Origin of the sequence: Bordetella trematum, from assembly GCF_900078335.1 — a bacterium.
GTDB lineage: Bacteria > Pseudomonadota > Gammaproteobacteria > Burkholderiales > Burkholderiaceae_B > Bordetella > Bordetella trematum.
Genome location: NZ_FKBR01000005.1, coordinates 56,080 through 104,285, shown reverse-complemented (window position 1 = coordinate 104,285; position 48,206 = coordinate 56,080). Strand labels below are relative to the sequence as shown.

General features: G+C 64.4%; 45 protein-coding genes (1 of these 45 running past the window's edge). 18 read left to right on the top strand and 27 right to left on the bottom strand.

From position 1 onward, the window contains the following. The 4 genes from A7V84_RS21395 to A7V84_RS00600 form a co-directional block, all read left to right on the top strand. The coding region (locus A7V84_RS21395) for a hypothetical protein (RefSeq protein WP_328586962.1) at window positions 1–374 on the top strand (374 nt) is incomplete at its 5' end. A gap of 168 nt (window positions 375–542) precedes the next feature. Further along, complete coding sequence (locus tag A7V84_RS20975; RefSeq protein ID WP_127070837.1) at window positions 543–872, top strand: hypothetical protein; 330 nt, start codon at window positions 543–545, stop codon at window positions 870–872. Between the two features lie 431 nt (window positions 873–1,303). After that, the gene (locus A7V84_RS00605; RefSeq protein WP_082833039.1) at window positions 1,304–2,248 is read left to right on the top strand and encodes an XRE family transcriptional regulator; all 945 of its coding nucleotides are present in this window, start codon (window positions 1,304–1,306) and stop codon (window positions 2,246–2,248) included. A gap of 126 nt (window positions 2,249–2,374) precedes the next feature. After that, window positions 2,375–3,385: a P63C domain-containing protein gene (locus tag A7V84_RS00600; RefSeq protein WP_063492644.1), complete on the top strand. Its 1,011-nt coding sequence runs from the start codon at window positions 2,375–2,377 to the stop codon at window positions 3,383–3,385. Window positions 3,386–3,643: 258 nt separating this feature from the next. Here the strand turns inward: A7V84_RS00600 and A7V84_RS20555 are convergent, their stop codons facing one another. The 5 genes from A7V84_RS20555 to A7V84_RS20965 form a co-directional block, all read right to left on the bottom strand. Next, window positions 3,644–4,186, bottom strand: a complete 543-nt coding sequence (locus A7V84_RS20555; protein ID WP_174978377.1) for a hypothetical protein — start codon at window positions 4,184–4,186, stop codon at window positions 3,644–3,646. Between the two features lie 179 nt (window positions 4,187–4,365). After that, complete coding sequence (locus A7V84_RS00595; RefSeq protein WP_063492374.1) at window positions 4,366–4,545, bottom strand: hypothetical protein; 180 nt, start codon at window positions 4,543–4,545, stop codon at window positions 4,366–4,368. Window positions 4,546–4,852: 307 nt separating this feature from the next. Further along, complete coding sequence (locus A7V84_RS20970; RefSeq protein WP_127070839.1) at window positions 4,853–5,272, bottom strand: hypothetical protein; 420 nt, start codon at window positions 5,270–5,272, stop codon at window positions 4,853–4,855. Window positions 5,273–5,770: 498 nt separating this feature from the next. Beyond that, window positions 5,771–6,912 (bottom strand): IS3 family transposase gene (locus A7V84_RS00590; protein WP_231940069.1). Its coding sequence is split into 2 segments (ribosomal slippage): window positions 5,771–6,660 and window positions 6,660–6,912, totalling 1,143 coding nucleotides; the frame shifts between segments, so codons are not numbered across the junction. 166 nt (window positions 6,913–7,078) lie between these two features. Next, the gene (locus tag A7V84_RS20965; RefSeq protein ID WP_127070841.1) at window positions 7,079–7,717 is read right to left on the bottom strand and encodes a hypothetical protein; all 639 of its coding nucleotides are present in this window, start codon (window positions 7,715–7,717) and stop codon (window positions 7,079–7,081) included. A 65-nt stretch (window positions 7,718–7,782) separates the two neighbouring features. On the opposite strand from A7V84_RS20965, the gene A7V84_RS00580 reads away from it, so the two are divergent. From A7V84_RS00580 to A7V84_RS00570, 3 genes are all read left to right on the top strand, one after another. Beyond that, window positions 7,783–8,016 (top strand): hypothetical protein, encoded by a 234-nt coding sequence (locus A7V84_RS00580; protein ID WP_063492377.1) that lies wholly within the window; start codon window positions 7,783–7,785, stop codon window positions 8,014–8,016. Between the two features lie 87 nt (window positions 8,017–8,103). Beyond that, window positions 8,104–8,343 (top strand): helix-turn-helix transcriptional regulator, encoded by a 240-nt coding sequence (locus tag A7V84_RS00575; protein ID WP_063492378.1) that lies wholly within the window; start codon window positions 8,104–8,106, stop codon window positions 8,341–8,343. A gap of 365 nt (window positions 8,344–8,708) precedes the next feature. Next, window positions 8,709–9,836, top strand: a complete 1,128-nt coding sequence (locus A7V84_RS00570; RefSeq protein WP_063492379.1) for a helix-turn-helix transcriptional regulator — start codon at window positions 8,709–8,711, stop codon at window positions 9,834–9,836. A gap of 599 nt (window positions 9,837–10,435) precedes the next feature. Here A7V84_RS00570 and msbA read toward each other — a convergent pair. Continuing rightward, the gene (gene msbA / locus A7V84_RS00565; protein ID WP_025512321.1) at window positions 10,436–12,214 is read right to left on the bottom strand and encodes a lipid A export permease/ATP-binding protein MsbA; all 1,779 of its coding nucleotides are present in this window, start codon (window positions 12,212–12,214) and stop codon (window positions 10,436–10,438) included. Between the two features lie 104 nt (window positions 12,215–12,318). Here msbA and A7V84_RS00560 point away from each other — a divergent pair, with 104 nt between their 5' ends. From A7V84_RS00560 to A7V84_RS00545, 4 genes are read left to right on the top strand one after another with little or no spacing between them, the layout of a single operon-like run. After that, entirely contained in the window at window positions 12,319–13,287 is a 969-nt protein-coding gene (locus A7V84_RS00560; protein WP_025512322.1) for a glycosyltransferase family 9 protein, read from the top strand. A gap of 13 nt (window positions 13,288–13,300) precedes the next feature. Next, window positions 13,301–14,065 carry a YdcF family protein gene (locus tag A7V84_RS00555; protein WP_025512323.1) on the top strand — a complete coding sequence of 255 codons (765 nt, stop codon included), beginning with the start codon at window positions 13,301–13,303 and terminating at the stop codon, window positions 14,063–14,065. 4 nt (window positions 14,066–14,069) lie between these two features. Beyond that, window positions 14,070–14,327 carry a YkgJ family cysteine cluster protein gene (locus A7V84_RS00550; protein WP_081694955.1) on the top strand — a complete coding sequence of 86 codons (258 nt, stop codon included), beginning with the start codon at window positions 14,070–14,072 and terminating at the stop codon, window positions 14,325–14,327. 25 nt (window positions 14,328–14,352) lie between these two features. Continuing rightward, the gene (locus A7V84_RS00545; protein ID WP_033534405.1) at window positions 14,353–14,880 is read left to right on the top strand and encodes a GNAT family N-acetyltransferase; all 528 of its coding nucleotides are present in this window, start codon (window positions 14,353–14,355) and stop codon (window positions 14,878–14,880) included. Between the two features lie 18 nt (window positions 14,881–14,898). On the opposite strand, the gene A7V84_RS00540 is transcribed toward A7V84_RS00545, so the two are convergent. Genes A7V84_RS00540 through dnaE form a run of 7 tightly spaced genes read right to left on the bottom strand, consistent with a single transcriptional unit; the run spans window position 14,899 to window position 24,081 of the window. Next, a complete protein-coding gene (locus A7V84_RS00540; RefSeq protein WP_033534406.1) occupies window positions 14,899–16,053 on the bottom strand; it encodes a glycosyltransferase family 4 protein in 1,155 nt (384 codons plus the stop codon). Then, a complete protein-coding gene (locus tag A7V84_RS00535; protein ID WP_025512328.1) occupies window positions 16,031–16,756 on the bottom strand; it encodes a polysaccharide deacetylase family protein in 726 nt (241 codons plus the stop codon). Before A7V84_RS00535 ends, A7V84_RS00540 begins: the two co-directional genes overlap by 23 nt. Before the next feature lie 24 nt (window positions 16,757–16,780). Further along, window positions 16,781–17,893: a glycosyltransferase family 4 protein gene (locus tag A7V84_RS00530; protein ID WP_025512330.1), complete on the bottom strand. Its 1,113-nt coding sequence runs from the start codon at window positions 17,891–17,893 to the stop codon at window positions 16,781–16,783. Further along, window positions 17,890–18,645, bottom strand: coding sequence for a glycosyltransferase family 2 protein (locus A7V84_RS00525; RefSeq protein ID WP_025512332.1), 756 nt, complete (start codon window positions 18,643–18,645; stop codon window positions 17,890–17,892). Before A7V84_RS00525 ends, A7V84_RS00530 begins: the two co-directional genes overlap by 4 nt. Beyond that, window positions 18,642–19,493, bottom strand: coding sequence for a polysaccharide deacetylase family protein (locus A7V84_RS00520; protein ID WP_063492380.1), 852 nt, complete (start codon window positions 19,491–19,493; stop codon window positions 18,642–18,644). The genes A7V84_RS00525 and A7V84_RS00520 overlap by 4 nt, the downstream gene beginning before the upstream one ends. Beyond that, the gene (locus tag A7V84_RS00515; RefSeq protein WP_063492381.1) at window positions 19,490–20,590 is read right to left on the bottom strand and encodes a glycosyltransferase family 4 protein; all 1,101 of its coding nucleotides are present in this window, start codon (window positions 20,588–20,590) and stop codon (window positions 19,490–19,492) included. The genes A7V84_RS00520 and A7V84_RS00515 overlap by 4 nt, the downstream gene beginning before the upstream one ends. After that, on the bottom strand, window positions 20,590–24,081 hold the full coding sequence (gene dnaE / locus A7V84_RS00510) for a DNA polymerase III subunit alpha (RefSeq protein ID WP_033534408.1): 3,492 nt from the start codon (window positions 24,079–24,081) through the stop codon (window positions 20,590–20,592). Before dnaE ends, A7V84_RS00515 begins: the two co-directional genes overlap by 1 nt. Window positions 24,082–24,237: 156 nt before the next feature. Between dnaE and lpxO the strand changes: the two genes are divergently transcribed. After that, window positions 24,238–25,137: a lipid A hydroxylase LpxO gene (gene lpxO / locus A7V84_RS00505; RefSeq protein ID WP_025512336.1), complete on the top strand. Its 900-nt coding sequence runs from the start codon at window positions 24,238–24,240 to the stop codon at window positions 25,135–25,137. Window positions 25,138–25,173: 36 nt separating this feature from the next. Here lpxO and hrpA read toward each other — a convergent pair whose 3' ends face one another. Continuing rightward, complete coding sequence (gene hrpA, locus A7V84_RS00500; protein ID WP_063492382.1) at window positions 25,174–29,022, bottom strand: ATP-dependent RNA helicase HrpA; 3,849 nt, start codon at window positions 29,020–29,022, stop codon at window positions 25,174–25,176. A gap of 174 nt (window positions 29,023–29,196) precedes the next feature. Here hrpA and argA point away from each other — a divergent pair, with 174 nt between their 5' ends. Next, window positions 29,197–30,552, top strand: coding sequence for an amino-acid N-acetyltransferase (argA, locus tag A7V84_RS00495; protein ID WP_025512339.1), 1,356 nt, complete (start codon window positions 29,197–29,199; stop codon window positions 30,550–30,552). 87 nt (window positions 30,553–30,639) lie between these two features. Beyond that, the gene (locus A7V84_RS00490; protein WP_025512341.1) at window positions 30,640–30,912 is read left to right on the top strand and encodes an oxidative damage protection protein; all 273 of its coding nucleotides are present in this window, start codon (window positions 30,640–30,642) and stop codon (window positions 30,910–30,912) included. Between the two features lie 67 nt (window positions 30,913–30,979). Here the strand turns inward: A7V84_RS00490 and phoU are convergent, their stop codons facing one another. From phoU to A7V84_RS00475, 3 genes are all read right to left on the bottom strand, one after another. Then, window positions 30,980–31,720 (bottom strand): phosphate signaling complex protein PhoU, encoded by a 741-nt coding sequence (phoU, locus tag A7V84_RS00485; protein WP_025512343.1) that lies wholly within the window; start codon window positions 31,718–31,720, stop codon window positions 30,980–30,982. A gap of 244 nt (window positions 31,721–31,964) precedes the next feature. Next, window positions 31,965–33,635, bottom strand: a complete 1,671-nt coding sequence (locus A7V84_RS00480; protein ID WP_063492383.1) for an isovaleryl-CoA dehydrogenase — start codon at window positions 33,633–33,635, stop codon at window positions 31,965–31,967. A gap of 43 nt (window positions 33,636–33,678) precedes the next feature. Beyond that, window positions 33,679–34,944, bottom strand: a complete 1,266-nt coding sequence (locus A7V84_RS00475) for a DNA recombination protein RmuC (RefSeq protein WP_063492384.1) — start codon at window positions 34,942–34,944, stop codon at window positions 33,679–33,681. 161 nt (window positions 34,945–35,105) lie between these two features. Between A7V84_RS00475 and A7V84_RS00470 the strand changes: the two genes are divergently transcribed. Continuing rightward, a complete protein-coding gene (locus tag A7V84_RS00470; RefSeq protein WP_063492385.1) occupies window positions 35,106–35,795 on the top strand; it encodes a PhoP regulatory network YrbL family protein in 690 nt (229 codons plus the stop codon). A 3-nt stretch (window positions 35,796–35,798) separates the two neighbouring features. Here A7V84_RS00470 and A7V84_RS00465 read toward each other — a convergent pair whose 3' ends face one another. The 8 genes from A7V84_RS00465 to A7V84_RS00430 all read right to left on the bottom strand — a co-directional run bounded on the left by A7V84_RS00465 (window position 35,799) and on the right by A7V84_RS00430 (window position 42,656). After that, entirely contained in the window at window positions 35,799–36,512 is a 714-nt protein-coding gene (locus tag A7V84_RS00465; protein WP_051348158.1) for a DNA-3-methyladenine glycosylase, read from the bottom strand. Further along, complete coding sequence (locus A7V84_RS00460) at window positions 36,496–36,846, bottom strand: Spx/MgsR family RNA polymerase-binding regulatory protein (RefSeq protein WP_025512349.1); 351 nt, start codon at window positions 36,844–36,846, stop codon at window positions 36,496–36,498. The genes A7V84_RS00465 and A7V84_RS00460 overlap by 17 nt, the downstream gene beginning before the upstream one ends. A 3-nt stretch (window positions 36,847–36,849) precedes the next feature. After that, complete coding sequence (locus tag A7V84_RS00455; protein WP_033534413.1) at window positions 36,850–37,650, bottom strand: ABC transporter permease subunit; 801 nt, start codon at window positions 37,648–37,650, stop codon at window positions 36,850–36,852. Further along, entirely contained in the window at window positions 37,647–38,561 is a 915-nt protein-coding gene (locus A7V84_RS00450) for an ABC transporter permease subunit (protein ID WP_025512351.1), read from the bottom strand. The genes A7V84_RS00455 and A7V84_RS00450 overlap by 4 nt, the downstream gene beginning before the upstream one ends. Next, window positions 38,561–39,688: an ABC transporter ATP-binding protein gene (locus A7V84_RS00445; protein ID WP_025512353.1), complete on the bottom strand. Its 1,128-nt coding sequence runs from the start codon at window positions 39,686–39,688 to the stop codon at window positions 38,561–38,563. Before A7V84_RS00445 ends, A7V84_RS00450 begins: the two co-directional genes overlap by 1 nt. 6 nt (window positions 39,689–39,694) lie before the next feature. Next, on the bottom strand, window positions 39,695–40,801 hold the full coding sequence (locus tag A7V84_RS00440; protein ID WP_025512355.1) for a polyamine ABC transporter substrate-binding protein: 1,107 nt from the start codon (window positions 40,799–40,801) through the stop codon (window positions 39,695–39,697). 136 nt (window positions 40,802–40,937) lie between these two features. Continuing rightward, complete coding sequence (locus A7V84_RS00435) at window positions 40,938–41,591, bottom strand: 3-deoxy-D-manno-octulosonic acid kinase (protein WP_231940197.1); 654 nt, start codon at window positions 41,589–41,591, stop codon at window positions 40,938–40,940. A 195-nt stretch (window positions 41,592–41,786) separates the two neighbouring features. Then, entirely contained in the window at window positions 41,787–42,656 is an 870-nt protein-coding gene (locus A7V84_RS00430; RefSeq protein ID WP_033534415.1) for a LysR substrate-binding domain-containing protein, read from the bottom strand. Between the two features lie 104 nt (window positions 42,657–42,760). Between A7V84_RS00430 and trpB the strand changes: the two genes are divergently transcribed. Both trpB and trpA read left to right on the top strand, forming a co-directional pair. Continuing rightward, on the top strand, window positions 42,761–43,969 hold the full coding sequence (gene trpB / locus A7V84_RS00425; RefSeq protein WP_063492386.1) for a tryptophan synthase subunit beta: 1,209 nt from the start codon (window positions 42,761–42,763) through the stop codon (window positions 43,967–43,969). Continuing rightward, window positions 43,966–44,760 (top strand): tryptophan synthase subunit alpha, encoded by a 795-nt coding sequence (trpA, locus tag A7V84_RS00420; protein ID WP_025512361.1) that lies wholly within the window; start codon window positions 43,966–43,968, stop codon window positions 44,758–44,760. Before trpB ends, trpA begins: the two co-directional genes overlap by 4 nt. A gap of 4 nt (window positions 44,761–44,764) precedes the next feature. On the opposite strand, the gene A7V84_RS00415 is transcribed toward trpA, so the two are convergent. Next, window positions 44,765–45,184: a group II truncated hemoglobin gene (locus A7V84_RS00415; protein WP_025512362.1), complete on the bottom strand. Its 420-nt coding sequence runs from the start codon at window positions 45,182–45,184 to the stop codon at window positions 44,765–44,767. After that, the gene (locus A7V84_RS00410; protein WP_170283336.1) at window positions 45,184–47,718 is read right to left on the bottom strand and encodes an ABC transporter permease; all 2,535 of its coding nucleotides are present in this window, start codon (window positions 47,716–47,718) and stop codon (window positions 45,184–45,186) included. The genes A7V84_RS00415 and A7V84_RS00410 overlap by 1 nt, the downstream gene beginning before the upstream one ends. Before the next feature lie 115 nt (window positions 47,719–47,833). Between A7V84_RS00410 and A7V84_RS00405 the strand changes: the two genes are divergently transcribed. Next, on the top strand, window positions 47,834–48,206 hold the start of the coding sequence (locus A7V84_RS00405; protein WP_025512364.1) for a TRAP transporter substrate-binding protein. It continues 596 nt past the right edge of the window; 373 of the gene's 969 nt are visible here — the first part of the coding sequence; it begins with the start codon at window positions 47,834–47,836; its stop codon lies beyond the right edge, outside the window.

Genomic DNA, 48,206 nt, shown 5'->3' with positions numbered 1-48,206 from the left:
CCCCCCCCCTCACCCTCGCTGAGCTGCGCGCAATCCAGGACCGGAACCCCGGGCAGCGAGACGTGCTCGCGCTGCTGTGGGAGCTCCAGCGAGCTGCGCTCGGCGCTGCTGCGCCTGCAGCAGGTGTCCGGCGACCTAAAGCGGCCGCCGAGTCTGATGGGCCAGATCTACGACAATTTGCTGCGGGTCTGGCCAAGGAGTCTTGTGTCTTGGAACGGGACCAGATGACGGCTCAGTTGCTGGAATCGCCGCGCAGGCTGCGCAAGGCCGTGATGCCTGTCCGCCTGGCGGCCACAGGAGCCAGCATTACCTTCGCCGCACAAGTGCCACTATCATGGATGAACTCGGGGCCTCTTCCGACGTTATTGACCTAGGCCTAAATCACAAGAAAGCAAAGCGCACAACACGAACCTACCAGCGTCAAACCATGTTACCCAGGGAAAAGAGACCTCGATACTCTTGGAGATCGCCTCACGAAATTGCTCGGAGATCCGGCCAATTGGCTGCCAAACCTTAGAACAGACGCCCAGGAGACCTAACGCATGCAAGACATCGAGAAGTTCATCAAGTATCTCGTGGAGCGAGACATCACCTTTCTCTGGGGAAATCTCGGGCCACAGGGTTGGGAAAAAATGCCCGTTTCACCCGAGGAGCTTCCTCGCTATCTCTCCGATCCGCCAGCATTTCTAGCACAGAAACGCGGGGTTCTTCGCCAGCAATATCTTGATTGGCACGATTCCAATTTCAACGTTTACTGCGCAGGACGAACCAAAGCCGGAAAACCTTGCAAGAACCTAGTGCCAGGAGGTGGAGCAGTATCGCCAGCCCGATGGGTTGAGATGCAAGGAGGCTTCTGCTCGCTTCATTGCTAAAGGGGGCTACTGCTAAGCCCGCCATCGGCGGCACTTTACGCTTTGAGCGCCAAAAGCCCAGCATTCCTGCTCGGGACAATGACCCTGACCTTTATCTCTGAGATGCTGGCAGAGGTCGAGAGGCTTGAAGCCTTAAGAGCAGAGCGCGCGGACGCCTCCGTCACGCCGCCTCCCGCGCCCTCAGGGGTTTCTGGCGACGACGACCACTCAAACCGTCCTGCAGACGATTCAGAGTCCGTGTCCCCGGATTCGGGATATGGCCGTTCATGAATTTCGAGATCCACGAGTAGCTAACGCCCGGGGCGTCCGCTACTCGCTTCCACTCTCCACGAAGGCCTGCAAGCTGCTCTCGGACGCGAGATTCGATGGTTTGTGTGCTCACGGCCAAACAATAGCAACACTTTGCTAGCAAGAAATTGAACACTGCGCCAATGAAGAAGCTTTCCCTGAATGACGTCCTAGCTACCAACCTTGCCAAGCTGATGGATCAGCAGGGTCATAGGCAGGCGTCTCTGGCAAAACTATCGGGCATCGGGCAAACAACGATCAGCCTCTATCTGAGCCCGAGCCGGCGCCAACCAAGCAAGAGCGGCAAACTCCCATCTGCGAAGCTCAGTGAGGTAGAGGTTCTTGCCGAAGTGCTTGGGGTCGCGCCTTGGGAGCTTTTGCGGCCCCAGGAAAAGCCCCATAGCTCCGGACAGCAGAGCCTCCCCTCCTCGCCTGCCTCGAAAGTGGGCGCCGTCGACGTCCCCAGCCCCGATGAGGAAGATCCGTTCCCGATGGCGCCGGTCGAGCTGGCTCCATGGGAAGGTGGGAGGCCTGTCGATGACCGAGAGCATGCCCCGCCTCCAAGGCTGAACTTGGATAGGACGGTCGTAGCCAACGTAGACCCGGGTGAGCCCCAGGCGGCAAATGAGCGATTCGAAAAAGTCCCCGAGCTCCGCGATATGCGCCTGGCTGCCGGAGAGAGTATCGAGAGCCATACCGAGGAACAGACTGGCTTCGTCCAGTTCCGCCGCTCTTTCCTGCGCTCTGTTGGCGCGGATGCCGGCCGCGGTCGAGTCGTGTATGCAAAAGGGGACAGCATGGAACCTATCATCCGCGACGGCGCTGCCCTTCTTGTTGTGCCGGATCTGGGCCTGACGTTGTCTGACGTGGCCGCCGGCGGCGTCTACGCCATCAACTACGAAGGGAAGATGATCGTCAAGACGGTGGCTAAGGATCGGCTGACCGGGCGCTGGGTGGCGAAGTCGTTTAATGCACAGCATCCTGATATCCCCCTAGAGGGTGATGCTTCGGTCAGAGTGCTGGGGCGAGTGGTGTGGGCTGGCATACAGTTGGGAGAGGATGAGCGGGGGCAGTGGGTGCGGTCTTAATCGGTTGAGGCACAACAGTGTTGTGATCCCGCCATGCACTGAATTCGCCATTTTGCACGCATATGATTGTTTTTTGCGTGCAACATGAAATAATGCACGCATCTAAGCCAATAAAAGGTGATGCGCATGACTGATAAGAAGGTGACGGGGCGGGCTGTAGGTGGCGCGGCGCGGGCTAAAAGCCTCACTCCTGAGCAGCGGTCCGAGTCCGCACGCAAGGCCGCAAAAGCAAAGGCTGCGAAGGCCAAATTGCCGGTGGCTACGCACGGTTCGACTGATCATCCCCTGCGGCTCGGCGACATTGAGATCCCTTGCTATGTCCTGGAGGATGGGACTCGACTTTTATCCTTGACCGGCCTGAACGGTGCCCTGAAGATCTCCTCCGGGTCTACTCGATCCGGGGACAGCCGCCTTGTCCAATTTGTCGAATCTGACAGCATCCGCCCCTACGCAAAAAACCAGCTTGCAGAGGCGTTGCGAAACCCAATCGAATTTATCCCGCCACATGGAGGTCGCTCAGCCCACGGCTATCCAGCTACCGTCCTCGCCGATATTTGCGAAGGAGTATTGGCTGCACGCGAAGCCGGCCCCCTGACTACGACCCAGCAAGCAATCGCTAAGCAGTGCGAAATTCTAGTGCGCGGTTTCGCTCGCGTAGGGATTATTGCCCTCGTTGATGAAGCCACTGGTTACGAGAAAGATCGAGCGAAGAACGAACTGGCCAAGATTCTCGAGGCGTTCGTTGCTAAAGAGCTGCAACCATATGTGAAAGCGTTCCCCACAGACTATTACGAACAACTGTTCCGTCTGCGGGGTCTCAAGTACCCCCCCGATAACCCTCGCTTCCGGCCGCAGTACTTCGGTGTGCTGACAAATGACATTGTCTATTCTCGGGTGGCGCCAGGATTGCTCGAAGAATTAAAAAAGCAAGCCGCCAAGGACGAAAGGAAGGCTCATTTGCATCGGCGTCTTACGCAAGAAATCGGACATCCGAAATTGCGCGAACACCTGGCGTCGGTCGTGACGGCTATGAAACTCTCTTCCGATTATCCGGACTTCATCACTAAGCTGAACCGGCTGCACCCCCGATTTGAGGGACAGGCCAGCCTGGATCTTGAAGATGCAGACAAGGGTTAAGGCGCCCTTCACATTCAGCCACCTCCGGGTGGCTTTCTCATTTGAATGGCGCCTAGCGCGGGACAGTACCCTAGCCGAGCCGGCCCCTTAAAAGAAAAGCCCCTCCGAAGGGGCTTCGTACTTTGCAGGCTCAAACATCCCCGCAGGATACAGCGTCTTTGGCGGCAACCACTCCGCACTCCTTAGCTTCAGATGATTGCCCTTCGCACACGCGACAAAGCCCGTAACGGGGGTATGAAAAAAACTACCAACAGGCAATTATTTCTGAGGCAAGTCGCTAGCACGATCAACCGCAGAAACAGGAGTTGCAATCGAGGCACTCGAAGTCGCGGCCTCTTTCGCCTCTGCCACCTCGACTACATCGCCTTGCATTGGCCTCCCTTCTGTATATTTACTGCGATCAAAAGTAACGATACGACCGAATACAACCTGCACCCACTCTGGATAGTTGTATGCAGTCCCTCTGTTGTGGTCAATGATGGCTCCAATGCCTCCGCCAAACAGAATATTGCCGAACATACCGGCGCCAGCTCGAGAAATAGCCGTTCCGCTCGCCTCATCGGTGCGCTGTGCAGACTTACAACTAATGCTCAGGTTTTCACCCGATTTATTGACCATGGCATGCTTGCCTGATTCGATCTGATATTCGCCTTTGTCATTTTTTAGTTCGCATTTGGCATCGCCGACAGCCGCCCCTTGTTCATCCAGAACGTCCACTCGGACAAGCTGGGTCTTCTCCCCTGTTATCGACGCACAACCGGACAACACCAAAGCGAGCACCCCAACGAACGCACCCTTCATCTTAAATCTCCATTTTGTAAGAATCAGAGACTTAATATTACTCGAAATGTACCAAGCGCTAAGGCGTCAGACTCTGTCTGATTTTTGCTAATTAACGATTCAAGTCACGTGAATCTATGTTAGGCAATTCTGATGATCCCCAAGCAAAAACCCCTCACGGGGCTTTTTGCTTTCTGGACTCAACGGTTGATGCCATAGCCTGCTCGGGCAAGGCCCAGCAACTCCGGCGACAACCTCCGCAGCCTCAGCGACTGTCCTATGAAGGTGCCGGCAGAGTCCCGATATAGCAGCCTGGCGTACTCCACTTCGTCGCCATGCTTGGTCTGCATCTTGTGGATCGAGGCTCGGATCAGGGTCATCTTTCTTTCCTTTGAGGTAGCGGGCCAAGCGGAGTGCCTGCTCTTCCTCTATTCAACCCCACCATCCGCGCAGAGTACTGCGTTTTTGACGCCCCCTACGGCTTCCTGGGCTGATCTGGAACGGAGTCCACCGGTCCTGCTTCACCCCGGCCCCCGGTCCCTAATTGCTCTGCTAGCCGGAGTGCTGGACGAGCTTACCCGCTGCGTCAAAGTGCAGTTGCACCACGCTGGATGAGGAGTCGGCGCCGCCAATGAACGCGCCGACAAATGGGATGTAGCTTGCAGGGCGGGCCGTTCCCTCAAGAAACTACTGATCAAACTTCACGTCAAGCGCACGCCAAGTCTTTGAGTCGGACGAATACTCCATATCTGCGGTATAGCGTGTCCGGACTGTTGCGCCAAAACCGTTTTGCGCATCAACCCATGACGAGATCGAAAATTTACAGGTGTCGGTGCGAACGCTTTTAGCTTCGGGCATTAGCGCGAACTTCGCGGTGCCTGGCGAACGCAATTGTTGGGCGGCCGCCTTCTGCGACATGACATAAGCCATCGTCTCATCGCCGCACTCCTTGGCTGCGCCTTCCTTTCCGCCGAACGCGAAATATAGTCCAGCACCAATAGCTATCACAGCAATGCCAATAAACGGGCGTGAGATAGAGGCCGGGGCGGGCGGGCTGCTTTCTTTTGCTATATAGGCCTCCGCCTCTTCTCTAGTATCAAAACTCACGCCTCCCCCGCTTGACCTAATAAACCAACGCCCGCCCTTACCTTTGCGCGGCCTCAACTCCTGTCCGCTGGCCATAGCAGCCTCCAGTAACAAAACGAATCATCAATCGTAACTGATCAGTCTTCGAACGAATGAGCAAAGTTTTGCCTGACCGATATAGCAAAGTTTTGCTGTTGTTCATTCATGCACCTCCATCCGCCTAGGCCAAAGCCCAGCAAACGGAAGCGCAGAACGCAGCAGAGAACGCCTAGGCGGAAGCCAGCTAGTAGGGCCGCGTTGAAGCGCCAGCAGTACCCGCTCTTTAACAACCAGCCAAGCGATAGAACAGGCCGATGGTCCGCAAGGACGACTAGGCCCAGCACGCAACCCCCTACTGCTCAAGAAAGATCAGGGGCTATCGGTGCGCGCCTTGCCCCGGGAGTGGGGCTATAGAACGCGTGCCGATTGAAGAGGTAGCGCCACGACCCAGAGCCGCGATGAGCTGACCCTAACCCCGAATTAGTCCGGATCAGAAGTAGAGATTTCCGGCTCATTGAGGTTGGCAATTTGGCCGTCGGCCAAGTGCTGGCGCGCATATTCCGCAGGTGCCTGCCACTTCAGCGCAGAGTGGGGACGAACCTCGTTATAGTACGTCCGCCAAGCGTCGATTTTCTCCTTGGCGTCGGCAAATGACAAGAACCAGTGGCTGTTCAGGCATTCCTGACGGAAGCGGCCATTGAAGGATTCGCACTGCGCATTGTCCGTCGGCTTGCCGGGCCGGCTGAAGTCGATTTCCACCCCGTTTTCGTATGCCCATTTGTCCATGGCTTTGGAGATGAACTCGCTGCCGTTATCGGTTTTGATGACGCGCGGCAAGCCACGCAGTGCGCATACTCGCCCGAGCGTCGCCACCACGTCGTCACCCCGCAGGTTTTGCCCGATGTCGATGGCCAGGCACTCTCTGGTGTAATTGTCGACCAGGGTCAATGCACGCAGACGGCGGCCGTCGAACAATTGGTCCATGATGAAGTCCATGCTCCAGATGTCATTGATCGCTTGTGCGATCACTTTGGGCTGGCGACGTTGCGCCGACTTATTGCGCTTGGGGCGCTTGTGCCGCAAGGACAAGCCTTGTTCGCGATACAAACGGTAGACCCGTTTGTGATTGTCCCGATAGCCTTCGCGGCGCAACATCACGTGTACACGCCGGTATCCGTAGTGAACCCGCGTATGTGCGATCTCGTGGATTCGCATGATCAGCGCGCCACTGTCGCGTCGGCACGATTCGTAGCGATACAACGACCGGGAAATCATGACGACGGCGCATGCCTTGGTCACCCCGACGCCGTAGCGCTTCATCAGATCATCCACGAGTAAGCGGCGCCGCGAAGGCTTCAGAGCTTTTTTGCCAGAACGTCCTGCAACAAGGCCTTGTCCAGTGACAGGTCCGCAACCAGGCGCTTGAGTCGATTGCATTCCTCTTCAAGCTGGCGAAGTCGTCGCAGCTCCGAGGGACCGAGCCCCCCGAATTTCTTCTTCCAGTTGTAGAAGGTGGCTTCGCTCACGCCCATCTTGCGGCAGACTTCGGGCACGGCAGTTCCCAGTTCGGCCTGCTTCAACGCAAAAGCGATTTGCTCTTCGGTGTACTTCGATCTCTTCACGGCATGGCTCCTATTCCGTATGGTGAAATCATGCCGGATTTCTCTAATTTAGATCGGTACTAAAAACTGGGTTAGGGTCAATGGTCTCACCTATGAGTCACGCAGGGAAACAGCGTCTGGGACAACACAACCCGGAAACTCACGCAAACGCTTGACTGTAGACACTCTAGAAATCATCACAATCGCCGAACACTTTGAACTCTAACGGAGTTTCCTTAAGCGCTCCAAAATCCACCCTAAGGCGCTCCATCCAGTCCGAAAGACCTCTATTCACATTAGATAGTCGCATCTGTGAACGGGATAGAAGCTCCGCACAATCTACATACAGAAACTTCCGTTTCAAAAGATTTGGCCCGATATCCGCGCTGCGTCCTTCTCCTTCCCCACTAGCCAAGTCCCGTGCAACCCCTGATGCCTCCGCAATCAGTATCAATGCGCGTACGTCACGCGTCTGCACCCGGGCTGAATCAATCTGAGTCGCAAGCAATTGAAGCCGTTCGGCGTTGGGAACACTGCAGAGTCGCTCCCAATCCTGCGTCACTCTCGCTAGATCCGCAACGAGCCAATTTAGTTGATGCGCCAAAGACCAGTCGACATGCAACTGCTGCAGCGCGGCCGCCTTCTTCGCCTGCATATGCTGCCATGCAGGCACAGCCACTGCGACGATTGCTGTCGCTAGCGTTCCGACTGCTGCCAATGCTTCCCAATTGAACGGGCCGATTCGGTCCCACGGCACAAACACCGCCGCCGTCGCAACTGCAACAACGCTTAAGCCGATCACTTCGGGCCATTTTGAATCGTGCATGGCTTCTCCCAGGATACACAAGCTGTGCCGCGAAGATCGTACCCCACACCTACCGGAGTGTCAGCATGAGGCCGCTCGGCCTATTCGAGACAACGCTGGCCACGCCCAGCGCACCCTACGCCATCGACCCCAACGAAATCGGCGGCGCCATCCGCCCATTCATCCGGTTCTGTCGAGAGCGTCTGAGCGCCCCCGAGGGAGCAATCAGCCTGGCGCTCATCATCGAAGAGTCTTGGAAGAGAGGCCGGAACCATCCCTACCTGACGGCGTGGGATGCATTCAACAGGGAAACAGCATGACCCCCAACGCCAGCAGCACGGCGACGCACGGCCAGCGCCCGAACAACGAACACAGCGCCAACGCCGGCGCAACGAAGGAGAGTTGAGATGGACCATACCCAGAAGCTGATCTACCGTGTCTCTGAAGCCAGGAAAGCACTGGGCGTCTCGACCGCGACGATCTACCGGATGTGCCAGCGAGGCGAGTTCGTCAAGGGTAAGATCGGCGCCACCCGTAGCGTTGGCATCACAGCAGAATCGGTCAACGCCGTGGCAGCCCAGATGGGCATAAGCCCGGCCGGCCAGACGGCAAGCACGGTTCAAGTGGGTAGCCAAATGGGTAGCTAGAATAAAATAGCGACGCAAAATAAAAACCAACCAATTGATTTTTATACTATTTTTATAATTAACGATAACACTACGACATAATCCTGATTTGAAGCGCTCCGGCGGCTCCAGACGCCCCGCTTCACCAGCCCCGGCTTGCGCCGGGGCTTTTTTGTCCGCCCTGGCGCCACGCCGAGGCGCAGACCAGGGTTTCCCTGGCTTTCATTGGCCTGAAGGGCTCATTGATAATTCATCAAATCAAGAAACCTGACGTTACATAAACCGACAGACCGTCGCGCCGGGAGCAGGCTGGCCGGTCGATAGGTTGAAGCGGCCTTGGGCGCCGCCAGAAAGGGAAATCGCCTCTCATTCATACAGGGCCGACGATGAAACCTGAACGCTTGCTGTCAGTGGAACGCGCCCTGTTGGCAGGGGTACTGTCCGATACGGCCTGGAATGACGGCCTGATGCAGCTTGCCGGCCTGGCCAAGGCCTCCTATCTGGCGATCATGACGCGGGATGAGCGCAGCGGGCAATTCCATGTGCTGGAGCCGGTCGAGGTGTCGCCGAGCCTGTTGAAGGACTACGAGGCGGAGTTTCGTGAAATCAACCCGATGAATGGCATGCGGGATGTGCTGTCGGCCGATGGCGAACAGTACCTCGACTGGACCGCGCTGGGCCATACATTCATCCGTCGCAGCCGCTATTACCAGGATTTCATGCGCAGTTATGACCTGGGTTATCTGATGGCACATCGGGTGGATACGCCGGAATCCCCGGGCAGCATACTGTCCATTCACAAACTGGCAGGAGAGGCGCCCTTCGAGCAGGAGGACGCTGGCGCCATTGCCGCGGCGCATGCCAGCCTGCAACAGACCTTGCGCCTGCGGCAACGCCTGCAAGGCCTGCAGCAGGCTCAACTATGGCAGCGCAGCGCGCTCGATGCGCTCAGTTTCCCAATCATGATGGTCGACCCCCTGGGAGGTGTGAAGCAGGCCAACCGTGCGGCCGAGGCGTGGCTGTCGCAACCGCAATGCCCCTTGGCTTGCCGAGGGCGGGTGCGCGACCGCGACGCCCTGCTGAACATCCTGCGCCAGGCCCAGGGGCGACCCGGCACGGCGCCCAAGGTCGCTTCGATTCGCTTATCGGATGAGAACCAGCAGTCAGGCGCAATCTGCGTCGCGCTGCCAGTGGGCGAGGAAGACGCGACCCGAGGCACCTCCGGGCGCATTGCCTTGCTGATGGTGTGGCCCGTGCAACCCAGGGAGCCTGCCCGCGCGCTCTTGCAGCAGGTGTTCGGTTTGAGCGTGAGCGAGGCCCGCGTGGCCGAGAAGCTTGCGCAGGGCCATACGCCGCAGGAGATTGCGATCCTGCAATCGCTGGGCGAGTCGACGATACGCTCGCATATCAAAACGATTTTCCGCAAAACCCATGTGCACCGGCAACATGATCTGGCGCGCCTGCTGACGGAGCTGGCCCTCATCGACAAGCCAGCCAACGGTTTCGACAACTAGGGGCGGCACGCAGCGCAACCACGTATCGTGTCGATTTTGTACGAAATCACGCCTGGTTTGGCAGGTCTGCCCGAGGCCACTCGATAGACTGCACTTATCCGTTCCGAGCCCACAGGACGCGGCCCTGCCGGCCGGCGTCAACGGTTCGGCGCCGTGGTCACGACGCCTGCCGGGCCGGATACACGCAGCGAGGAACTCAGCCATGCGCAAGCACAACCCCTCCCCCGCCAAAGCGGTTAGCATCGTCTGGAGTCACCCCGGACTCAATGGCCCTGCCTCTCAAGAGGCAGAGCACCGCCAAGAACAGAGAACCGTGACCCTGTGGCTGTCGCCCGATGTGGCGATGGCCTTCTCGAACCCCGAAGTCGAGGTCAACGCGGCGTTGCGCGACTGGCTGGCCACCCACGCGGCGGCCTGAAGCGACAGCGCCGCACGCCACGGCCCCGGAAACGAAACGGGCGCCTCCCTGGTGGAAGGCGCCCGGAAGAAGGTCCGCGTGAACGGCAGACTCTCTTTGCAAGGGTGATCAGTCTAACGGATGGACTTTTGAGGAAATATGACGGTTCGTAAAAACCCCGTATTTTCAGACCTGTGCTGCCTCAATCGTCCCGGAACTGCATGTTGTAGAGCGTGGCATACAAGCCGCCAGCCGCCAGCAGTTCTGCGTGCGGACCATGTTCGACGATGCGCCCGGCATCCATCACGATAATGCGGTCGGCATTCTGCACCGTGGACAGGCGGTGCGCGATGACCAGTGTGGTGCGCCCGTGCATGAGGCGTTCCAGCGAGCTTTGCACCTGGCGTTCGGACTCGTTATCGAGCGCCGACGTCGCTTCGTCCAGGATGAGGATAGGCGCGTTCTTGATCAGCGCGCGGGCGATGGCCAGGCGCTGACGCTGTCCGCCGGACAGGCGGGCGGCGTTTTCCCCTACCTGCGTATGGATCCCTTGCGGCTGACTCTTGACGAAATCATGCAGATTCGCGTCGGTGAGCGCGGCCATGATGCGTTCATCGTCCGCCTTCTTGCCCAGCGCGCCATAGCCCACGTTGGCCGCGATGGTGTCGTCGAAAAGCACGACATCCTGGCTGACCAGCGACAGATGTGAACGCAGGCTGCGCAGATTCAGTTCGTTGATGGGCACATCATCGATCAGAATCTCGCCCGAAGTCGGCAGCACGAAGCGCGGCAGCATGTTGACCAGCGTCGTTTTCCCGCTGCCTGAGCGCCCGACCAGCGCGATGGTCTGGCCCGGCTCGACCGTAAAGTCGATGTCGCGCAGGGTGTCGTGATCGGCGTCGGGATAGCGATGCGCGATCTGACGGAACTGGATTTTGCCGCGCACCGGCTCAGCCAGCTCGCGGGTGCCTTCGTCAACCTCGGGGATCTGGTCCACCAGCGTGAAGACGCTTTCGGCGGCGACCAGCATTTTCTGCATTTTGCTGGCGAGGTTGGTCAGGCGTTTGATGGGATCAAAAATCTGCGCCAGCGCGCTCATGAAGGCGGCGAAGGCGCCGGCCGTGAGCGCGCCCATATTCGCCTGGCCCAAGGCAACCGCGATGACGGCGGCGACCGCCACGGAGATACAGACCTGAGTCAAGGGCGTGAGCGCCGCGTCGGCCACGGCGGTGCGCATGGCGAAGCGGCGCAGACGCGCATTGACGTAGGCGAAGCGGCCGCGCTCGACCTCGAAACCGTCGAACAGCTTGACCACGCGTTGGCCATCGATGCCTTCGCTCACCACGCGGGTCAGCTCGGCGTTCATGTTGACGGTTTCGCGGTTGATGCGCCGCAGACGCCGGGCGAACTTGCGCGCGATCCAGATCGAAACCGGCATCACCACCAGGATGATGACCGTGAGCAGCCAGGACATGTACAGCAGCACGCCGATCAGCGAGATCACCACCAGGGTTTCACGCACCAGCACCGTCAGCACGTCGGTGGCGTAACCGGTGACGTTGCCGGCGTCGATGGTGAAACGGTTGAGCAGGCGCCCGGTGTCACCACGCTTGAAGTCCGCATCGGGCAGACTCAGAAGGCGGTCGAACATCTCGCGCCGGATGCCCAGCAGGACGTTGTTGGCGACCCACGCCAACAGATAGTCGCTGAAGAAGTTGCAGACCCCGCGCAGGAAAATCAACCCCACCACGGCCAGCGGCACCGTCCAGATGTACTGCGGCTTGTCGCCAGCGAACCCACCGTCGATCAGCGGTTTCATGATGACGGCCAGCGTGGGTTGAGTGGCTGCCGCCCCCGCCATCAGCAGAACGGCGAGCAGCAGCCCCTTCCAGTGGGAGCCGACGCGGCTGTAGATCCGGTGCCACAACACCGTCCTGACCGGCTCGTTGCCGGCGCTTGCATCACGTACGCCTGAAGTCAAGACTCAACTCGCTTGAATACAATCATGGGCAGAATTGTACCCTCGCGCCCGCCGACGGCAGGCCCAAGCCGATAAACCCGCCCGCCAGGGCCAAGCCACTGACTATGTCCGCTCTTCCCACCCTTTATGTCCGCGTGCCCAATTGGGTGGGCGACGTCTGCATGAGCCTGCCCAGCCTGCGTCTGCTGCAGGCCAGCGGCATGCCGCTGGTGATCTGCGCCCGTCCCTGGGCGCGCGACCTGCTCGACGGGCTGCCCAAGTCGGATTTTCTGCCCATGAGCGGGCGCTGGCGCAGCGATCGCGCCACCGTCGCGCGCCACCGCGCCGCCCAGGGCCGTCCGGCGGCCCGGGGCCTGTTGCTGCCCGACTCCTTGTCCAGCGCGGCGGTCTTCCGCCTGGCCGGCGTGCCCGCCGCAGGCTACCGCGACGATGGGCGCAGTCTTTTGCTGCGCTGGCCTGTCGCCAAACCGTCCGCGCCGCTGCACGCCGTGCAATCCTGGTACTACCTGACGCGCCAGGCTCTGCAGACCTGGGGCCTGCCTGCCGGCGCGCCGGATGCGGGCCCCTCGCTGGATCTGCCATTGACCGAGCGCCATCAGAGCGAGGCCCGCTCCGCCTTGGCACAGGCCGGCCTGGCGGGGCGCCCTTTCGTGTTGATCGCCCCCACCGCGACCGGCCTGCACAAAGGGAAAATCAAAGTGTGGCCTCAGTTCGACGCGTTGACGCGACGCTTGCAAAGCGAGGGGCATACCGTGGTAATGTGCCCCCCTGCGCAGGAAGCGCAGGCAGCCCGGGAGGCCGCGCCCAGCGCGCAGCTCCTGCCGCCCTTGGGCCTGGGCGCCTTCGCCAGCCTGACCGCAAGCGCCGCGCTCGTCATCTGCAATGATTCCGGCGTCTCGCATCTGGCTGCCGCGGCGAACGCCCGCGAACTCACCCTGTTCGGCGTGACGCGGCGCGAGCGCACCGGCCCCTGGTCGGCGCGTGCCGTATGCCTGGGGACCGAAGACGCCTGGCCCGCACTGCCCGAAGTCGAGGGCACGGCGCTGCGACTGTTGACCGACACAGGCACTTAGCAAGTACGTGGATATGGAAATCAATAGCTACCTCACCAATCTCATCATCCCGGTCAATCTGTGCATCGCCCTGATCGTGGCGGGCGTGGTGCTGGGCTTGCTGCGCTGGCGCAAGACCGCCGCTGCCCTGGTGGCCGCGGGCCTGATCTGGGTGTTCGCCTGGTCGCTGCCGGCGACCTCGCTGTGGCTGGGCGGTGCGCTCGAACACCGCTACCCTTACCAGGACCCCAGGCAAGCGCCCACGGCCGACGCCATCGTCGTACTGGGAGGCAATACGGCCAACGGTCGCGCCAACTGGTTCCTGCCTTATGACAAGGACACCGCCATCATGCGGGTGGATACGGCGACCGACCTTTATCTGGCCGGCCGCGCGCCCAAGGTGGTGCTGTCGGGCGGCGCCCTGGAGGGCAATGTCAGCGAAGCCCAGGGCATGGCGCACCGCATGCGTCAGCGCGGCGTGCCGGATTCGGCCCTGGTGCTGGAGAACGCCAGCCGCAACACCTACGAGAATGCCGCCCTGACCGAAGACACGCTGCGCGCCAACGAAATCAAGAAGGTCCTGCTGGTGACCTCGGCGCTGCACATGCCGCGCTCGATGGCGGCGTTCTCCAAACAGGGCGTGCAGGCCATCGCCGCCCCGGCCCCACCGCAGATCGTGCTGCCGCCGGACTCGACGCTGTCGCCCTGGCTGCCGGATGCCCGCACGCTGGATGCCAGCCGTTCCATCATCAAGGAGTATGCGGGCCTGCTGGTTTACTGGCTGCGCGGCTGGGTGTAGGCCGATGCAATGCCGTCCGGGCTGCGCGGCCTGCTGCATCGCGCCTTCGATTTCCAGCCCCATCCCCGGGATGCCACAGGGCAAGCCCGCCGGCACGCCCTGCGTGCAGCTGGACGAGCACCTGCGCTGCCGGATCTTCGGCCAGCCAGAACGCCCCGCAGTCTGCAGTTCCTTGCAGCCCAGCGCCGACATGTGCGGCAGCCACCGGGAAGAGGCCCTGCAGTGGCTGACGTGGCTGGAACGCGAAACGTCGAACGCCTGATCCCCGCCCGCCCCCCCCCCGACTCATGAGCGATCCCATAGCAATCCGCAGCCTGAACGGCGTTCAGACCGCTGCGCTGGCTGACGCCTTGGCCGAAATCCTGATCGACTGCGTCGAAGGCGGCGCTTCGGTGGGCTTCATGCAAGCGCTGACCCGCAAGGTTGCACAGGACTTCTGGCATGGCGTGGCCGGGAGCGTGGCCCGCGGCGAGCGCACGCTGCTGATCGCACAGGACCCGGCCGGCACGGTTCAGGGCACTGTGCAACTGATCACGTCCATGCCACCCAACCAGCCGCATCGGGCCGACATTGCCAAAATGCTGGTGCACCGCCGCGCCCGGCGCCAGGGCGTGGCGGGCCGCTTGCTGGCCTCGGCCGAGCAGGCGGCAAGAGAACAGGGGAAAAGCATGCTGGTGCTGGACACGGAAACAGGCGGGCAAGCCGAACGTCTGTATGCGCGCCACGGCTGGATCCGGGTCGGCGAGATCCCGAACTATGCCCTGAAACCTGACGGCCGCCCCTGCGCCACGAGCTACTTTTACAAGCTGCTGTGATCACTGCAGCTTGGTGACCTAGCGTGCCCGGGACTGCGCGGCAAGCACCTCACGGTAGAGCGCTTCATAGCGCCCGGCAACGGCCGCCCAGCTCTGGCGCACTGCCAGCTGATGCCCGGCCTGAGCCAGCGCAGCGCGCAGCTGCGCATCGCCGCCAAGACGCCCGAGCGCGGCTGCCAGCGCCTGCCCGTCGCGCGGGTCCTGCAGGATCAAGGCATCCTTGCCATCGCTCAGGTACTGCGCAAAGCCGCAGTAGGCCGGCGGGCTGATGATGACCGGCAGGCCGTGGGCCATCGCCTCCAGGGGCGCCATGCCGAAACTGTCATTCAGGGTGGGGTGCGCGTAGATATCTGCCGCGGCGTAATAGCGATCGACCTCGGGCGTGGGCTCGACCAGACAGACGCGATCGGCCACCGGGCTTTGCGCCACGGCCTGGCGCGCCGGCGCATCGGCGCCGACCACCAGCAGACGATAGTTGGCGGGCAGCTGCTCCAGCGCTGCCAGTAATGCGGGCAATCCCTTGCGCAGCGGATTGCGCGCCACCAGCAGACAGGCGATCTGGCCCTCGGCCAAGCCGAGGGCTGCACGCGTCGCTGCGCGTTGGCCCGCTGGCGCCGGCGCCGGCAGATGCACGCCCGGCGGGATGGTCGAGACCGGCAGGGCCTGCCCGTAGGCCGCGTGCATCTGGTCGACGATCAATTGCGACACGGCCACGACCCGCTTGCCCGGCACCTGGCGGACTCGGAAATGCTCCAGCCACAGATAGGTGGCCAGCCTGGGGCTGACCCAGGCCGCCAGACGCCGCCAGAAACCCGCCCCGTGCAGCCGGTTGTAGCGCACCGGGGTCACGTGCATTACCTGCACCTGGCCGGCCCAGCCATTCATGTGCGAATGCACGATGTCGAAGCCGCCCCGGCGCGTCAGACGCGATGCCCGCCAGGCGAAGTACAGCACCCGCATCCAGCTCGGCAGACGCCGGCTGACCCGCACCGGCAGGTAGGGCAGCTCAAGATCGCTGTCGTACTCGCGTGCGATGACGCTGACATCATGCCGGGCCGACAGCACCCGCATCAGCTCCACGCCATAGGCTTCGGCACCGCCGAAGCGTTTGCCGAAGCGGTCGACCAGCAGGGCTATGCGCAGGCGCGGCTCAGCGCCGGCGGCGGTCTTCATAGCCGGTCAGCGTCTTGAGCAGGAAAGTGGGCAGGCGGGTGGAGCGCGACACGGTGACCCGGGGCAGCCCGAAAGGATCGTCGGCCGCCGAGGCGCGTCCGCGCACCGTCAGGGTGGCGTTGTCATAGCCGGCCTCGCGCGCCATGGCCAGATGCTCCGGGCCGTGATCGCCGTAGGGATAACAGAAGGCCGTCACCGGCGCGCCCACGACCTGCTCAAGCACGTCCTTGGACTGGCGGATCTGGCGACGCGCCTCATCCGGAGCCATCTGCGGCAGGTGAACGTGATCCAGCGTGTGCGACCCGACTTCGTGGCCAGCATCGTGCCATTGGCGGATTTCGGCCGCACTCATCAGGCCGGAATGCGGAATGCCTTTTTCGGCATCCCAGACATTGCCGCCGTCAAGCTGGTTGGCAACGAAATAGTTGGTGGCGGTGAACCCCACATCGGCCAGCACGGGCGCCGCATTGTCCAGCACATTGCGATAACCGTCGTCAAAGGTGACGCCGAAGACCTTGCCCTGGCGTTCGCCGCGCAGATAGGGCATGAGATCGCGCATGGAAAGGCCGCGATAACCCAGCCGGCGCATCCAGATCATCTGGCGGCGGAAGTCGTCAGGGTGCACGGTCAGGCCGCGATACGGCGTGCCGCGCGGCCCGGGCGTGCCGATCTGGTGATACATGAGGATGGGATAGGAGTTCATGCAGACAATTATAGAACTTGCGCCTCAGCGGCCGGCCAGCGCGGCGACATACACATCCATCGTGGCGCGGGCGAAATCGTGCAGATTGAATTCCCGCAGCGCCTTCTGGCGTGCGGCCTGCCCCATGCGTTCGAGCATGGCCGGATCGGCCAGCATGTCCTGCAGCACCCGGGCGATGGCCGCGACGTCACGGGCAGGCACAATCCAGCCGTCCTGCCCCGGGGTGATGTTCTCGGGCAGCCCCCCGGCGTCGCTGGCCAGCACCGGACGGCCGATGGCCATCATTTCGCGGCAGGCAAAGGAAAGCGCTTCGCGATAGGAGAGCACATAACCCGCATGGCAGGCGGCCAGCGCGGCCCGCACGTCATCGAGCAGGCCGGGAAAGACCATCTGATCCTGCATGCCCGCGGCACGAACGCGCGCCAGCTTGGCCTCATTGGGTGGATCGCCGGCCACCAGAATGCGTATGCGCTGGCGCAATGGCTCGGGCAGGCTGCCCGCCGCATCCACCAGATCCAGCCAGCCCTTGTCGAAATCGGTACCTCCGGCGCTGCCCAGCAGCAGCTTGCCGCGCCAGTTCTCGCCGAAATACAAGGCGCGCAGCTTGTCCTGGCTGCCGGCCGCGGGCGGCGCATAGAAATGGGTATCGATGCCATGCCGGATCGTGCTGATGGGCAGCCGCCGATAGGGAGAGTCTTCCACCAACCGGCGAACGTAGTCGCTCACGGCGATGACATGATCGGTAGCCAGGCGTGCGCGCAGGGCATTGCCCAGGCTGGCCAGCGGATGGTCATTGTGCTTGGTGAAGATGACCCGGGCGCGGCGTCGCCCCAGCGTGGCGAGCATGACCTGTTTGTGGTCGGCGCTGCCGTTGCAATGAATGATGTCGAAGCGTTCGCGCCCGATAAGCTGGCGCAGCGCGCGCCGGTCGCCGAACCAGGAGGACAGCCGCGTGGTGTAGGTCATCGGCACCACGCGCACGCCCGGCACGGACTGCGCATAACGGTACAGCCGGCTGGTCGATGGCGTGGCGACGACGATCTCGTGCTCGGGCGCCAGCGCGCGCGCCAGATTCAGGATGTAGGTGACGTGGCCGCCGCCATTGCGCGGGTGAAAGTTGGTATAGAGGATCTTCACTTGGGCGGCCCGGGTTCGGACTTGAGCATCAGCTTGGCATAACGATAAAAACTGCCCGAGGCGGCCGTCACGGCCAGCACCAGCCCGTGGCGGCCGTCGAGAAAGCCGCGCCGCAGCAGATAGATGCGCACGAAGGTCCAGAAACTGTGTCCCAGCGCGGTCAGGACATTGGCGCGCCGCCCTTTGGCGTGCATCATCGCCGCGCCATCCGAAGAATAGCGATTGACCTTGTTGATGAGCGACTCGAAGTCCGGATAGGGGTAATGCACCAGGTGGGGTTCGAGGCGCTCGACCTTGCCGTCGGCGACCACTTTCTCGTGCACCACGGCGTCGGTCAGGCGTGCCGTGCCGCGTTTCCAGAGCCGCAGCACGTAATCGGGCCACCAACCGCTGTGGCGGATGAAACGGCCGCAGAACCACGACAGGCGCGGCATTTCATAGGCCTGGGCCTGCCCTTGGGCCATGGCCTGACGAATGGCGTCGGCCAGCTCCGGCGTGACGCGCTCATCGGCGTCGATGGACAGCACCCAGTCGCCGGTGGCCAGATCCAGGGCGCGGTTCTTCTGCGGCCCGAAACCGGGCCAGTCGGGCGTGACCTGCACCTTGGCGCCGAAACTGCGCGCCAGTTCGACCGTGTCGTCGGTGCTGCCGGAGTCGACCACGATGAATTCGTCGGCGAAGGCCACGGACTCCAGGCAGCCCAGGATGTTGGCCGACTCGTTCTTGGTGATGATGATGACCGACAGACTCATGCGCGCTTTCTCCAGCGTTTCTTCAGGCCCTTCCAGGCATGATAGAGCTGCCCCACGAAAGGATCGCGTGATTGCCAGATGCGGCGATTGAGCCAGCCGCCGCCCCGGTTGCGCACCGCAAAGCGGAAGATATGGCCGGGATCGGCGCCGGGCCGGTTCTGGCCCAGCGGATCGGTAGTGTAGAGATGCCGGAAACCTGCCTGCCTTGCGGCCTGGACGTAATCGGCATCGAAATACCCTTGCGGCCAGCAAAGGTGATCGCTCACCCCGCCCAGCCGCGCCTGCAGGGTGGCGCGCGAATCGGCCAGCTCTTGGGCGATATGGCGTCGCTTGGCCTCGATGTCCGGGCCGCAGGTCTTGTCCCAGCGGGTGTGCGTGTGGGTATGCGAATGGAACTCGAAGGTGCCGGCATCCAGCATGGCCTGCACTTCGCTCCAGCGCAGCATGACGTCGTCGCTGCGGCCTTGCGCGATCAGGCGCTTCGATTCGTCGTGATCGACGTCGGCCGGAATCGGCTCGCCGCAGCCAGCGTGCGGGCGGGCCGCGCCGTCGCCGACCAGGCCGGTGATCAGGAAGATGATCCCGTGCATGCCGTAGCGCTGCATGATGGGATGGGCATGGACCCAGTTGTTGAGATAGCCGTCATCGAACGTGATCAGCACCGATTTCTCTGGCACCGGCTCGCCGGCCAGATAGGCGGCGAACTGATCGCCGGTCAGCGACCGGTACCCGGCGCGGGCCAACGCCGCGATCTGGGCCTCGAACACGGCGGGCGTGGCGGCGATCATGCCGCCTTTGGGTGTGATGTGGTGATACATCAGCACCGGCACGTTGGGGGCGTTTTTCATTGTGTGAGCTCGGCCAGCCATTTGCGATAGACCGCTTCGGTGTTTTCGGCGAGGCGCTCGGGTGAGAAAACGCCCTCCTCGCGCACCATGCGCCAGCCGGCCTGGCCCATGCGCTGGCGCAGCGCCGGATCTTCGATCAGGCGGCGCAGCGCTTCGGTCAGGGCTGCGCCGTCCTTGGGCGGCACCAGAATGCCGGTGACATCGGGCCGCATCATTTCCGATACCCCGCCCACGTCAGTGCCGATCACGGGCAGGCCGCTGGCTTCGGCTTCGACATAGACCGTGCCCGAGGCCTCCTGCTGCGTGGCCAGCGCAAAGATGTCGAACCCCGCCAGCAGGTTGGGCACGTCGCGTCGCGTGCCCATCAGGTGCACGCGCGACTGCAGCCCCCGTTCGGCCACATAGGCCTGGGTCTGCTCGAACACCGGCGAGCCGCCACCCACGAAAACCAGATGCAGTTTGGGATGTCCGGCCAAGAGCGGTGCGATGGCGTCGATCAGGTCTTTGTGGCCTTTGGTGGCGCGCATCACGGCCACACAGCCCACGATCAGATCATCGTCGGCCAGACCCAGCTCGTCGCGCAAGGTGGAGCGTTCGACCGGCGGCGGCAACACGATGGGCGAATACAGGGTGGCGATGTGATCGGGCGGCACGCCGCGCGCGATCAGGCCGTCGCGCACGTGGTCGCTGACCGTAGTCACGCGCTGCGGCAGGCCGGTGTAGCTCCAGAGCGAGCCGACCTTGTTGGACAGATGGCGGGTGCGCACGATCAGCGGCGTGCCGGCCAATCTTGCGGCCGCCGCGGCGATGACGGTATCGCGACGGCTATGCGTATTGAGCACGTCGTAACGGCCCCGCTTGAGGAGGCGGCGCAAGGCCAGCACGCCCTTCACGTAATTCCATGGGCCGTCCATGTACAGCGTATGCACGGTGAAGCCGGCATCGCGCAGGCGTTCGCCGAGCTGGGCATCCGGCTGGACGATGGCCTCCATGTGGTGGCCACGCTCACGCATGGCGTGCATCTCTTTGAAGATGCGCCCTTCCTGCCCGCCGAAACTGGTGGCGGCCTCCGAATGAACGATACGCAAGGGCTGCATCAGTAGCTGACCTCCACACCTTCGGGCTTGGCCCAGTCGGCCAGATTCTGCAGCAGCGTATCCGCCATGCGGACCCGCCACTCCTCGCCCAGGCGCACCGTGCAACGGAAATTGTCTTTGGTGTAGATGATGTCCACCGGCACGCCGGGGATGCCGTTCTCGGGTTCGGCCCGGAAAGGGTTGAGCAGCTGGCGCAGGCGCGCCGCATCGGCCTGGCCGTTGAGCGTGACGCGCAAGGCGCGCGCACGCGCCTCGCGGGCCAGCTGCAGATCGAACAGGTTTTCGGCCACGATGCGCATGCCGCCGGAATACTCGTCATTGCTGACCTTGCCCTGCACGATCAGGAGCTGGTCTTCCTTGAGACGGTTGCGATGCTTCTCGTAGAGTTCATTGAACACCGAGATCTCGACCTGGGCGGTGCCGTCATCCAGCACGGCAAAGACCATCTTGCCGCGCCGCGTCATCATGACGCGCACGCCGGCCAGCACCCCGCACATCCATTGCAGGTCGCGTTGCGGCTCCAGCCGCGCCAGCGGCATGGGCACGATGCGGCGTACTTCGTCGCGCCAGGAGTCGAACAGGTGGCCACTGAAGAAATAGCCCAGCGCCGCCTTCTCTTCGGTGAGCTTGGTGTGCAGGTTCCAGGGGGCGACCTTGGCCAGCTCGCCGGCCACCACCTCGCTGCTGTCGTCACCGAACAGCGAGACCTGGTTGGCGCTACGCGCCGCCTGCTCGGCCGCCTCCATGGCCGTGCCCACCGAGGCCAGCAGGGCCGCACGGTTGGGCTCGATGGTGTCAAAGGCGCCGGCGCGGATCAGCGCCTCGATGGTGCGCCGGTTGACCGCATGCTTGCTTACGCGCCGGCAGAAATCGAACAGGTTGGCAAAGCGGCCGCCCTCTTCGCGGGCACGCAGGATCTCCTCGACGGCGCCCTGCCCGGTGCCCTTGACCGCGCCCAGGCCGTAGCGCATGGTGCGCGGCGGCTTGCCCTTGGCAGTCCAGCTGTCTTCGACCGGGGCGAAGCGGTAGCCCGACTCATTGACATCGGGCGGCAGAACGTCGACGCCGTTGTCGCGCGCGTCGCGGCAGAAGATCTGCACCTTGTCCGTGTCGTCCATGTCGGAGGACAGGGTGGCGGCCAGAAACTCGGCCGGATGATAGGCCTTCAGCCAGGCCGTCTGGTAGGCAATGAGGGCGTAGGCCGCCGAGTGCGACTTGTTGAAGCCGTAGCCGGCGAATTTCTCCATCAGGTCAAAGAGCTTGACGGCCAGATCCGGGTCATGCCCCTTTTCCTGCGCGCCTTTCTGGAACAACTCGCGATGCTTGGCCATTTCTTCGGGCTTTTTCTTGCCCATGGCCCGCCGCAGCAGGTCGGCGCCACCCAGCGAGTAGCCGCCGATGATCTGCGAGATCAGCATCACCTGTTCCTGGTAGACGATGACCCCGTAGGTGCTCTTGAGGGTGCCTTCCAGGTCCGGGTGGAAGTAGTCTACCGAGGCGCGGCCGTGCTTGCGGTTGACGAAATCGTCGACCATGCCGGACTCCAGCGGCCCGGGGCGATACAGCGCCAGCATGGCGATGATGTCTTCGAACGTGTTGGGCCGCAGCTTCTTGAGCAGCTCTTTCATGCCGCGCGATTCCAGCTGGAACACGGCGGTGGTGTTGGCATCGCACAGCACTTTGTAGGCCGCCGGATCATCCAGCGACAGCGCCATGATGTCGAAATCGCGCAACTCGGCATTGAACTGGCGCACATAACGCACCGCCCAATCGAGAATCGTCAGGTTGCGCAGCCCCAGAAAGTCGAACTTCACCAGGCCGGCGGCTTCGACGTCGTCCTTGTCGAATTGCGATACCGCGCTGTTTTCCTGACCCGGTTGGCAATACAGCGGGCAGAAGTCGGTCAGCTTGCCCGGCGCGATCAGCACGCCACCGGCGTGCATGCCGATGTTGCGGGTCAAGCCTTCGAGCGGTTGCGCCAGATCGACCAGCGCACGGACCTCTTCTTCCTGGTCGTAGCGTTCCTTGAAGGCGGGCTCATCCTTGAGGGTGCGCTCCAGCGACCAGGGATCGGCCGGGTTGAATGGAATCAGCTTGGACAGGCCGTCGCAGAACATATACGGCATGTCCAGCACGCGCCCGGCATCGCGCACCACCGCCTTGGCGCCCAGGGTACCGAAGGTGGCAATCTGGCTGACCGCCGCGCGGCCGTATTTTTCCTTGACGTACTCGATGACGCGTTCGCGGTTGTCCTGGCAGAAGTCGATATCGAAGTCGGGCATGGATACCCGCTCCGGATTCAGGAAGCGCTCGAACAGCAAGTCATAGCGGATGGGGTCCAGATCGGTGATCCCCAGCGCATAGGCCACCAGCGAGCCGGCCCCCGACCCCCGGCCCGGCCCCACCGGCACACCGTTGTTCTTGCCCCAGTTGATGAAGTCCTGGACGATCAGGAAGTAGCCCGGAAAGCCCATCTGGATGATGGTCTTGCACTCCCAGCGCAAGCGCTCGTAGTAGGCCGGCCGCTGGCGATCGCGTTCGGCCGGGTCGGCGAACAGGAACTCCAGACGCTTCTCCAGGCCCTCTTCGGAGAGCTGCACCAGATAATCATCCAGGGTGACGCCGTCGGGCGTCGGGAAGATCGGCAGCCGGGGCTTGCCCAGCACCAGCGACAGATTACAGCGCTTGGCGATCTCGACGCTGTTGGCCAGCGCCGAGGGGACGTCGGCGAAGCGCTGGTGCATCTCCTGCGAGCTGAGCAGATACTGCTGGGGCGAGAACCGCCTGACCCGACGCGGGTCGGCCAGGATTTCGCCCTCGGCAATGCAGACACGCGCCTCATGGGCCTGGAATTCGTCACCGTCCAGGAATTGCACCGGATGCGTGGCCACCACCGGCAGGCCGGCCTGGGCGGCCAGACGCATGGCTGCCTGGGTATAGGCCTCGTCGCCGTCCATGCCGGCACGTTGCAATTCGATATAGAAGGCGCCCGGGAACATCTCGCCCCATTGGCGCGCCAAAGCCAGCGCCCCGGCGGCATTGCCCGCCTCCAGCGCATGGCCGATGTCGCCGCCGCGCCCGCCCGAGAGCACGATGAGGCCTTGCTGGTCGCGCAGCCATTCGCGCCGCAGTTCGGCCCGGCCCTTGTACTGATTGGTGAGGAAAGACTGCGACAGCAGCTCGCACAGATTGAGGTAGCCGGCATGGTTGCGCACCAGCAGCAGCGCGCGGAACGGCTTGTCGCGATCTTCGTCGTTGCTGATCCAGACATCGCAGCCGGCGATCGGCTTGATGCCTGCGCCACGAGCGGCCCGGTAAAACTTGATCAGGCCAAAAATATTGGACAGATCGGTCAGGGCCACGGCGGGCTGGCCGAGTTTGGCCACACGCTTGATCAGGCTGGGAATGCGCACGATGCCGTCCACCACCGAGAACTCGGAATGGACACGCAGATGCACGAAAGGGGGGGGAGTTACTGCGGCTTCGGACATGGGCGGAATTGTACCTGCGCGCCTGCCCGCCGGGAGCGCTGCCGCGGGCGCCTGGCGCCCACGCATCGGATGCCACTTTTATCAAAACATCCGCTGCGAGGGATGTGGGACAATAAGAGACTTCACTCACGATACCGACAGGTAATCCGTCCCCAAATGAAATGGCTGATCCCCGGCCTCTGGCTGGCTTCCATCCTGTTTGCACACTTCCGTGGCCGCGTGCGGCTGCCGCTGACCCGCCAATTGCTGGATCACTCGGTGATCCTGGCGCCGGTCAATGCCTTCATGGTGCTGTGCTCGCGCGTGCCGACCACCCCCTACCTGACCAGCCGGGAGATCCCCGAGCTGAAGGTGCTGGACGACAACTGGGAAATCATCCGCGACGAAGCCCTGAAGATGGCCGAGCTGCGCCGCATCAAGGCAGCCGAGAAGCACGACGACATCGGTTTCAATTCCTTCTTCAAGTACGGCTGGAAGCGCTTCTACCTGAAATGGTATGACGCCCGCCACCCCTCGGCCGAAGAGCTGTGCCCCAAGACCGTCGCCCTGCTCAAGGGCTTGCCCAAGGTCAAGGCGGCGATGTTTGCCGAACTGCCGCCGGGCGGCAAGCTCAATGCCCACCGCGACCCTTTTGCCGGCTCGCTGCGTTATCACCTGGGGCTGGCCACGCCCAATGACGATCGCTGCTACATCGTGGTCGATGGCGACAGCTACAGCTGGCGCGATGGCGAAAGCGTGGTATTCGACGAGACCTATGTCCACGAAGCGCACAACAAGAGCGAAGGCAATCGCATCATTTTGTTCTGCGACGTCGAACGGCCCCTGAAATGGGGTTGGGCGGAGTCCTTCAACCGCTGGTTCGGCCGCAAGGTCATGTCAGCGGCCAGTTCGCCCAACGATGCCGGCGACCAGACCGGCGCCATCAACAAACTGACCCACCTGCACTGGCACCTCGACCAGAAGCGCCGCCAGTTCAAGGCCTGGAACAAGACCGTCTACAAGATCACCAAGGTCGCCCTGATCGTCCTGGTCATTGCGCTTTTCCTGGCGCTCTGAGCCCCGCCCGCCCCGGCCGCCGCCGGGGACGCGCGCTCAACGCTGCAAGGACTCCCAGGTTTTCATCAGCCGCTTGACGGACACCGGCATGGGTGTGCGCAGCTCCTGGGCGAACAAGGCCACGCGCAGCTCTTCCAATAGCCAGCGGAACTCGTCCAGACGCGGATCGGACGCGCCCTTGAGGGCCGAACGTGCACGCTGATAGAGCGTGAGCAAGGGCGCCATGTCGGCCATCAGGCGCGCATCGCGCGCCGGATCGGCGCGCAGCTTGTCGATACGCGCGGTTGCCGCCTTCAGGTAGCGCGGGTAATGGGCCAGCTGCCCATACGGGACATCGCGCAGAAACCACTTCGGCATCAGGGCCCCGAGCTGCTGCTGAAGATCGGCATAGGCCTGGGCATGCGGCTTGGCCTGCACCAGTTTGCGCTGCAGAGCCGCGTACTCGCTCAGCACGCCCATGGCCAGGCGCGCCACTTCCTGGGCCAGCAGCCCCAGGCGGCCCTTGCCATCCAGGCGTCTGGCCTCGAACTGCTGCGCATCGGCCGGCCAGGGCTCGCCCAGACAGGCTTGCGCAAGCGCGCAATCAATGATCTGGTCCCTCAGCTCGTCCTGCGTACCGAGCGCCATGTAGAACATGCTCATCTTGGTGAGATCGGTCAGGTTCTTTTCGAGGAACTTGACCTGCTCACGCAGCCCGATGCGAAACAGGCGCAGCAGCCCTGCACGATGATGGCGACGCGCCTCTTCGGGATCATCGAAGACGTCCAGGTCGCAGTGCGCGCCCTTGTCGACCAGGGCGGGATAACCAATGACCGACTGGCCGCGGCGCCGGATCTCCATGATTTCAGGCAGCGGCCCGAAGGTCCATGCCGTGAGGTTTTCGTGCGCCAGGGCCTGGGCCACCTCGGTATCGCGCGCGGCCAGCTGCTGAAAGGTGGCCTGGGCCTGCTTGCCCAGTTCGGCCCGCAGCTGCGCCAGATTGCGTCCGGCCGCCAGCATGCGGCCGTGTTCGTCGACCACCTTGAAATTCATGAAGAGGTGGGCGGGCAGCGTCTCCAGCTTGAAGTCGGCCGGCAGCGGGCGTACCTGGACCTGCTTCCACATGTCCTCGATGATGGCCTCGAGCAGGCCCTTGCCGGGGTCGGCAGCCTGCTCGAACCAGCGATCGTAGAACCCTGCCGCGTAGTCCGGCAGCGGGACGCAATGGCGGCGCAGCTTCTGCGGCAGGGACTTGAGCAGCAGGTGCACCTTTTCCTTGAGCATGCCGGGCACCAGCCACTCGCAGCGCTGGGCATCGAGCTGGTTCAGGGCGAACAAGGGTACCGACAAGGTCACGCCATCGCGCGCCGAGCCGGGCTCGAAATGATAGTCCAGCGCCATGCTGACGCCCTGCCACTCGACCTTCTTGGGGAAGACCTCGGTGGTGACGCCGGCTGCCTCGTGGCGCATGAGCTCGTCTCGCGTGAGCAGCAGCCGCGAGGCGGCCTCCTTGTCCAGACCGTGCACCCATTTTTCGAGCGAAGCGGTCTGGCTGATGCCCGCCGGGATCTGGCGATCATAGAAGGCGTAGATCAGTTCGTCATCGACCAGAATGTCGGGCCGGCGTGTCTGGTGCTCGAGTTTCTCGATCCCGGCGATTAGCTTGCGGTTATGAGCCACGAAAGCCAGGCGAGTGTCGATCTCGCCCGGCACGAGCGCCTGGCGGATGAAGAGCTCGCGCGCATGTTCGGGGTTGATGCGCCCATAATGAACGCGACGCCCGGCGTAGATCGTCAGGCCGTAGAGCGTGGCGCGCTCGTTGGCCACCACCTGCCCGGCCTTCTTTTCCCAACGCGGGTCGGAACAGTTGCGCCGCAGCAGATGGGCCGCCACGCGCTCGATCCAGACCGGCTCGATGCGGGCGACACAACGGGCGTACAGGCGGGTGGTCTCCACCAGTTCGCCGGCGACGATCCAGCGCCCGGCTTTTTTCTGCAGCGGCGACCCCGGATGGATGTGAAAACGGATTTCGCGCGCCCCCAGGTAACCCCCGCCCTCTTCGCTGCGCGAGCCGATATTGCCCAACAGGCCGCTCAATAGCGCCAGATGCAGTTGCTCATAGGTGGCTTCGCTGGCGTTCAGACGCCAGCCCTGCTCGCCGACCAGCGCCATCAGCTGGCTATGGACGTCATGCCATTCACGCAGACGGACAGGCGACAGGAAGTTCTGCCGCAACAGGGCCACCAGCTTGCGCTGCGAAGCCTTGTGCTGCACCTGTTCGCCATACCAGCGCCAGAGCTTGAGAAACGACAGGAACTCCGATTTGTCATCGTTGAATTTGGCGTGCGCGGCCTCGGAGGCCTCGCGCTCCTGCATGGGCCGGTCGCGCGGATCCTGCACCGACAAGGCCGCAGCGATGATCAGCATTTCGGTCAGGCACTGCTGCTCGCGAGCCGCCAGAATCATGCGGCCGATGCGCGGGTCGACCGGCAGACGTGCGAGCTCGACCCCGGTAGGCGTCAGCGCGAAGCCGCCCTGCTCGCCGGACATCTCGATGGCGCCCAGCTCCTGCAGCAGATGGTAGCCATCGGCCACTGCCCGCCCCGGCGGCGCCTCGACAAAGGGAAACTGCTCGATGTCATCGAGTTTGAGCGCCTTCATGCGCAGGATCACCGAAGCCAGCGAGGAACGCAGCACCTCGGGATCGGTAAAGGCGGCACGTGCGTTGAAATCGGCCTCGTCGTAAAGCCGGATGCACAGGCCCGGCCCGATCCGGCCGCAACGCCCGGCCCGTTGGTTGGCCGACGCCCGGCTGATGGGCTCGATGCGCAACTGCTCGACCTTGTTGCGCCAGGAATAACGTTTGATGCGCGCCAGGCCGCTGTCGATCACGAAACGGATGCCCGGCACGGTCAGCGACGTTTCGGCAACGTTGGTGGCAAGCACGACGCGCCGGCTGTTGCCGCGCGGATGGAAGATCTGCTCCTGCTCGGCCTGCGACAGCCGGGCGTAGAGCGGCAGGATCTCGGTGCCGGCCGGATGACGCTTGCGCAGGGCTTCGGCCGCCTCGCGGATTTCCCGCTCGCCCGGCAGAAACACCAGAACATCGCCCGGACCATGACGGGCGCATTCGCCCACCGCATCGACAATGGCATCGATGAGGTCGCGCTCTTCGTCGCCCCCCAGGCGCTCGCGACCCGGGCGGGCGGCATTGGCGCCGGACTCGTCGCCCTGGGGCTCCTGCACGGGCCGGTAGCGCAACTCGACCGGATACAGCCGGCCCGACACTTCGATCACCGGCGCAGCACGCCCGCTGGCATCGGCGAAATGCTGCGAAAACCGTTCGGCATCGATCGTGGCCGAGGTGATGATGACCTTGAGATCCGGGCGACGCGGCAGCAGCTGCTTGAGGTAGCCAAGCAGAAAATCGATGTTCAGGCTGCGTTCATGCGCCTCGTCGATGATGATGGTGTCATAGCGGCGCAGCAGCGGGTCGCGCTGGGATTCGGCCAGCAGGATGCCGTCAGTCATCAGCTTGACCGCGGCATTCGGCCCGGTGCGGTCATTGAAGCGCACCTGATAACCGACCACCTCGCCCATCGGCGTGTTCAGCTCTTCGGCAATGCGCTTGGCCACCGAGGTCGCGGCCAGCCGCCGGGGCTGCGTGTGGCCGATCATGCGCTCGCGGCCGCGCCCGAGCTCCAGGCAGATCTTGGGCAGCTGGGTGGTCTTGCCCGAGCCGGTCTCGCCGCTGACGATCACGACCTGATGCGTCTGGATGGCGCGCGCGATCTCCTCGCGCCGCGCGCTGACAGGCAGGTCCTCGGGATAGGTGACGGCCGGAATGGGCCGTGGGGGCCGGGCGGGCCGCTTGGGCGGCGCTGCCGGGCGGGGAGTTTCGGGCATGAGTTTGTATCCTTTGAGGCGGCATTATAAATTTCTCGCCGCCACACGGGCCGGCATGACCACGCCCTGCCTGCAAGCGCCCTATAATTTCGGCAGCCGCCCGAGACCCGGGCCGCCAGCCACACCGCCCGCGCGGCGGTGCGCCGACATCCCCGTCCAAACCAAACAACCATCATGCCCGATCTGGAAGACGATACATTCTCCGCACTTGAAGCACCTGAATTCGCCCCGGCGCAGTTCGTGCGATGGTTCCGAGAAGTGGCGCCTTATGTGCATGCGTTCCGCGGCAAGACATTCGTGGTGGCGTTCGGCGGCGAGCTGGTACAGGCCGGCGCGCTCAACGCCCTGGTGCAGGACCTGTCGCTGCTGTCGGCACTGGGCGTGCATCTCGTGCTGGTGCATGGCTCGCGCCCCCAGGTCAACGAACAGCTCAGCCTGAAAGGCTACAGCCAGCAGTTCGGCCGGGGCATGGCGCCCACCGACGCCGCCGCCCTGGAATGCGCCAAGGAAGCCGCAGGCGAGCTACGCCTGGATATCGAGGCCGCCTTCAGCCAGGGCCTGCCGAACACGCCCATGTCGAACTCACATGTGCGCATCATTTCCGGCAACTTCGTGATGGCCCGGCCGGCCGGCGTGATCGAGGGCGTGGATTACAAGCACACCGGCCATGTCCGCAAGATCGACGTCGAGGCGCTGAAGTTCGCCATCGAGCGCGGCTCCATCGTGCTGCTGTCGCCGCTGGGCTTCTCGCCAACCGGCGAGGCCTTCAACCTGGCCATGGAAGACCTGGCCACCAGCGTGGCGGTGGCGCTGCGCGCCGAGAAACTGATCTTCCTGTCGGGCGCCGATGGCGTGCACGACGAGGACGGCAGCGTGGACACCGAGCTGGCCCGCATCGACGCCGATGCCCTGCTGAGCAAGGGCGAGCTGGACGAGGACACGGCCTTCTTTCTGCGCCATGCCTCGCTGGCGGTCAAGCGGGGCGTGGCGCGCGCCCACCTGGTGCCCTACTCGCTGGACGGCAGCGTGCTGCTGGAGATCTTCACCCACGATGGCGTGGGCACCATGGTGGTGGAGGACAAGCTCGATGACCTGCGCCCGGCCACCCTGGACGACGTCGGCGCCCTGCTCAGCCTGATCGAACCGCTGGAAGCCGATGGTACGCTCGTGCCGCGCCCGCGCGGCGTCATCGAGCGCGACGTGGAGCACTTCACGGTACTGGAGCACGATGGCGTCATCTACGGCTGCGCTGCGCTCTACCCCTACCCGGAAGACCACATGGCCGAGATGGCCTGCCTCATCGTGCACCCGGAATGGCAAAGCACCGGCGAAGGCGATCTGCTGTTGCGCCACATGGAGGCACGCGCCCGCGCCACCGGCGCGCGTCGCCTGTTCGTGCTGACCACGCGCACCTCGCACTGGTTCATGAAACGCGGCTTCGTGCAGGGCGGCATCTCCGACCTGCCGCCCACCAAGCAGGCCTCCTACAACCGCACGCGCAACAGCCTCATCTTCATCAAGAAGCTGTAACCCGGCATAGACCCTGCTCGGTGCAGGGTCTATGGCCCGGCCAGGCCGTTAAAATGGGCCATCTGAAACTCTTCCTGGCAGCACAACATGGCCCGTACCATCACCTGTGTCAAACTCAAGCGCGAAGCCGAAGGTCTGGATTTCCCGCCCTACCCTGGCGACCTGGGTGCGCGCATCTGGCGTGAGATCTCCAAGGAAGCCTGGGAGGAATGGAAGCAGATCCAGACCCGCCTGGTGAACGAGAACCGTCTCAATCTGGCCGATGCCCGCGCCCGCAAGTATCTGCAGCAGCAGATGGAGCGCTTCCTGTTCGAGGACGGCCAGGTCGAGGCCCAGGGCTACGTGCCGCCGTCGGCCTGAGCCCGGCCCTCCCCCACGCAAAACGGCCTGACTCGCGTCAGGCCGTTTTGTTTGCAGTGCCGCCGGATCAGGCTTCGGGCTTGGTTTCTTCCGGCACGATCGGCGCTTCGCCGCGCGCCAGGCGCTCGGTGTTCTTCACGCCGGTATGGCGCACATCGGCACCCTTGACCATGTAGATGACGCGCTCGGCCATGTTCTTGGCATGATCACCGATGCGCTCCAGGGCACGGGCGATGAAGATCATGTCGATGGCGCGCGAGATCGTACGCGGATCTTCCATCATGTAGGTGATGAGATTGCGCAGGGCCGCCTTCCATTCCTTGTCGACTTCCTTGTCGCTGCGCACGACCTGAGCAGCCAGGATGGGGTCCAGGCGCGCAAAGGCATCCAGGGCCTGATGCAGCATGTTGCCGACGCTGACCGCCATGTGACGCAGCTCGATCAAAGGGATATGCTGCTGATGGCTGTTCTCGTACATGCGACGCACGGCGGTGGCGACCTTTTCAGCCTCGTCGCCCGAGCGCTCCATGTCGGTCAGCATTTTCGAGACAGCCAGCATGGTGCGCAGGTCGATGGCAGTGGGCTGGTGGCGGGCCAGGATCAGGCCGATACGCTCGTCGATCTCGACCTCGTGTCGGTTGACCTCTTTTTCGCGCTCGCGGACCTTCTCGACCAGCGTCATGTCGCCGGAGGCAAGCGCCTCGATCGCCTCCTGGATCATGGCCTCGACGATGCCGCCCATTTGCAGAAACTGCGAACGGACTGCGCCCAGGTCGGCGTCGAACTGTTTATTGGTGTGCTCCGTCATCCGGACTCCCTGCGTGTTTGGTCTCATGGCTGCCCCTTCTGATGGCGAATCACACGGGGAACCTGCTGACCCGCAAGCTTATGACCCGAGTGTGACAGGATTATGAAGGCGCCCGCCGGCAGGGACAAGCGGTGGGCCTGCGACCTGCGCGCATCAGGCGGCTTGCGGCCTGAGTGGCGGCCGAGCCGGCACGATGCGCCGGCGGCAGCATTGCCCGCGCCAGCAGGGAAAGGCGGAAGAAAACTCAACCGATCCCCGGCCAGGCCCTGGCCAGTATCCCGCTGACGGCCGCCTCGGGCAGGCTCTCGCCCCATAGCGTAGCACCGCCCTGCAGCCGGCTGGCCACGAAGGCATCGGCCACCCCGGACGGGGCGTGGCGCAGCATCAGGCCCGCCTGCAACAGGCGCGCCAGGCCGGCAGCCAGGGCCCGCGCCTGGCTCTCCTGGGGAGCAGCGGCCTGCGCCAGCCACTGCTGCACGGCGGCGTCATAGCGCGCGTCGGCCCCGCGGGACAGACGCATCTCGGCCTCCAGCGCTGCCAGACCATCCGATTCGCGTGTCAGGGCGCGCAGCACGTCCAGCGCCATCACGTTGCCGGAGCCCTCCCAGATGGCGTTGACCGGCGCTTCCCGGTACAGCCGTGCCAGCGGCCCCTCCTCGACATAACCGTTGCCGCCCAGAGCCTCCATGGCCTCGCCCAGCACGTTCACGGCGCGTTTGCACACCCACAGCTTGGCCGCCGGCGTGGCGACCCGCAGCAGCCGTGCCGCGGCATCCTGCCGCCCGCGCTCATCCATGGCGCGCGCCAGGCGCAGCCCCAGCAACATCGCCGCCTCGCTCTCGAGCGCCAGATCGGCCAGCACGGCCCGCATGACCGGTTGCGCCAGCAGGGGCTTGCCAAAGGCTTGGCGATGGGCGGCGTGATGCAAGGCTTGAACCAGACCCTGGCGCATCAGCGCGGCGCTGCCCAGCACACAATCCAGACGGGTTGTGGCCGCCATTTCGAGCATCAGCGCCAGCCCCCGCCCCGGCTCTCCGAGCAAGACGGCCCAGGCCTGTTCGAACTCGACTTCCGCGCTCGCGTTGCTGCGATTGCCCAGCTTGTCCTTCAAGCGCCGGATCCTGACCGCGTTACGCGTGCCGCCCCCGGGTATCCAGCGCGGCAGGAAAAAGGCGCTGATGCCGGCATCGCAACGCGCCAGCACCAGATGCGCATCGGCCTGCGGCACCGAAAAGAACCACTTGTGGCCGGTCAGCACATACGGCTGTCCCTGGCCGGCGCGCCCCAGCGGCTGGGCCTGCGTGGTGATGGCGCGCAGATCCGAGCCGCCCTGTTTTTCGGTCAAGCCCATGCCGATCAGCGCGGCGCGCTTGCTTGCCAGCGGAGCATCATTGCCATCGTGGCCCCGGTGATACAGACGCGGCAGCCAATCCCGCGTGAAAGCGACCGCGCCATCGGGCTCGCGCAACAGCAAGGGAATGGCGGCATAGGTCATGGTGACGGGGCACAGCACTCCCGCCTCGACCTGCCCCTGCAGCAGGAAACCGGCGGCGCGGGCCACGTGCGCCCCAGGGCCGGGCAAGGCCCAGGGCCGATTGTGCAGCCCCCGACCGAGCGCGCCGGCCAACAGGCCATCCCAGGCGGGATGAAATCGCACCCGGTCGATGCGCCGGCCCTGCGGATCGTAGGCCTGGAGTTCCGGCACATGCCGGTTGGCGGCCGCCCCGGCCGCCAGCGCCTGGGCCCGGCCCAGCCAGATCCCGAACTCGCCCAGCTCGGGCAAAGCCCAGGCTGCGCCTTCGCGCTGCACGGCTTCGCGCAGCGGCAGATCGGTATCGAACAGGGAATAGTCGTCCAGCGGCTCGACCTGGTTGAACACCTGGTGCGTGGCGAACGGATGCGGCAACGGCGTCATGGCGGATCTCCTGGACCGACGGCGCCGTCCGGCAGGCCAGCGCCTAGCTGCGTTGTGATTCCGAGTCTAGCGCATCGGACGTCGTCCCGGCGGGCTCATCGCCCAGCAGCCGCTCGGCCTCGGGCTCCGGCAAGGCTTCCACCGACTTCAGATTGCGCAGCATGACGCGGGTGCGCGTCTCGGTCTGCCCGATCTTGCTGCTGGCGGTGTCGAGCGACTTCTTGACGCTGGCCAGCGCATCGCCGAACTTGCCGAACTCGGTCTTGACCGCACGCAGCACCTGCCACACTTCCGAGGATCGGCGCTCGATTGCCAGGGTCCGAAAGCCCATCTGCAGGCTGTTGAGCATGGCGGCCAGGTTGGTCGGGCCGGCCACGTTCACGCGCAGGCCCTGCAGCTTGTCGACCAGCCCCGGCTGGCGCAGCACTTCGGCGTACAGTCCCTCGGTAGGCAGGAACATGATCGCGAAATCCGTGGTGAAAGGCGGGGCGACATACTTGTCGGCAATCAACCTGCCCTGCAGCTCGACCGCGCGCGCCAGCGCCTGGCCGGCCGTGCGGGCGGCATCAGGGTCGCCCGCGTCCTGGGCAGCCAGCAGACGCTCGTACTCCTCCTTGGGAAACTTGGCGTCGATGGGCAGCCACACGGGCCCGGCGTCGCCGCCGGGCAGGCGGATCGCAAACTCGACGATGTCGTTGCGGTCCGGTACCGGTTTGACGTTGCGGGCATATTGCTCGGCCGTCATGCTGTCTTCGATCAGGCGGGCCAGTTGCACCTCGCCCCAGGTGCCGCGCGACTTCACATTGGTGAGCACCCGTTTGAGATCGCCAACCCCGGCGGCCAGATGCTGCATTTCCCCCAGCCCCTTGTGCACGGCTTCCAGGCGCTCGGACACCAGACGGAAAGACTCGCCCAGGCGCTGCTCCAGGGTGGCATGCAGCTTCTCGTCCACGGTGCGGCGCATTTCCTCCAGCCGCGCGCCGTTGTCGGCCTGCAGGGACTGCAGACGCTGATCCACGGTATGACGGATTTCCAGCATGCGCCGGTCATTGATCTCGACCAGGCCCTGCAGGCGCTCGCCGAACTGGCTGCCGAAACGCGCCAGGGACTCGGCTGCTTCACGGCGGCCCTCGCGCTGGCTCTCGGCCAGATCGCCGCGCAAGCCCCGTTCGCTGCGCTCCAGCGCATCCAGCACGGCATGGATGTCGGCCCGGCTGGCGGCCGGACGCAGACAGGCCCACAACGCCAGCAAGGCGGCCAGCACAGCGCCACCCGCCGCAATCCACAGCAATACTTCTTGATCCAGCAATACCGTCTCCTGAAACCCGGATTATAGGAAAGCACAGCGGCAACACGCGCGGGAAACCCCGCCCCTCTGTTTCAGGAAACTGTCAGCTTCCGTTAAGGCAAGGAAAGTTAAGATATTTGGTGAAATAACAAAACCCTGCGCACCGCGCCTGAACGGGCCCCATGCCGACCCCCTTACGCTCGTCTCAAACAGAAGAATCCTGTTTTCATACGCTTTTCGGTCCGCTCGAACTGAGCCAGGCCCAGCCGCTGGCTCAGGGCGGGGATCGTTATGTCTTCCAGCATCCGTACGAACCCTGGCTGCTGGTCAAGGTCATGGACATGGAGGCGCGCTCGGTCTATCTGGCCAAGCGTCCTTTCAAACGCTGGTACAAGCAGTTTCAGCGTGAAAACGATTATCGGGTGTACCTGAACGAGATCAACGAGTATGTCGCCGCCGCCACCCGCCCCAGCGGGGTCTGGCTGCTGCCGATGGCCCGCATCCTGGGCCTGGCGCAAACCGACATGGGCCCCGGCCTGCTGGTGGAAAAGATCCGCGATGCCCAGGGTGGAATCGCCCCCACGATCAAGGACCTGGCCAAGCAGGGAGCGTTCACCCAACGCCTGTCCGCCCAGCTGGACCGCTTCTTCGATGACCTGGCCGATGCGCATGTGGTGCTGCACGACATCTCGGCCAGCAATGTCGCCGTGGGCTACAACGCCGACGGGCGCCACGGCCTGTATCTGGTCGATGGTTTCGGAGTGCTGCCCGCGATTCCACTCTATGCCTGGAGCCGGCGGCTGAACCAGCGCCGCATTGCGCGCAAGTATGCCGAGCTGCGCGCCAAACTGCCCGCGCCGGTGCCCGACTGAAGATCAAGCCAGGACGCGTCCGCGCCCGTCGACCCAATCGAAATCGCGCCCGGCCTGCTGCCCACGGCGCAAGGGATTGCGCGTGCACCAGGCGGCATAGGCCGGATCCACGAAGCGATAGGCCAGATGCTCGTCGCGTCCGGGCGGGATGCCCAAGCGCACGCAACGGATGATGCGCGTGAGGGCCGGCTCGCTGCGGGTCACGAAAAAGCGGGTGGGATCGAAGCCCCGGGCATCCCAGTCCGGCACCTTGAGATCCAGCGCGCGGCACAACAGCGTCTGGCCGGCGCACAGCTTCTCGCGCGGGCGAGGTTGGCCGCGCGCATCCGGATTGAGGGCCTGCATGGCGGCCAGCGAAGCCTGGCCCGACACGGCATCCAGCCAGGGATAGGCCGACTTGATGAGCACGGCATTGCCCGGCCCGCGGGCGCTGAAATTCAATGAATCGCCGCCCCGGGCGTAGTACATGTAGATGGTGCCGCCATCCATGAACAGGGCGCGGCGCTTGTGGGTGTAGCCCAGCGAGGCATGGCTGCCCTTGTCCTCGAGGTAGTAGGCCTCGGTTTCGATGATGCGGGCCGACAGCCACAGGCCGCCATGACGCCGCCGGATCACTTTGCCCAGCAACTCGCGCGCCAGGGTGGCGGCATCGCGATTGAAGAAAGCGTCGGGCAGCGGCGTCAGGGACGCCGCGGCGCACTCACTCGAAGCGCTCACCGTAGCGCTTATCGGAAAACCCCACCCCGACATCGCCATCTTCGGTCACCAGCACCGGACGACGGATGAGCGCCGGATACTGGGAGATCAGGCGCAACCACTCGGTATCGTTGTTGACCGCCTTCTGCTCGTCGGTCAGGTTGCGCCAGGTCATGGAGGCGCGGTTGACGAGTTTCTCCCAGCCGCCCAGCTTGCCGGCCCACGACTTGAGGGTTTCGCCCTCGACGGGATGGTCGCGGTAGTCGATGAATTCGTGCTTGATGCCGCGCTCCTGCAGCCACTGGCGGGCCTTGACGCAGGTGCTGCACTTGGTCAGTCCGAAGAGGGTCGTCATGGATCAATTCTCCTTGCGGGTCTGCAGACGGTTGGCAATGATGACACACACACCCACCGCCAGAATGAACAGCGTGGCCAGAGCATTGACCTCGGGCTTGAGGCCCAGGCGCACGCGCGAGAAAACCTCCATGGGCAGGGTCGAGTAACCCGGCCCCGACAGGAAGGAGGCGACCACCACGTCATCCAGCGACAGAGTGAACGACAGCAGCCAGGCCGAGGCCAGCGCCGGCGCAATCAGCGGCAACGTGATCGAGAAAAACACCCGCAGCGGCGTGGCGCCCAGATCGAGCGCGGCCTCTTCGAGCGAACGGTCCATGTCGCGGATGCGCGACTGCACCACCACCGCCACGAAGGCCATGCACAACGTCACATGGCCGATCCAGATGGTAAACATGCCGTTCTGTTCAGGCCAGCCGAAATGCGTGCGCATCTCGACGAACATCAGCAGCAGCGAAATGCCCAGCACCACTTCCGGGATGACCAGCGGCGCGCTCAGCATGCCCAGATACAGGCCAAAGCCCTTGAAGCGGCCCATGCGGGCCAGCACATAGCCGGCCCAGGTGCCGATGATGGTGGCGGCCGTGGCGGTCAGCACGGCGATCTTGAATGACAACCAGGCCGCCCGCAGCAAAGTCTCGTCCTGGAACAGCGTGTGATACCAGCGCAGCGAGAAACCGCTCCAGGAGGTCAGCACCGGCGAGTCATTGAACGAAAACACCATCAGGCTGAGGATGGGCACGTAAAGAAAGCAGTACCCCAGCCCCAAGGCCAGATTACGCAAGGTCTTGTTGGGGCCTTTCATGTGCGCCCTCCGGCCGTGCGCTGCTGCCTGACCTGGTTGTACTGAAAGAAGGCCAGCGGCACCAGCAAGAGCAACACCATGACGCAGGTCACCGCCGACGCCATGGGCCAGTCGGTATTGTTGAAGAACTCATTCCACATGACGCGACCCATCATCAGGGTATCGGCGCCGCCCAGCATCTCCGGGATCACGTACTCGCCGACGGAGGGAATGAACACCAGCATGGCGCCGGCGATCACGCCCGGGCGCGACAGCGGCAGCGTGATGCGCCAGAACGCCTGCCAGGGGCGCGCGCCCAGGTCGGCCGCGGCTTCCAGCAGGCGCAGGTCCAGTTTGACCAGGTTGGCGTAGAGCGGCAGGATGAAGAACGGCAGATAGGCGTAGACCATGCCGATGTAGACCGCCAGGTCGGTGCGGTAGATTTCCAGCGGCGCGGCCGTGATGCCCAGCCCCATCAGAACTTTGTTGAGCAGGCCGTCGTTGCGCAGGATGCCCACCCAGGCATAGACGCGCAGCAGCAGCGACGTCCAGAAGGGCAGGATGACCGCCAGCAGCAGCAGGTTGCGATAGCGGGGCGTGCTGCGCGCAATGTAGTACGCCATCGGGTAGCCGATAAGCATGCAGCACAGCGTCGTGACGGCGGCCATCTTGGCCGAGTTCAGGTAGGTGGCGAAGTACAGGTTGTCCGTGAACAGCAGGACATAGCCCCGCAGATACAGGCTGAACTGCACCACCTCGTCCTGGATCTCGGCCAGTGAGGTGTACGGCGGAATGCCGAACTTCTGCTCGGCGAAGCTGATCTTGAAGACCAGCAAGAAAGGAATGAAGAGAAACAGCACCAGCCAGGCGAAGGGCACGGCAATGGCGAGCGTGCGCCCCGAGGGCAGGCGCCCCCGCAGGAAATTGCGCATCATGATGCCAGCACCGTGGCGCTGTCGGCGGCCCAGCGCACGAAGATCTCTTCGTCGATGCCCGGGGCATCCATGGCCGAGAGCTGCAGGCTGGGCACGCTGGCCTCGACCACCTTGCCGGAGTCCAGGCGGATCTGATAGAGCGCGTAGCTGCCCATCCAGGCCATGTGGCTCACCATGCCATGGGCCCAGTTGTAGTCGCCCTCGGGCTGCTCGCGCGAGACCACCAGGCGCTCGGGGCGAATGGAGACGTGCACCTCCATGCCCAGCGGTTCGCTCACGCCGTGGTTGACGAACAGCGGACGGGTCAGCTCCTCGCTTTCGATGGCGACGTGATCCGGCTCATCGACCACGATGGTGCCGGTAAAGAGATTGGTGCTGCCGATGAAGCCCGCCACAAACTGCGAATTGGGGAAGTTGTAGACCTCCTGGGGCGTGCCGCACTGGATGATCTGCCCGTCGGTCATGACGGCCAGCCGGTGCGCCATGGTCATGGCTTCTTCCTGGTCGTGGGTGACCATGATGCAGGTCACGCCGACCTGCTCCAGGATTTTGACCAGCTCGATCTGGGTTTTCTGGCGGATCTGCTTGTCGAGCGCGGACATGGGTTCGTCGAGCAGCAGCAGCTTGGGCCGCTTGACCAGGCTGCGCGCCAGCGCCACGCGCTGTTGCTGCCCGCCCGAGAGCTGATGCGGCTTGCGTCGCGCGTAGCCGGCCATCTGCACCAGATCCAGGGCCTCGAAGACGCGGTCGTGGATCTCGGCGCGGTCCACGCCTTCCTGCTTCAGGCCGAAGGCCACATTGGCCTCGACCGTCATGTGCGGAAACAGCGCATACGATTGGAACATCATGTTGACCGGCCGCCGGTAAGGCGGCACGGCCGTGATGTCCTCGCCATCGAGCAGGATCATGCCCGAGGTGGCATCCTCGAAGCCGGCCAGCATGCGCAGCAAGGTCGACTTGCCGCTGCCCGAGCTTCCCAACAGGGCAAAGATTTCGTTGCGCCGCACCGCCAGGTTGACGGAACGCACCGCGACGGTGTCATCGAAAATCTTCACCACATCAACGATCTTGACGAACTCGTCCGGATCGGCGCTATGCGGGGCCGAGTAACGGCTATCGCTCATGATGGATTATCTTCCGGACTTCAGTTCGGCCCACATGCGGGTCTGCAGGCGCTGCACGGGCAAGGGCTGGGCCTTGATGACGTAGAGCGACTTGGACACCTCGGGCGAGGGGTAGATCATCGGGTTGTCCGCGACATCCTTGACCACGTGCTTGCGCGCCTCTTTGTTGGCGTTCGGGTAGAACATGGTGTTGGTGATGGCCGCGTGGACTTCCGGCGTTTCGATGTAGTTGATGAAGGCATGCGCCTCATCGGGGTGCGGCGCATCCTTGGGGATCACCATCAGATCGAACCAGGCCGGCGCCCCGCCCTGCGGAATGAAATAATCGATTTCGTAGGGCTTCTTGGCCTGCTTGGCGCGGCTGCGCGAGATCATCACGTCGCCCGAGAAGCCGTAGACCATGCACAGGTCGCCCACGGCAAGCTCGTCGATGTAGCCCGACGAACTGAACTGGCGGATGTAGGGGCGGATCTGCTTGAGCACTTCGAGGGCCGCCTTGTAGTCCTCGGGCTTGTCGCTGTTGGGGTCCTTGCCGAGGTACTTGAGCACGGCCGGAAACACCTGGGCCGCCTCGTCCAGCATGGAGATGCCGCAATCCTTGAGCTTGGCGGCATTCTCGGGCTTGAAGAGCATGTCCCAGCTGGCCAGGTCGACGTCCGGGCCAAAGATCTCCTTGACCTTGGTGACGTTGTATCCCAGCCCGTTGGTGCCATAGCCCCAGGGCACGGCGTACTCATTGCCCGGATCGACCTGGGCCACCAGCGCCATGATGTCCGGATCCAGGTTCTTGAGATTGGGGATCTTGGACTTGTCCAGCTTCTGGAACAGCCCGCCCTCGATCTGCCGCGACGCGTAATGGGTCGACGGCACGACGATGTCGTAGCCCGACTTGCCTGTCAGCAGCTTGGCCTGCAGGGTGTCATTGTTGTCGTAGACGTCATAACGGGCCTTGATGCCGGTTTCGCGTTCGAAACCCGGCAACGTGTCCGGAGCGGTGTATTCCGCCCAGTTGTAGACGTTGACGACCTTGTTGCTTTGCGCCATTGCCGTGGAGGTTGCCGCTGCGGCCAGCGCCAGCCCTGCCACCACCCGCATTCCCGCCGAGGATTTCATCGCGAGCCCCTTGCAGATTCCAGAGTTTCCAAAAGGCAAAATGATAAAGCCTTTTAAAGGGGGGGTGGGCCGACCCGGACCATCGATCGGCGAACTTGCACGACGTTGCCCGAGGGGGCTGGCGCAATTGTTGTATTTAGGCCCCGGCGGCCTGATACGCCTGATGAATACGATGCCAGGCCGCCTCGCCCTGCGGGCCTGCAACCTTGCGCAGAGAACGCCGCAGACGCTGCAGATTGGCCTGGCGCTGACGCGCCGACACGCCGCGCGCATGGCCGCGATCGAAATCGATCAACCAGGCCCGCCCTTGCGGATCCAGCAGAATATTGAAGGCATTGAGGTCGGCATGCCAGACCCCGGCGCGATGCATCGACGCGATGGCCTGCCCGGCGGCCTCGCAGGCGGCCGGCGTGAGATCCTGGGCCAGCGCGCGCGCGCCCTCGATGCGTTCGATGAGGATGGCGGCTTCGTAGGTCAGGCCATGACGCCAGCAGGCTGCCGCCAGCGGCTGCGGCACCGGCAGCCCCTGCACATGCAGGCGCGCCAGCAGACGGAACTCGCGAAAGGCACGCGTGCCGGCCTCGCCCGTCCAGACATACCGCTGCCGCGACAGGCGCGCCACCAGGCCGCCACGCCGGTAGCCCCGCAGCACGGCCTGCCAGCCCGGGCCTTGCACGAACCAGGCTGCCTGACGGCCACCGGCCTGCACGGCGCGGGCCTGGTCGCCATAATGCTGCGGCCGCAGCCATTGCGGGCCGGGCGGCGCCAGACGCGCGCGATCGAACAGCATCGCCCCGCCCTCGAAGCCCAGGCGCGCATAGCCCTGCCCGGCCTCGCTATCGGCCGTCACGCCGCTCTCTTGCATCGTTCTGTCCAGCATCTACGACCACCCGCCCTCGCACTGTCGACTCATAAGCTCTGCCGGCACCCGCCTGGCAGAAGCGCATTTTGACGCCTAAAGCGACCCTCGGCAAAAGCGGCGTCGTCACCCCTGCCCGGCCTCGTCGGCCAGCCAGCGACAGATATCGCGGACCAGGCCGCCCGTTTCTGCGCGGCAATACAGATTGAAGTGCCCGCCGGTTTCCTGAAAACCCAGCGGCGCCACCAGACGCCCATCGCGCAGATGGCCTTGCACCAGCATCTGCGGCGCGATACCCACACCCAGGCCGGCGGCAGCGGCCTCCAGCATATGGCCCAACTGATCGAACTGCCGCTGCCCGGCCTCCGGCGCCAACACCCAGCCCTGCGCGCGCGCCCATTGCTCCCAGGCCTGCGGCCGCGACGACGTATGCAGGAGGACCGAGGCCGACAGGTCCGCCGGCTGCGCGATGCCGGCGGCCAGCGCCGCGCTGCAAACCGGCCCGGTCTGCTCGGCCAGCAAGGGCAGGCGCAGCAAACCCGGCGCCTGATGCACGTCGGCCACGATCAACACATCCAAAACCCCGCGCTCCAGCAGGGCGATGTCGGTGGCGGTCTGCAGGCGGACCTGGCTGTGGGGATGCGCCTGCTCGAAATGCTCCAGCCGGGGGATCAGCCAATGAGCCAGCAGGCTGGCTGGCGCGCCCAGCACGACCTGATCCAGGTCTGCGCGATCGCGCAGCTCGACGCATTGCCGCTCCAGCAGGTCGAAAGCCGGTTGGCAGGCGCGTTGCAGCCGCTGGCCGGCTGGCGTCAGGTGCACGCCCTCGGAATGGCGCTCGAACAGCTTGCAGCCAAGCCAGCTTTCCAGCTGGCGAATCTGCTGGCTCACGGCGCTGTGCGACACCTGCAGATCGGTGGCGGCCACGGACAGGTTCAGGTGCTGCGCGGCGCTGTCAAAGACGCGCAAGGCGTTCAGGGGGGGCAGGATTCTCATAAATAGATATTAGATAATCTAATAGCTATGAACAAGAAATCTATGATTTATCTGTCGTTTCCTCATCGCTACCATAACTGGCATGTCCCTCACCGATACAGACCATGCCTAGCTTCCATCACCCCGACGCCCCCGATGCGCAAGGACAGTTCGGCCCTTACGGCGGCCGCTACCTGCCCGAGACGCTGATCCCCACGCTGGACCATCTGGAACGCACCTATCGCGAGATCCGCGAGGATGACGGTTTCTGGAGCGAGTACCGCGCCCTGCTGGCCGACTACGTGGGTCGTCCCAGCCCCCTGTTCCATGCCCGCGCGCTCAGCGATGCCCTGGGCGGCGCGCGGCTGTTCCTCAAGCGCGAGGACCTCAACCACACGGGCGCCCACAAAATCAACAACTGCCTGGGCCAGGTGCTGCTGGCCCGGCGCATGGGCAAGCGCCGCATCATCGCCGAAACCGGCGCGGGCCAGCACGGCGTGGCCACCGCCACGGTATGCGCGCTCTACGGCCTGCCCTGCGTGATCTTCATGGGCGCCGTCGATGTGGCGCGCCAGGCCGACAACGTGGCGCGCATGAAGATGCTGGGCGCCGAAGTGCGCACGGTGAACCAGGGCAGCGCCACCCTGAAGGAAGCCATGAATGCCGCCATCCGCGACTGGATCGCCCACCCCGACGAAACCTACTACCTGCTGGGCACGGGCGCCGGACCCCACCCCTATCCCTGGATCGTGCGCGAGTTCCAGAAGGTCATCGGCCAGGAAACCCGCAAGCAATTGCTCGACCAGACCGGACAACTGCCCGACGCCATGATCGCCTGTGTGGGCGGCGGCTCAAACGCCATGGGTTTCTTCCATCCTTTTCTCGACGAACCGGGGGTGCGCCTGTACGGCATCGAGGCTGGCGGCCATGGCCTGCACACGGCGCAACACGCGGCCAGCCTGGGCCAGGGGCGCATGGGCGTGCTGCATGGCTGCTGCAGCTACTACCTGCAGGACGAAGACGGCCAGATCGCCAATGCCCACTCGATCTCGGCCGGGCTGGATTACCCGGGCGTGGGACCGGAGCATGCACTGCTGCGTGATACCGCACGCGTGACCTATGCCTCGGTCACCGATGCGCAGGCCGTGGACGCCTTCCGCTGGCTGACCCGCCTGCAGGGCATCATCCCGGCGCTGGAAAGCGCCCATGCCCTGGCCTATGCGCGCGAGCTCGCCCCCACCATGGGCACAGACCAGATCCTGGTCGTCTGCCTGAGCGGCCGGGGCGACAAGGATCTGAAAACCGTTCAGCAATTCGAGGAGACATCGCCATGAAGCGCCTGGCCCACCGACTGCATACCCTGCGCGAGGCCGACCGGGCCGGTCTGGCAGCGTATTTCACGGCCGGCGACCCCGGCTACGAAGACAGCCTGCGATTACTGCGCGGCCTGCCGCAGGCAGGCGCCGACGTGATCGAGCTCGGCATGCCCTTCAGCGACCCCATTGCCGACGGCCCCGTGCTGCAACTGGCCAATGAGCGGGCCCGTCGCGCCGGCCAGACCCTGGCCCGCACCCTGGAACTGGTGGCCGACTTCCGTCAGCAGGACAACGCCACGCCGGTGGTGCTGATGGGCTATCTCAACCCCCTGTTGCGCTATGGGGTGGCGCGCTATCTGGCCGATGCCGCCCGGGCCGGCGTGGACGGGTTCATCCTGGTCGACCTGGCGCCGGAACACGCCAGCGAAATCGGGCAACAGGCGCAGCAGCTCGGCCTGGATCTCATCCGCATGACGGCCTCGACCACGCCAGACGCGCGCCTGGACCGCATCCTCGCGCAGGCCAGCGGCCTCATCTATCACGTCATGCTGGCAGGCACCACGGGCTCGGCCCTGCCCGAAAACACCGACATCGCCGCTGCGCTGCAGGCCATACGAAACCGCAGCGCCGTGCCCATCGCGGCAGGCTTCGGCGTACGCACGCCCGAGCAGGCCGCCCTGGTAGGCCGCCATGCCGATCTGGTGGCGGTCGGGACGCGCCTGGTGGAAGTCCTGCAGTCCGAGGGGGTGGCCGGCGCACTGGCCGAAACGGCCCGGCTGGCCGCGGCGCTGCGCGCCGGGCGCGGATAAGCCTTCAGCGGTTGCGCATCCAGTCGGCCACGCCGAAAAAGGAATGCAGCAGGCGCTCGACCAGCGCCGGATCGATCTGCTGATCCTGCATGGCCCGGCCCATGCAGGCCACCCATTGGTCACGCTCGGTCTCGCCAATCGAAAAAGGCAGATGGCGGGCCCTCAGCCGCGGGTGGCCGAAGCGCTGGATGTAATGGTCCGGCCCGCCGAAATAGCCGCAGAGAAACCAGAACAGCTTGTCGCGCGCGGCGTCCAGACTGGCGCCGTGGGTGGCGCGCAAGGCGGTGAAATCCGCCTCCAGATCCATCAGGTCGTAGAAGCGATCGACCAGCGCCCGCACGCCGGGCTCGCCGCCCAGCAGCTCGAAAATGGTCTTGGTGGTATCCAGCGGCTCAAAGACCGCTTCGACTCGGGTGGTCGTCATCATGCATCTCGCAAAGTTACCAGGGGCGGCGCACGCAATACCCCGCGCAAGGCCAGCATACCGGCCAGCCCCGCCGCGCCCATGCCCCCCGCCAGGCCTGCCAGCCAGGGCCACAGGCTGGGCGTAAGGGCGAATTCGAATACCTGGGTCGACAGCAGCCAGGCCACGGCCCAGGCGCCGGCAGCCGCCAGCAGGCCGGCCAGCGCACCGATGGCCATCAGCTCCAGGCGCTGAGCGCGCGCCAGCTGCGCGCGCGTAGCGCCCAGCGCGCGCAGAATCGCCGCTTCGCGCAGGCGCTCATCGCGCGTGGACGACAGCGCCGTGGCCAGCACCAGCACTCCGGCGCCGACCGTGAACAGGAACAGCAACTGCACCGCCGCCACGACTTCTTCGAGCACCGTCTGCAACTGCGCCAGAATCGCCCCGACATCGAAGACCGTCAGGTTGGGAAACTCGCGCACCAGATCGCGCAGCACCCCTGCGCGCTCAGGCGGCAGATGAAAGGCCGTGATCCAGCTTTGCGGCTTGTCGGCCAGCGCGGCCGGCGACAGGATGGCGAAGAAGTTCACGCGCATGGTATCCCAATCGACCCGGCGCGTGCCCGCGACGGTCACGGGCACGGCCTCGCCCGCCACGTCGAAAGTCAACACATCACCCGCTTTCAGGCCCAGCGTGGTGGCCAGCCCGGACTCCAGCGACACCTCATGGGCAGCCGGATCGAGCCAACGGCCGGACAGCAGGCGGTTGCCGGCCGGGGCCTGCTCGACATAAGAAAGGTTGAACTCGCGATCCAGCAGACGCTTGGCGCGATCCTGGCTGTAGTCGTCCGGGTTGGCCGGCTTGCCGTTGATCTCGACCAGCCGTCCACGCACCATGGGCCACAACGGCGACTCGCCGGCCGACGCCGCCTGCAAGCCCGCCGCCTGCAGACGCGCCAGCACCGGCTCGCGCTGCTCGGGCTGGATGTTGATCAGGAAACGATTGGGCGCATCGGCCGGCACCGCATGGCGCCAGCCCTCGACGAGATCGCTGCGCGTCAGCGCCAGCAACAGCAAGGCCATCAAACCCACGGCCAGGGCGCAGACCTGGGTGATGGTGGCCGCGCGCCGACGCACCACGCCAGCCAGGGCAAAGCGCAAGGCCGGCGCGCCCGCCAGGCTGCGGCGCACCCGCGCCAGCGCCTGCACGCACAGCGCCGCCACGGCAGCGAACACACCCAGCGCCAGCGCAAAGCCGCCGGCGGCGGCCAGGGCCAGACGCGTATCGCCCGCCACCCACCAGATCAGCAAGGCCAGGCCCACCGCCCCCAGCGCATAAGCGCCCAGGCTGCGCCCCGGCAGGCCGCCCTCTTCGCGCCGCAGCACCCGTGCCGGGGGCACCTGGCGCAGCCGGGCCAGCGACGGCAGGGCAAAGCCCAGCAGCATGCACAGACCGGTCAGCAAACCCTGGGCTGCCGGCTGCCACGACACGGCGGGCAGTTGCGTGTCGATCAGGCCGGCCAGGGCCGACACCAGCGCCTGATGCACGCCAAGGCCCACCAGACAACCCACCAGACTGGCTGCCAGACCCAGCAACAGAAACTCGACCCACAGCATGCGTGTGACAAGCGTCTGGCTGGCCCCCAGGCAGCGCATGACCGCCACGCCGTCGCGATGACGCGCCATGAAACGGCCTGCGGCCAGCGCCACGGCCACAGCCGAGATCAGCACCGCCAGCAAGGCCACCAGCCCAAGGAAGCGCTGTGCGCGATCCAGCATGCGGCGCATCTCCGGTCGGCCCGACTCCAGCGTGGCCAACTGCTGCCCGCGCTGCAGGTGCTGGCCCAGCCAGCCCTCGAAGCCGGCGACGGCGGCCGGGTCGCCTGCCGCCAGCATGGCGTAACCGATCCGGCTGCCTTCGGTTACCAGCCCCGTGGCCGGCAGGTCCGCCCGGTTGATCATGAGGCGCGGCGCCACATTGACAAACTGCATGCCCCGGTCAGGCTCATAGGTGAGCACCCGCTCCACCTTCAGGGTCGCATCGCCCAGTTGGAGGGTGTCGCCTGCCGACAGGCCAAGCAGGGTCAGCAACTGCGGATCGGCCCAGACCGTGCCGGGCGCCGGCACATCGCGGGTCAGCGCATCGGGCTCGAAAGGGGCCGGCGCCACCCGCAGGCTGCCGCGCAAGGGATACCCGGCGCTGACGGCCTTGACCGAAACCAGTTGCGCGGCATCGCCCGCCATCGCCATGGAAGGAAACTGCAGGGTCTGGGTGACTTGCAGTCCGTGCTGCGCGGCCTGGGCCAGCTGCTCCTGGGGGATCGGCGCATCGGCCTGCAGCACCACGTCGGCGCCCAGCATCTGCGCGGCATCGCGCTCCAGCGCCCGCCACACCCGGTCGGCAAGAAAGCCCACGCTCGTCACCGCCGCCACGGCGACCACCAGCGACAGGGCCAGAAGACGCAGCTCTCCGGCGCGCGCATCGCGCCGCGCCATGCTCCAGCCCAGCCGCCAGGCAGCGCGCCAGCCGCTGCGCCCATCAGGGAAATCCATCATGGTTGAATCCGAATCCCGCGCGTGTTTAGCCATTGAATCCCGCTATTATTCCTGCAGGGCAGCCCACAAGGCCGCCGCTGAAAACAAAAAAACCCCAACCTTCGGAGAAGACATTATGCGTAAGTCCTGGCTTGTCGCCGGCCTGGTGGCCGCCTGCGCGTTTGCAACGTCCGCCAGCGCCCAAGCCCCCCTCAAGATGGCTTATGCCCTGTCGACCTCTTCGCACTATGGCGCCGGGGCAGACGCCTTCGCCAAGTCCATTGAAGAATCCAGCCAGGGCAAGTACAAGATCCAGCAGTTCGCCAACAGCGCCCTGGGCGGCGAACGCGAAGTCATCGAAGGCCTGCAGATCGGCACCATCGATCTGGCCATCGTCTCCACCGGCGCCACGCTGAACTTCGTTCCCGAGACCGGGGTGTTCGACATTCCTTTCCTGCTGCGCGACCTGCCCCATGCGCGCGCCGTGCTCGACAGCAAGATAGGCCAGG

What these genes read in the sequence shown, in the direction of transcription:
- A7V84_RS20975 (WP_127070837.1), top strand. Translation starts at nt 543, where the DNA reads ATGCAAGACATCGAGAAGTTCATCAAGTATCTCGTGGAGCGAGACATC.
- phoU (WP_025512343.1), bottom strand. Translation starts at nt 31,720, where the DNA reads ATGACGGAGCACACCAATAAACAGTTCGACGCCGACCTGGGCGCAGTC.
- A7V84_RS00490 (WP_025512341.1), top strand. Translation starts at nt 30,640, where the DNA reads ATGGCCCGTACCATCACCTGTGTCAAACTCAAGCGCGAAGCCGAAGGT.
- argA (WP_025512339.1), top strand. Translation starts at nt 29,197, where the DNA reads ATGCCCGATCTGGAAGACGATACATTCTCCGCACTTGAAGCACCTGAA.
- trpB (WP_063492386.1), top strand. Translation starts at nt 42,761, where the DNA reads ATGCCTAGCTTCCATCACCCCGACGCCCCCGATGCGCAAGGACAGTTC.
- A7V84_RS00430 (WP_033534415.1), bottom strand. Translation starts at nt 42,656, where the DNA reads ATGAGAATCCTGCCCCCCCTGAACGCCTTGCGCGTCTTTGACAGCGCC.
- A7V84_RS00520 (WP_063492380.1), bottom strand. Translation starts at nt 19,493, where the DNA reads ATGAAAAACGCCCCCAACGTGCCGGTGCTGATGTATCACCACATCACA.
- A7V84_RS00600 (WP_063492644.1), top strand. Translation starts at nt 2,375, where the DNA reads ATGACTGATAAGAAGGTGACGGGGCGGGCTGTAGGTGGCGCGGCGCGG.
- A7V84_RS00470 (WP_063492385.1), top strand. Translation starts at nt 35,106, where the DNA reads ATGCCGACCCCCTTACGCTCGTCTCAAACAGAAGAATCCTGTTTTCAT.
- A7V84_RS20965 (WP_127070841.1), bottom strand. Translation starts at nt 7,717, where the DNA reads ATGCACGATTCAAAATGGCCCGAAGTGATCGGCTTAAGCGTTGTTGCA.
- lpxO (WP_025512336.1), top strand. Translation starts at nt 24,238, where the DNA reads ATGAAATGGCTGATCCCCGGCCTCTGGCTGGCTTCCATCCTGTTTGCA.
- A7V84_RS00455 (WP_033534413.1), bottom strand. Translation starts at nt 37,650, where the DNA reads ATGAAAGGCCCCAACAAGACCTTGCGTAATCTGGCCTTGGGGCTGGGG.
- dnaE (WP_033534408.1), bottom strand. Translation starts at nt 24,081, where the DNA reads ATGTCCGAAGCCGCAGTAACTCCCCCCCCTTTCGTGCATCTGCGTGTC.
- A7V84_RS00435 (WP_231940197.1), bottom strand. Translation starts at nt 41,591, where the DNA reads ATGCTGTTCGATCGCGCGCGTCTGGCGCCGCCCGGCCCGCAATGGCTG.
- A7V84_RS00555 (WP_025512323.1), top strand. Translation starts at nt 13,301, where the DNA reads ATGGAAATCAATAGCTACCTCACCAATCTCATCATCCCGGTCAATCTG.
- A7V84_RS00605 (WP_082833039.1), top strand. Translation starts at nt 1,304, where the DNA reads ATGAAGAAGCTTTCCCTGAATGACGTCCTAGCTACCAACCTTGCCAAG.
- A7V84_RS00525 (WP_025512332.1), bottom strand. Translation starts at nt 18,645, where the DNA reads ATGAGTCTGTCGGTCATCATCATCACCAAGAACGAGTCGGCCAACATC.
- A7V84_RS00460 (WP_025512349.1), bottom strand. Translation starts at nt 36,846, where the DNA reads ATGACGACCCTCTTCGGACTGACCAAGTGCAGCACCTGCGTCAAGGCC.
- A7V84_RS00550 (WP_081694955.1), top strand. Translation starts at nt 14,070, where the DNA reads ATGCAATGCCGTCCGGGCTGCGCGGCCTGCTGCATCGCGCCTTCGATT.
- A7V84_RS00440 (WP_025512355.1), bottom strand. Translation starts at nt 40,801, where the DNA reads ATGAAATCCTCGGCGGGAATGCGGGTGGTGGCAGGGCTGGCGCTGGCC.
- A7V84_RS00450 (WP_025512351.1), bottom strand. Translation starts at nt 38,561, where the DNA reads ATGCGCAATTTCCTGCGGGGGCGCCTGCCCTCGGGGCGCACGCTCGCC.
- A7V84_RS00415 (WP_025512362.1), bottom strand. Translation starts at nt 45,184, where the DNA reads ATGACGACCACCCGAGTCGAAGCGGTCTTTGAGCCGCTGGATACCACC.
- A7V84_RS20555 (WP_174978377.1), bottom strand. Translation starts at nt 4,186, where the DNA reads ATGAAGGGTGCGTTCGTTGGGGTGCTCGCTTTGGTGTTGTCCGGTTGT.
- A7V84_RS00595 (WP_063492374.1), bottom strand. Translation starts at nt 4,545, where the DNA reads ATGACCCTGATCCGAGCCTCGATCCACAAGATGCAGACCAAGCATGGC.
- A7V84_RS00445 (WP_025512353.1), bottom strand. Translation starts at nt 39,688, where the DNA reads ATGAGCGATAGCCGTTACTCGGCCCCGCATAGCGCCGATCCGGACGAG.
- A7V84_RS00480 (WP_063492383.1), bottom strand. Translation starts at nt 33,635, where the DNA reads ATGACGCCGTTGCCGCATCCGTTCGCCACGCACCAGGTGTTCAACCAG.
- A7V84_RS00540 (WP_033534406.1), bottom strand. Translation starts at nt 16,053, where the DNA reads ATGAAGACCGCCGCCGGCGCTGAGCCGCGCCTGCGCATAGCCCTGCTG.
- A7V84_RS00580 (WP_063492377.1), top strand. Translation starts at nt 7,783, where the DNA reads ATGAGGCCGCTCGGCCTATTCGAGACAACGCTGGCCACGCCCAGCGCA.
- A7V84_RS00575 (WP_063492378.1), top strand. Translation starts at nt 8,104, where the DNA reads ATGGACCATACCCAGAAGCTGATCTACCGTGTCTCTGAAGCCAGGAAA.
- A7V84_RS00515 (WP_063492381.1), bottom strand. Translation starts at nt 20,590, where the DNA reads ATGCAGCCCTTGCGTATCGTTCATTCGGAGGCCGCCACCAGTTTCGGC.
- trpA (WP_025512361.1), top strand. Translation starts at nt 43,966, where the DNA reads ATGAAGCGCCTGGCCCACCGACTGCATACCCTGCGCGAGGCCGACCGG.
- A7V84_RS00410 (WP_170283336.1), bottom strand. Translation starts at nt 47,718, where the DNA reads ATGATGGATTTCCCTGATGGGCGCAGCGGCTGGCGCGCTGCCTGGCGG.
- A7V84_RS00560 (WP_025512322.1), top strand. Translation starts at nt 12,319, where the DNA reads ATGTCCGCTCTTCCCACCCTTTATGTCCGCGTGCCCAATTGGGTGGGC.
- hrpA (WP_063492382.1), bottom strand. Translation starts at nt 29,022, where the DNA reads ATGCCCGAAACTCCCCGCCCGGCAGCGCCGCCCAAGCGGCCCGCCCGG.
- A7V84_RS00570 (WP_063492379.1), top strand. Translation starts at nt 8,709, where the DNA reads ATGAAACCTGAACGCTTGCTGTCAGTGGAACGCGCCCTGTTGGCAGGG.
- A7V84_RS00545 (WP_033534405.1), top strand. Translation starts at nt 14,353, where the DNA reads ATGAGCGATCCCATAGCAATCCGCAGCCTGAACGGCGTTCAGACCGCT.
- A7V84_RS00535 (WP_025512328.1), bottom strand. Translation starts at nt 16,756, where the DNA reads ATGAACTCCTATCCCATCCTCATGTATCACCAGATCGGCACGCCCGGG.